Consider the following 54,913-nt stretch of genomic DNA (forward strand, 5'->3'; position numbering starts at 1 on the left):
CGCAGGTGCCCTGCGTCGACGAGAAGGGCGCGCTGCTCGCCGACTGCGCCGCCGACAACGGCGGCTACCGCGTGCAGTACGTCGTGGAGCGGCGCTGCTCCGCCAACCCGGACTTCGCCGACATCGGCGACCTGCGCGCGCGCTGCGAATACGAGCCGAGCGCGAGCGCCATGTCGGCATCGACGATCGCGTTGCGCTACCGCGTGCTGATCCGCGTGCGCGGGCCGCGCGGCACCGAATCCTGGTTCGAGGCCATGGTGAGCGGCCCGGCATCGACCTAGTTCCAGGGGAGACAGGCATGAACCACCACCCCGGCAAGCTGCGGTCCGCGCTCCTGGCCCTGGCGCTCGCGGCCGCCGCGACGGCCCAGGCCCAGAAGATCGACGACGTGCCGCCGGCCGTGCAGAACAACGTCGCCCCGAACTTCATGTTCATGATCGACAACTCGGGGTCGATGAGCAACATCGTGCCGGCCGCGCCGTACGCGGCGGGCGCCAGCTACTTCGGCAACTGCAGCTCGCGCTCGCTGGTGCCGGCCGGCACCTCGGTGGACCTGCGGGTGGTGAACGGCGCGCCGCGCTTCTTCTACAACGGCACGACCTACCGGCACACCACGCTGTCGGGATCCGAGCCGGCCCGCTGCTTCGACAACGGCGCCACCTACAGCGCGCGGCTGCTCGCGGACACGCGGCTGTCCGGCAGCACGCGCTACCCGGGCAGCGGCTACCTCGACGCCGAATACAGCGGGCACTTCCTGAACTGGTACTTCGGCAACTATGGCGGGCCCGCCACCGGCTGGTTCGACCGCAAGGAAGTGTCGAGCGGGGCGGTGGAGACGCGCATCGAGGTCGCGCGCGCCGCGGCGAAGAGCACGATCGACGCCTTGCCCCTGGGCACCGGCGGGCGGCCCGAGGTGCGCGTGGGCCTGAGCACCTACCGCAGCGCCGGCGGCGCGCTGCGCATCCCCATGGGCGATTTCACCGCGACCCAGCGCACGAACCTCAAGGCGAGCATCGATGCGCTCGACCCCAGCGGCTCGACCCCGCTGGCGACGACCCTGGCGGACATCGGCCGCTACATGGCCACCGGCTACAACGGCAACGTGGCCACGGCCACCGAGGGCAGCGTCAACATCGACCAGCTGTTCGCGATCCGCGGGGCCGACAACGCCTCGCGCAACGCCTGCCTGTCCAACACGCCGGTGGCCTGCAACAGCAACGGCGCCAGCGCCGCGCAGAAGCCGATCCAGTACTGGTGCCAGCGCTCCACCATCTTCGCGATGACGGACGGCCGGCCGCAGAACGACCGGGGCTTCGACTTCAACGGGCACGTGTCCGACTACGACGGCGACTGCAGCGGCGCCAACCGCGCGAACTGCACTTCGGGCGGCTCGCTGCTGCCCTACGACCGCAAGAAGAACCGCAGCTACGAAAGCGCCGGCTCCGACTACATGGACGACGTCGCCAAGCTGCTGTTCGACGTGGACCTGCGGCCCGACCTCGCCAAGCCGGCGCCGGTGCCGCCCGCCACCGCGCGCGCGAAGAACAACGTCAGCACCTACATGATCGGCTTCGCCGACCCGGCGGTGCAGAACGACCCGCTGCTGATCAACACGGCGCGCCAGGGCGGCGGCAAGTTCATCGCCGCCACCGACGGCCCCACGCTGGTCGACGCCTTCCGCGCGGTGATCACCGAGGCGCTGGCGCTGGACGCGGCCGCCGCGGCCGTGGCCGTCACCAACGCGCAGATCACCTCGGGCAGCGTCGGCTACGCCTCCAGCTACAACTCGGGCAGCTGGTACGGCGACCTGGAAGCCTATTCGCTGGACCTCACGACCGGGCTGCAGAACGGGCCGGTGCAATGGTCGGCGCGCGACCGGCTCAACGCGCAGGGCAGCCGCAGGATCGTGTCGTACGACGGGAGCGGCGGCGTGCCCTTCACGACGGCGCAGGGCAGCACCTTCCGGTCGGCCGCGCCCAGCCTGAGCGACGCGGTGATCAACTACACGCGGGGCAGCCGCGCGGGCGAGGGCAGCACCTTCCGCGCGCGCACCCACCTGCTGGGCGACATCATCAACGCCGAGCCGGTGGTCGTGAACTACCCGGGCGGGCCCGTCGTGTTCCAGGCCGCCAACGACGGCATGCTGCACGCCATCGACGGGCGCGTCGAGGCGAGCGCCGCGAGCCGCGGCCAGGAGCTGTGGGCCTACGTGCCCCGCCTGGTGCACGACAAGCTGGCGGCGCGCGCCGAGCCCTTCTTCCAGCACGAGTACATCGTCGACGGCACGCCCGCCACGGCGGAGATCACCGGCGCCGGCAGCATCGCGCGCATCCTGGTCGGCGGCCTCGCCAAGGGCGGCGCCGGCTACTACGCGCTGAACGTCACGAGCGGCACCGCGGCCAACGAGACGGCGGCCGCCGCCAAGGTGCTGTGGGAATTCAAGCCTGCCAACATGGGCTATTCCTTCGGCACGCCGCTCATCGTGAAGACGGCGGCCGGCTGGCGCGTCGTCGTCGCGTCCGGCCTGCGCAACGACACGGCCAGCGGCGGCCTGGGCGGCGACGGCCGCGGCCACGTGTGGGTGCTGGACCCGGCCAGCGGCAACGTGCTGAAGGAATTCGTGACGCCCGCCGGCTTCGGCAGCGCCGGCGCGAGCCTCGGGCTCGCGCACCTGGCGCGCCCGGCCAACGCGAGCGCGACGGCCACCGTGCGCTACGTGCACGGCGGCGACCTGCAGGGCAACGTCTGGCGCTTCGACCTCGACGCGGCCGACGGCACGGCCCCCGCCCGGATCGCGGCGCTGGCCGATGCGTCGGGCCGCGCGCAGCCGGTGACGGCGCCGCCGGTGGTGTCGCCGGTCGCGGGCAGCGCGACGAAGTTCTTCGTCTACGTGGGCACCGGCCAGTACTACTCGCTCGACGACGTGCCCGGCACCGCGACCCCGAACGCCTTCGCGAACCAGGTGCAGTCCATCTACGGCATCGTCGACGACACCTCCGTGGCCTCGCCCTCTCTGCCCGACATCCGGGGCAGCGGCGGCAGCCACTGCCCGGCCAATGGCGGCAACGGCGACTTCGCCTGCCAATCGGCCACGCAGGGCGGCGACGGCGCGTATACCGTCAGCCACAACGCGGTGGACCTCTCGGTGCGGCGCGGCTTCTATCTCGACATCCCGATCGCCGGCGGCCGCGTGAACACCCAGCCCGCGCTCACCGTCGGCGGCACGCTGGTCGTGGTGGTGAACCAGCCCTCCAACGTGGTGTGCAACCCGGGCGGCTCCAGCTACCTGTTCCAGCTGTCGGCGGCCACGGGCGGCGCGGTGCTCAAGGCCTGGGGCGGATCCGACTACTACCCGGCGGTCTTCACGATCGCGAACGCGCTGTCCAGCCGGCCGGTGATCGTGATCACGAGCAGCGGCCCCCGCGGCATCCTGCGCCTCTCGGACAAGACCACGCAGAGCCGCGAGATCAACGAGACGGCGGGCAGTTCCCCCGCGTTCCGCAGGATCTACGTGCGGCCGCTGAACTGAGTCCGGCGCGCCGCGTTAAGCTCGGGCGATGCATTCCGAATCCCTGCTGCCGGCGGACTGCCTGGCGGCCACGTCCCTGGTGGACAGCGACCACGCCGCCGTCCGCGAATTCGCCCAGGCCCATGCACGCGGCGCCACCCCGCGCGAGCAGGCCGTGGCCCTGTACTACGCCGTGCGCGACGGCTTCCGCTACGACCCCTACCGCCTGGACCTGAGCCCCGAGGGCATGCGCGCCAGCACCGTGCTGGCGCAGGGCTACGGCTGGTGCGTGACGAAGGCGGCCCTGCTGGCCGCGGCCTGCCGCGCGAGCGGCATCCCGGCGCGCCTGGGCTTCGCCGACGTGCGCAACCACCTGTCCACGCAGCGCATGCGCGACACGATGACCACCGACGTGTTCATCTGGCACGGCTACACCGAGGTCTGGCTGGACGGCCGGTGGCGCAAGGCCACGCCGGCCTTCAACGTGGAACTGTGCGACCGCTTCGGCCTGCTGCCGCTGGAGTTCGACGGCGTGGAGGACTCGATCTACCACCCCTTCGACAAGAGCGGGCAGCGTCACATGGAGTACCTGGCCGAGCGCGGCAGCTTCGCCGACGTGCCGCTGGACCGCATGCTGGCCGACTTCCGCGCGGTCTACCCGCGCTGGCTGCACGGGGCCGATGCGCGCAGCGAGCTGCACGGCAGCGACTTCCTGGGCGACGTCGCGCGGGAGCCCGGGGCTGGCTGAGCGCTTGCGGGCGGGACGGCGCAGGCCGACCGGGGCCGTCGCCGCACGACTACACGGCGGCGTGCGCCGCAGCGCTACGGTAAGGCATTGCCCCGATGGAGCCATGCCATGCCCCAGCATTTCCCCGTCCTGCGCGCGCTCGCCCTGGTGCTGCCCCTGAGCTTCGTGGCGGCGCCGCCGGCGTCGTTCGCGAAGGAAGCGCAGCACGCGAGCAGCGCGAAGAAGAAGTCCTCCGCCATCGTCGCCACGCCCTTCCCGGCCGACGCGACGCAGCACGCGCAGCAGCTCAATGCGGACACGGCGACGCCCGAACTGTCGAAGGGCGACAAGGGCGCCGCCGTCGTGCGCGCCCAGGTCATGCTCGATCGCGACTGGTTCTCGGTCGGCGAGATCGACGGCAGCTTCGGCCACAACATGGAGCGCGCCGTCGCCGCGTTCCAGAACGCGCGCGGACTGCCCGTGACCGGCAAGGTGGACGCCGCCACGTGGAGCGCGCTGGAGCAGGGGCAGGCGCCCGCGTTCGCCACCTACGTGCTGACCGACAAGGACGTGAACGCCGGCTACGCGAAGCTGCCCGACGATCCGGTGGCGCTCTCGCAGGTGCCGTCGCTCGCGTACGAGAGCCTCGGCGAGGCGCTGGGCGAGCGCTTCCACATGAGCCCCAAGCTGCTGCACGCGCTGAACGAAGGGCGTGACCTGCGGGCGGGCCAGGCCATCGTCGTCACCGACGTGGGCCGCGCGGCCGCGCTGCCGGCGCAGGCGAGCGCCGTGCGCATCGACAAGTCGGCCGAGATGCTCTTCATCCTCGGTCCCGCCGGCGAGGTGCTGGGCGCCTTCCCCGTGAGCATCGGCAGCTCGCAGGACCCGCTGCCGATCGGCATGCTGAAGATCACGAGCGAGGTGAAGAACCCCGACTACAGCTACGACCCCTCGCTGCTGCGCAACCCGAAGGCCAGCGAGAAGCTGCGGCTGCCGCCGGGGCCCAACAGCCCGGTGGGCGTCGTGTGGATGGGACTGACCAAGGAGCACTGGGGCATCCACGGCACTTCGGAGCCTTCGCAGATGTCGCGCGTGGAGACCAACGGCTGCGTGCGGCTGACCAACTGGGACGCGGTGCGGCTGTCCACCGTCGTCGGCATCGGAACCCCCGTGGAGGTCCAGGCATGAAACGCATCACCACGCTCACCCTGGTGGCCGCGCTCGCGGCGATCGGACTGGCCGGCTGCGAACGCGAGCCGCCGCGGACCACCGTGACGCCGCCGACGCAGGCGCAGCCGCAGGAGGCGGCTCCCGCGCCGGCCGCTCCGCCCACCGAACCCGCGGCCGGGTCCATGTCGTCCGCCGAGCCCTTGCCCGAACCGGCGCAGCCCGGCACGTCTGCCATGGGCGCGCAGCCCGCCGAACCGGCGGCGAGCGCCGCGCCGGCGCCGCAGGCCGGCGCCGCGCCCACGCCGCAGGACGACGCGGCCTCCACGCCGCCCGGCAGCGCCGCGCCCACCGAGATGTCGCGCTTCCACGGCGTGGCGCTGCGCCCGGGCGGCGACGTCGAAGGGCAGCGGCTGCTCCTGCAGCACGCCCTGCTGGTGCCGGTGGCGGGCGTCGCGCCGGACGCGCTGTCCGACAACTACCGGCAAAGCCGCGGCAGCCGCACGCACGAGGCCATCGACATCCTGGCGCCGGCCGGCACGCCCGTGCTGGCCACCGACGACGGCCGCATCGCCAAGCTGTTCCACAGCAAGCCCGGCGGGCTGACGATCTACCAGTTCGATCCGGCGGAGCGGCTCGCCTTCTACTACGCGCACCTGCAGCGCTATGCGCAGGGCGTGCAGGAAGGCATGGACGTGAAGCGCGGCGACGTGATCGGCTACGTCGGCAGCAGCGGCAACGCGGACCCCGGCACGCCGCACCTGCACTTCGCGGTGTTCAGGCTGGGCGATCCGCCGAAGTGGTGGCAGGGCGAGGCGGTGAATCCGTACCCGGCGCTCGCGCGCGCGCGGTTCGCGTCACGTTGAGCCCGGCCAGGCGCGCGCGAGCCACAGGTACAGCGCCGCGCCGAGCGCCAGCAGCCCGCTCGCGATCCACAGCGAGAGCGAGAAGCCCTGCGCCGCCGAGGCGCTGCGCGCCACCAGCCCCGCGGCCAGCGGCGGGCCGGCGATCTGGCCCAGTCCGTACATCGCGGTCAGCAGGCCCATGAAGCTGGTGGGCTGCAGCGGCCGCAGGCGGCGCGCCTCCTGCATGGCGAAGAAGGTGATGGCGGTGAAGGGCAGGCCCAGCAGCAGGCTGCCGATCGCGAAGCCCGCGAGGCTGGGGCTCAGCAGGCTCGCGACGATGCCCACCGCCTGCACGGCGTAGCAGGCGGCGAGCCGCAGGCGCAGGTCGCCGGCGGAGCGCAGGCGCGAGGCGAGGACCGCGCCCAGCATGACGCCCGCGCCGAACAGCGGCCAGAACAGGTCCAGCCAGGCGGAGCCGGGCAACGCCTGCCGCGCGATGACCGGCAGGAAGGTGGCCGTGATGATGTAGCCGATGCCCGCGATCCCATAGGCGACGCTGAGCACGCCCATTTCCAGCGGGCCCGCCCGCGGCGCCGACGCGGCCGCGCCGAGCTGCGCCGTCGCACCGGCGCCGCGCGCTACGGCGGGCGACGCGGCCGCGCCGAGCTGCGCCGTCGCACCGGCGCCGCGCGCTACGGCGGGCGCCGGCACGCCCAGGCGGGCGTCGAACACGCGCCACACCCAGGCCGTGAGCAGCACGGCCAGCACGCCGAAGGAGAACCAGCCGGCGGCGGCGCTCGTTCCCAGCGCGACCAGCGCGCTGGCGACGAGCCCGCTCGCCACGATGCCGGCGCCGGGGCCGACGTAGATCAGCGCGCCCATCGCGGGCTCGTCCCGTCGCGCCAGCTGCTCCAGGCACCAGCCGGAGGTGTAGAGGAACACGACGGCGCTCGCCACGCCGGCCGCGAAGCGCAGCAGCGTCCACGCCCCCGGCACGTGCAGCGCCATGGCCAGCGTGAGGAGCACCGTCGCGACGAGGCCCCAGCGCACCAGGCGCGGCCCGTTCACGGCGGGCGCCCGGCCCAGGCGGCGCCACAGCCAGGGCTGGAAGGTGAGGGCGAGCGCGCCCAGCAGGTAGCCGAGGTAGTTCGCGCTGGCCAGCAGGCTCGCGCCGGCGAGGTCCACGGACTTCTCGGCCAGCATCATGGGCAGCAGGGGGGTGAAGGCGAAGCGGCCGATGCCCATGGCGACGGCCAGCGCCACGGAGCCGGCGAGCGCGATCGCGAGGGGACGAAGCGATGGGCGGTCGGGCACGGCGCGCAGTTTCGCACGGGCGGCCCGGCCCTCCGCGCGGGGAGGCTACCATCTGACCCATGAAAATAATGATCGCGCTGCGTCCCTGCAGCCCGGGCCTGGCGCGCCGCCTGGGCGCCGACGAGGCCCTTGCCAAGGCGCTCGGCGCCAAGCCCAATCCCGCCGTCGGCTTCCTGTTCCCCCGCTTCTTCGACTCCGCCGGGCCGGTGCTGCCACGCCTGCTGGCCCTGGCCGAGGGCGAGCCGGTGAGCTTCGTGCGCGACGTGCACTGCACCGCCGCCGAACTCGAGGGCTGCAGCCATTTCGAGGCCGTGTGCCGCTCTACCATCGGCCAGACCCGCGCGGACTCCAAGGCGACCATGGCCGCCTACCACCAGGACACGCTGCATCCCACGGCGAGCCGCTGGGCCGTGCGCCTGCCCCAGCGCATCTTCCTGAGCAAGCCGGTCGCCGACGGCGCCATCAGCCACGTGGACGAATGGACCGGCGAATACGTGCTGGGCCCGCAGGTGGCGCAGGCGCTGCGCGAAAGCGGCCTGACCGGCTTCGAGCTGCGGCCCGTGCTGCACCACAAGACGGGCGAGGCGCACGAGGTCGGCCACCACCTGGTCGCCCGCACGCTGCTGCCGGCGGCGCTGGAGGACGCGACCACGTTCGAGACCTTCGACGACGGCCCGCGCCAGCCCTCGACGCCGCGCCGCTACGGCCTGCTCACCTACGCCGAAGGGGCACTGGAAGACAGCCCCGACCTGGCCCGCACGGCCGAGCCCTGGGGCCACTGGCGCACGCCGGTGTGGATCGTGCGCCAGCGCGCGCGCGCCTGGTTCGAGCAGCAGCAGGTGCGCGGCTGGAAGTTCCAGCCGGTCCTGGCCGCCGGCAGCCGCCTGCACGCGGAGCACACGCAGCGCTGGAGCGACCTGCTCGGCACGCTCAAGGCGGCGGGCGCTTCGGTGCTGGCGTGAGCCGCTAGCGCGCCACCAGCACAGGGATCGTCGACTCGGCGACGACCTTCGCGGCGACGCTGCCCAGCACGAGCCGCTGGACGCCCGTGCGGCCGTGGGAGCCGACCACGATCAGGTCGGAGCCCAGCTCGCGCGCCGAGTCCACAATGCCCACGGCGGCCGTGGCGTCCTCCACCAGGCGCGGCTGGCAGGTGACGCCGGCCTGCGCGCACAGGTCCATGACCTTCTGGTGCGCCCGCGCCGCGTGCTGCTGCGCGGCCGACATGTAGGCCTGGAAGCCGAGCGGATTGGCTTCGCCGACGCCCAGGTACGGATAGGGGTCCACGACGTACAGCGCCGTCAGCTTGGCGCCGTGCGCGCGCGCCAGCTCCACGGCCAGCGAGGCCGCCTTCTCGGAGGCGGCGGAACCGTCGGTGGCAAAGAGGATGCGCTGGAACATGCGGGTTCTCCTTTCTTGCGGGCTGCGGCGATGGCGCTAGCATAGTGCGCGCCGCAGGGTGCGGCACGGAGGGGTGCCCAATGCCGCAGTTGATCGCCACGGTGCAAGGCGTCGAGGTCAAGCACGTGTACCTGCACAAGGACCGCACGACGCTCGGCCGCAAGACCGACAACGACATCGTCCTGGACACCATGGTGGTCAGCGGCCGCCACTGCGCGTTCGACCTCGTCGGCGTGGCCGACGTCTTCATCGTCGACCTGGGCAGCACCAACGGCACCTACGTCAACGACCGCATGATCAAGGACCGCACGCACCTGTCGGACGGCGACGTGATCGCGATCGGCCCCTACCGGATCCGCTACCTGCAGGCGAGCGAGGAGCCCAGCACCTTCAGCGGCACGCAGACCTTCATGCAGGATTCCATCCCGCTGCAGGCCGTCTTCACCGTCGAGACCGGCTCCTCGGCCGGGCTCGAGGTGCCGGTCGTGAAGGCCGTCACGACCTTCGGCAAGCCGGGCATCTCCGTGGTGTCGGTGGCACAGCGGCGCGGCGGCTACTTCGTCTCGCCCTTGACGGGCAACACCGCGCCGCTGCTCAATGGCCGGCCCATGGGCGCCGACCCGGTGCTGTTGTCGGATCAGGACGTGCTGGAGCTCGCCGGCACGCGGATGCGGTTCCAGCTGAGGGAATGAGGGCACAATGGCCGCATGGGGCTGATCGATCGCATCTTCGGCAACGGCAGGGAACGCGAACCCTCCGGGACCACCCAGTTCCATGAAAGCGAACCGGAGTCCGACGACCAGGAGGGCTCGCGCAACGCGCCGCGCCGGGAGCTCGTGCAGGTGGTGCTGCGCGACACGATGCGCCGGCACGGGGTGCCGTCCGACTGGATCGAGTGCCGCATCCTCTCCACCGTCCATCGCACCGGGCGGCACGGCCTGCACGTCAACTTCGTCGTCAAGAAGGCCCACGACCAGCTGCTGGTCTACGTCTTCGCCTTCCAGGACAGCTTCGAGAGGGAGCTCGCCCGCTTCGACCCCCGCGCGCGCGACTGGCTCCTGAGCCTGGGCTGGGAATTCCAGGGCTTCGACGCCGCGGACATGCCCGATCCGAACACCTGGGTGCAGAGCGGGCCGGCGCCGCTGCATCCGCCGCTGGTGCAGCGGGACTGGCGCGCGCCGGAAAGCGGCTTCGGCAACTCGCAGCGCGGCGAGGAAGAGGCGCCGCGCTCGGACGACGAAGTGCAGCGCGACCTGCAGGCGCTGTTCGCGATCCGCGACGCCGCGCTGGCGCAGACGCGGCCCGATCCGGAAGACGACGCGCCCAACGACTTCCAGCCCACGCAGCCCTTCGACGACGCGGGGAACGTGAAAAAGTAGCGACCCTCCGTTACGCCCCGAAACCCCCTTCCGCGCCCGGAACAGCGAGGATCGCTGGCTTGTTCAACCGGAAGGACTGCTATGAAGAAGAAACTGGGTGGGAGCCCGGCCGCGTGGATGGCCGGGGCGGCGAGCACGCTGGCGGCGATCGCGCTGGCCGCGTGTGGCGGCGGCGGCGGCGATGCCGCGGGCGTGGGGACCGTGCAGGTCTCGATGACCGACGCGCCGGCCTGCTACAAGCAGGTGGTGGTCACGGTCGAGAAGGTGCGGGTGCAGTCCAGCAGCGACGCCGGTGAATCCGAGAACGCCTGGAAGGACATCGAGCTGGCGAGCGGGCCGGTGCAGGTGGACCTGCTGACGCTCACCAACGGCGATCTGCAGGAGCTGGGGCAGACCACGGTGGAAGCCGGGCGCTACACGCAGCTGCGGCTGGTGCTGGCCGACAATCCGGCCAGCGGCGACCCCGCGAACTACGTCGTGACGAACGACGGCGAGACCAAGCCGCTGAAGACGCCGAGCGGCCAGCAGAGCGGCCTGAAGATCAAGGGCGACTTCCGGGTCGACGCGGACGAGACCACGCCGGTGCTGCTGGACTTCGACGCCTGCAAGTCGGTCGTCGTGGCGGGCAACTCCGGCCAGTACATCCTGAAGCCGGTGGTGCGCCTGAGCGAGCGGGCGAGCGCCTCGATCCAGGGCTACGTGACCACGACCATGAGCCTGTCCGGCACCACGGTCTCGGCGCAGCAGGGCGGGCAGATCATCCGTTCGACCACCCCCGACGACAAGGGCAAGTTCACCCTGGCCTACCTCCCCTCGGGAACGTACAACGTGGTGATCACTTCCGAGAACCGCGCCACCGGCCTGATCTCCAGCGTGCCCGTCGGCACGACCAGCGTGGTCCTGAACGGCACGTCCACGGCCGTGGTGCTGCCCACGTCCAGGATGGGCACCGTGACGGGCACGGTCACCGCCGACGGCGACCCCGTGACCGATGCGGTCGTCACCGCGCAACAGACCGTGGACTCGAAGGTGCTGGAAATCGCCAGCACCAACGTCGACGCCACGAGCGCCGCGTACACGCTGGTGCTGCCCGCGGCGGCCCCGGTGCGCTACAACTGGACCTTCGGCAGCGGCCTGTCCGCCCCGGCCACCTTCGCCGACGCGGCCGGCGAATACACGCTGCGCGCCGACTCGCCGACCCAGGGCACCCACGAGCGCTCGCTCACCGTGACCGGCGACGCCACCACGACCGCGGACATCGCGTACTGAGCGTCAACCGAAGGACGCGAGCGTGTGGTAGCCGCGTCCCCCCGGCAGCGTGCGCACCAGCGCATGGCTGCCGGCGGCGCGCCAGCGCACCGGCGTGAACGCCGCCGGCGGCCGCGCGCCGAAGGCCTTGCGCGCCAGCGTCACGTGCGGCCGCCAGGGACGCGCCTCCAGCGCGATGTCCAGCGCGGCGAGGCGCGCCGCCAGTTCCGCGTGCAGCGCCGCGAGCTCCGGCGGCACCGTGCTCGCCTCCAGCACCGCGATGCCACCCGGCCACACCCGCGCCTCGTCGAACACGAGTTCGGCGCCCGGCCAGGGGACGGCCAGGGTCGTGCGCAGCGCCGGCAGGCGCGCATCCGCCACGGAACCGAGGAAATGCAGCGTGACGTGCAGCCGCTCGGGCCGCGTGGCGCGCGCCTGCGCCGGCCAGGACCAGGCGGCCGCATGCGCCTGCAGCGCCTCCAGCACGCCGGCGGGCGGCCACAGAGCCAGGAACAGGCGCAGCGTGTCGGGCGGCGCGGCTTGCATGTGGTCATTGTCGGCGGCCCATTTGTAGTCCATGGTCATTAATCGGGCGCCCGCGCGTGTCGGATGGTGCCGAATCTTTGGCTGTCGAGCAGCAAGATGGCTCATGAGCCGTTACAGTGACGGCCGATGACGACGCCCGAGCTGCCGGCAGACGTACGCCGGTTCCTCCTCACCAGCGTTCCCTCGGTCCCCTACCTGGAAGCGCTGCTGCTGCTGCGATCCAACCCGGACCAGGCCTGGGATGCCGCCCAGCTGGCCCGCCGCCTCTACGTCCCCGAACGCACGGGGGCGGAACTCGTCGCGCTGCTGCGCGACAGCACGATCGCCCAGCCGGTGGAAGACACCGGCGCGGTGCGCTACGCGCCGGCGGCCGAGCTGGCCGAACTGCTCGACCGCGTCGCCCATTCCTACGCCACGGACCTGGTCACGGTCTCGGGGCTCATCCATTCACGCATCGACCGGCGGGCCCAGCAGTTCGCCGACGCTTTCCGATTCCGCAAGGAGTAACAAAAGGCGAAGCCATGGCCTCGGTGATCTATACCCTTTGCGCGCTGACCTCGATCACGTGCTTCGTGCTGCTGTGGCGCAGCTGGAGCGCGAGCGGCGCGCGGCTGTTGTTCTGGAGCGCGCTCTGCTTCGCCTGCCTGAGCGTCAACAACGTGCTGCTGGTGCTGGACCGCGTGGTGACCGTGGTGCAGACGGACTTCAGCCTGTGGCGCCTGGTCTGGGCCGCGGGAGCCGTGCTGCTGCTGCTGTTCGGACTGATCTGGGAGGAGGACTGAATGCCGCAGATGATGATGGGGGCCATCGCCGCCGGCTGGCTGATCGCCGGGTTGTTCTTCTTCCGCTTCTGGCGCCACACGCACGACCGCTTCTTCCTCTGGTTCGCGCTGTCGTTCTGGCTGGAGGCGGGCAACCGCGTGGCGCTGGGCCTGGTGGCCGGCGCGGGCGAGGACACCCCGGCGTTCTACGGCGTGCGCGTGATCGCCTACGGCCTCATCCTGCTGGCCATCTGGCAGAAGAACCGCCCCCGTCGCAAGGACTAGAGCAACTCAGAAAAATCCGCTGCGCGGATTTTTCCGAGTTGTTTGATCAGTGCGGCCAGGACCGGCAAAGCCGGATCCTGTCCGCAAGGGAGACTGCGCTGCATGTTATTCCGCGCAGTCTTCGAGGCGGGCAGCTCAAAGCTGCCCGCCGGGCGAGAACCGCGCGGAATAACATGCAGCGCGGTTCCCCCTGTGAGAAGGATCCGGCTTCGCCGGTCCTTCTCACACATGCTGAACCACTGCAAAAAGTCGCTTGCGACTTTTTGCAGTGAATCTCTAGAGCTTCGGGATCCGCAGCGTCTTGCTGATCATCAGGCTGCCGGAGAGCACGAACAGCAGCGACAGCGGGTGCAGGTCCCAGGGACCGAGCTGCAGCACGCCGCCCCAGGCGCGGTCGCCCAGGCGGTCCTGCCAGGCGGCCCAGGCGAGCAGGCCCGTCAGCACCACGCTGGTCGGGATGGGCGTTCCCTCGAAGTACTTCACCTTGCCGGACGCGTCGCCGGCGAGTTCCTCCGCCGTCACGTTGTAGCGGGCCAGCCGGCTCACGCCGCAGCAGACGAAGTAGATCAGCGCCACGGCGTCCCAGCCGCCCTGCAGGCCGGCGGCGAAGGCCAGGGCCGCGGGGGCGACGCCGAAGGAGATCACGTCCGAGAGCGAATCGAGCTCGCGCCCGAGCGGCGAGTGCTGGTGGCGCGCCCGGGCGATGCGGCCATCGAGCACGTCGAAGGCGAAGGCCGCGGGCGCCAGCGCCGCCGCCACGAAGAAGTAGGTGCGGTCGCCCTCGGCCAGGTACAGCATCGCCAGCAGCACGGCGCCCACCCCGCAGGCGGCATTGCCCAGGGTGAAGAAGTCGGCCAGGTGGAATTCCCGGACCAGGGAGAAGTGGCGTGGCGCGCTGCGTTGCATGGCTCTCGTTCCCGGTGCTGGCCGCCACCATAAGCTCCAGCTTGGGTTCGCCCCGTCGGCCCGCGGCCGGCGGCGCTGTAGGATCGGCGCCATGCAGCCCACGCCGCGCGAAGCCATCGAATCCCCGTACGCCTGGACCCGCCTGGCGATGTCGCTGCTGCTGATGACGATCGGCGGCTCCGGCATGTACTCGATCACCGTGGTGCTGCCGCGCATGCAGCAGGACTTCGGCATCACGCGCGGCGACGCCTCGCTGGCCTACACGCTGACGATGATCGGCTTCGGCGTCGGCGGCATCGCGATGGGCAAGCTGGCCGACCGCATCGGCATCATGCTCGTGCTGATGCTGGGCGCCGTGGGGCTGGGCGTGGGCTACATCGCGGCCGGGCTGGCGCCCGGGCTGGCGCTGTTCTCGCTGGCCCAGGGCGTGCTGATCGGGCTGGTGGGCACCTCGGTCACCTTCGCGCCGCTGGTGGCGGACACCTCGCGCTGGTTCGACCGCCGCCGCGGCATCGCGCTGGCGATCTGCATGAGCGGCAACTACACGGCCGGCGCCTTCTGGCCGCCGGTCATGCAGCACTTCATCGATGCCGTGGGCTGGCGCCAGACCTACATCGGCATGGGGGTCTTCTGCATCGTGAGCATGGTGCCCCTGGCGCTGCTGCTGCGCCGGCCGCCGCCGCCCCAGGCGCCGGCCATGCCTGCCGCTGCGAACGCCGGCGCGCAGGCCGGGACGGCCGCACGCCGTCCGCTCGGACTGTCGCCCAACGTGCTGATCGGGCTGCTGTCGCTGGCCGGCGTCGCCTGCTGCGTGGCGATGTCGATGCCGCAGGTGCACATCGTCGCCTACTGCACCGACCTCAACTTCGGCGCGGCGCGCGGCGCGGAGATGCTGTCGCTGATGCTGGGCATGGGCGTCGTGAGCCGGCTGGTGTCCGGCTGGATCTCCGACCGCATCGGCGGGCTGCGGACGCTGCTGCTCGGCTCGCTGCTGCAGGGCGCGGCGCTGATGATGTTCCTGCCTTCGGACGGGCTGGTGTCGCTCTACGTCGTGTCGGGCCTGTTCGGGCTGTTCCAGGGCGGCATCGTGCCGGCCTACGCGCTGATCGTGCGCGAGTACTTCCCGGCGGAAGAGGCGGGCGGCCGGGTCGGCACGGTGCTGATGGCCACGCTGCTGGGCATGGCGCTGGGCGGCTGGATGTCGGGCGCGGTGTTCGACCTCACGGGTTCGTACCACGCGGCCTTCCTGAACGGGATCGCGTGGAACCTGCTCAACCTGTCGATCGTGGGCTTCCTGCTGTGGCGCGCGACGTCCCTGGGCCTGATCCGCGGCTGGCCGGCGGGGGCAGGGCGCGCGGCCGCCTGAGGGCGGAACTTGTCATCCCGGGCTCGACCCGGGATCCATGGGATGCGTGGCACCACGCCACCAGTGGATTGCGGCTCAAGGCCGCAATGACATGTCTCTCACCACTTCCAGCAGCCGGTCCAGCCCGCCCTCGTTGATCTGCACCATCGCCTGTTCGCGCACCTTCGGCTTGGCGTGATACGCGACCGACAGCCCGGCCTCGCCCAGCATCGGCAGGTCGTTCGCGCCGTCGCCGATCGCGATCGCCTGCTTCGGCGAGATGCCCAGCTGCGCGCAGGTCTCCAGCAGCATCTTGCGCTTCTCCGCGCCGTCGCAGATGTCGCCCCAGGGCTGGTCCACCATGCGGCCGGTCAGTTCGCCGCAGTTGGGGCCCGAGCGGACCTCCAGCACGTTGGAGCGCACGTAGTCGATGCCCAGCTTGTCGCGGATGCGGTCGGTGAAGAAGGTGAAGCCGCCGGAGACCAGCAGCGTCTTCAGGCCCGCGGCCTTGCAGGCCTGCACCAGCTTCTCCGCGCCGGGATTGAGCTGCAGCCGCTGCGTGTAGACCATCTCCAGGTCCGCCATGGTCACTCCGCGCAGCAGCGCGACGCGGCGGCGCAGGCTTTCCTTGTAGTCCGCGATCTCGCCGCGCATGGCGGCCTCGGTGATGGCCGCGACTTCGTCCTTGTACCCGGCCATGTCGGCGATCTCGTCCACGCATTCGATGTTGATCAGCGTGGAGTCCATGTCGAAGGCGACGAGGCGGTAGTCCTTCAGGGCGAGCGGGGGCGTGAAGCCCTGGACCGCGAGGCCCGGGGCGAATTCTTGGGCAGGCATGGCCGGATTGTCCCGCAGATCGCCGGCCACGCCGGCCGCCGGGGCATCACGCGTCGGGGGTGAACCGCCGCAGCAGCGGCCCGAGGATGTCCACCGGCAGCGGGAACACGATGGTCGAGTTCTTGTCCGCGGCGATCACGGTCAGCGTTTCCAGGTAGCGCAGCTGCAGGGCCTGCGGCTGGCGACCCAGCACCTCGGCGGCCTCCGCCAGCTTGTGCGACGCCTGCAGCTCGCCCTCCGCGTGGATCACCTTCGCGCGGCGCTCCCGCTCCGCCTCCGCCTGGCGGGCGATGGCGCGGATCATGGTCTCGTCGATGTCGACATGCTTGATCTCCACGTTGGTGACCTTGATGCCCCAGGCGTCCGTCTGCGCATCCAGGATCTTCTGCACGTCGAGGTTGATCCGCTCGCGGTCCGACAGGATGCCGTCGAGCTCGTGCTTGCCGACCACCGCGCGCAGCGTGGTCTGCGCCAGCTGGCTGGTCGCCTCCAGGTAGCGCTCCACCTGGATGATGGCGCGCGCGGCGTCGACCACCTGGAAGTACAGGACCGCGTTCACCTTGACCGACACGTTGTCGCGCGTGATGACATCCTGGCTCGGGATGTCCATCACGAGCACGCGCAGGTCCACGCGCACCATCTGCTGGATGCCGGGGATCAGGATCACGAGGCCCGGCCCCTTCACCTTCCAGAAGCGCCCGAGCTGGAACACGACGCCGCGTTCGTACTCGCGCAGGATGCGCAGCGCCGAGGCGAGGAACACCACCACCAGGAACACCACCGCGCCGAATCCGAGGCCGCCAGCCAGCATGTCGTTCTCCTTGTTCGTCCCGCCTTCAGGCGGAGTCCACGTCCAGCACGCCGTCGCCCAGGCCGGTCACCCGCACCCGGTCGCCGGCGCGCAGCTGCGCCGGGCCGCGCACCTTCCAGTGCACGCCCTGCAGCAGGGCCCAACCCTCGCCGCCGGCGAATTCCACGAGTTCGCCGCTCGCGCCCAGCATCGTCTGCTTCCCGGTGACCACGGGGCGCTGCCGCGACTTCGCGGCCATGCCGGCAACCAGCACGATGAAGGCCGCCGAGACCGCCGCCAGGCCGCCGGCCAGCGGCAGCGGGATGCCCCAGCCCGGCGACTCGCTGTCGATCAGCATCACGGCGCCGAAGCCCAGGGCCACGGCGCCGCCCAGCCCCAGCGCGCCGAAGCTGGGTAGGAAGGCCTCGGCCACGAGGAAGGCGATGCCCAGGACGATCAGCGCCAGTCCCGCGTAGTTGAGCGGCAGCATCTGCAGCGCGAACAGCGCGAGCAGCAGGCAGATCGCGCCGACCACGCCCGGCGCCACCATGCCGGGGCTGCTGAACTCGAAGATGAGGCCGTACACGCCGACCATCATCAGGAGCAGGGCGAGGCTGGGATTGGTGATGACCGAGAGCAGGCGGCTGCGCCAGTCCTCCTCGAAGGCGATCACGGGCGCATCGCGCGTCTGCAGCTTCCGCACGCCGGCTGCCGTGCGGACCTCGCGGCCATCGAGCTGGCGCAGCAGCGCGGGCACGTCGTCCGCGACGGCGTCGACCACGTGCAGCTGCAGCGCCTCGCCCGCCGGCAGGCTCACCGCCTCGCGCACCGCGCGCTCGGCCCAGTCGGCATTGCGCCCGCGCAGCTGCGCGAGGCTGCGGATGTAGGCCGCCGCGTCCGCCACGCGCTTGGCCGCCATGGCGTCGCCGCCCTCGGCCGCGGCCGGCGCGCTCGCGCCGGAGGCGGGCCGCGCGGCAGGCAGCGGATTGGACGGCTGGCTGCCCGGCAGGCCGATGGCGACCGGCGTCGCGGCGCCGAGGTTGCTCGCCGGCGTCATGGCCGCGACGTGGCTGGCGTAGAGCAGGTAGGTGCCGGCGCTGGCCGCCCGCGCGCCGCCGGGCGCGACGAAGGTCGCCACCGGCACGGGCGAGGACAGGATGTCCTTGATCATGCTGCGCATCGCGGCGTCGAGCCCGCCGGGCGTGTCGACCTGCAGCACCAGCAACTGCGCCTCGTGGCGGCGCGCCTGCGCGAGACCGCGCCGCAGGTAGTCCGCCGTGGCCGGGCCGATCGCGCCGTCCACCTGCAGCACCAGCACCGGCCGGGCAACACCCTGCGCGAGGGCCCAGGGCATGGCGAGCAGCAGGGCCAGCAGGCAGAGCAGGCGGCGCACGGTCGGGCGCATGGTCCGAGTCTAGGCCGTGGGGCCGCGCAGTCAACCGTCGGGCCGTCGCGGCGCTGCGCGGCCTGCAGGACGAGGCCCAAGGACCTAAGATGGACGCGGGAGGGCTGCATGCACTCCGTCCTCATCATCGACGATCACGACGTCGTCCGCCTGGGACTGGAGGCCCTGCTGTCGCGCTGCCCGCAGGTGCGCGTGGTGGGGTCCGCCGACAGCCTCAAGAGCGGCATCGCGCTGGTCGAGCGCCTGCATCCCGCCCTGGTGATCTGCGACATGGGCCTGGGCGACTCCAGCGGCATCGCCACCGTGCGGGCGCTCGCCCCGATCGCGCGGCGGCTGCTGGTCGTGACCATGCAGGACGAGATGTTCTACGCGGAGCAGGCCCTCGCGGCCGGCGCGGCCGGCTACCTGATGAAGGACCGCGTGCAGGCCAACCTGCTGCAGGCCGTGCTGGCGATCCTGCATGGCGGGACCTGGACCAGCCCGCAGCTGAATGCGCGCATCGTCAACCGCTACCTGCGCCGCAACGCCGCCGTCCGGCAGGCCTCCGTGGAAGGCCTCGCGGCGCTGAGCCCGCGCGAACTGCAGGTGCTGGACCTGCTGCGCGCGGGCAAGACGACCAAGGAGATCGCGGTGCTGCTGCACCTGAGCGCCCGCACCGTGGACATCCACCGCGCCAACATGAAGAAGAAGCTGCGCCTGCGCAGCGGCGCGGAGCTGATCGCCTTCGCGTCGCGCCGGCCCTGAGTGCAGGCAATCACCGAGGGCCGCTAGGTACAAGTACATAGCGCCGGCGCCGCGGCGATCCTCATGATGCGTACTTTCGGGTGAGGGCCTCGCCGCAGCGGCGGGGCGCAGGAGAGGGAATCGGATGGATTGCACTGCCGCTGGAGACCTGGCCTGCATGCCGGGCGAGGACACACGGGACACGTTCGGCAGCTCCGCGCGGCCGGACCGCCCCGCCGACGCGAGCCTGTGCCTCGCCTGCCCGGTGCGCACGGCCTGCATCGGCAGCCTGGCCGCCGCGGCCGGCACGCGCCAGCTGCTGACGGTGCTGGGCGGATGGCGGCGGCTGCGCGCCGGCGAACTCGCCTTCCGCGCATCCGAAGCGGACTCCACGCTCTATGCCGTGCGCAGCGGCTCGCTCAAGTCGGTCGTGCCGGGCGCCGCCGGCCTGGCCGTGCGGGGCTTCCACTTCCCCGGCGAAATCATCGGCGCCGCCGGCCTCTGCAGCGGCCGCCCGGGCACGCTCGTCGTCGCACTGGAGCCGACGGAACTCTGCGCGCTGCGCTGGGGCCCGCCTTCGGCATGCACCGGCCGCGTCTGGGACATGGCCAGCCGCGAGCTGCTGCGCGAGCGCGTGCAGTCATCGTGGCTCGCCGGCCTCCCGCCCGCCCAGCGCGTCACCGCGTTCCGCTCCCACCTCGCGCCGCGCCTGCGCGCCGGCGGCCCGCGCAAGGCGGGCCCCCCCGCCGCCGACGTGGCGAGCTACCTGGAGGTCCCGGAACACCTCGTCGAAGCCGCATCGACTCCGTAGGGTGGCGCGGCGCAAGCCGCGGAAGGTGAGCCGAAGGCGACCCCCACCGCTCGCCCGCGCTCAGGCCGGTTCGGCAATCTTGGGTTGACCGAGCGACCGCAGCACATCCCGCACCATCTGCGCCCTGTCCTTCACGTCCACCAGCGACTTCTCCACCCGCAGCTTGTCGTTTCCCGCCAGCTTGATGTGCCGGTTCTTCTGCACCAGCTGGATGATCGCCAGCGGCTCCACCGGCGGGTTCGCCTTGAACGTGATGTTGATCATCGTCGGCGCCGCATCGACCTTCACCACGCCGTAGGGCCGCGCCAGCACGCGCAGGCGGTGCACGTCGATCAGCGTCTGCGCCTGCGGCGGCAGCTTGCCGAAGCGGTCGACGATCTCCTCCAGCAGGCGGTCGATCTGGTCCACGTTCTTCGCGGTCGCCAGCTTCTTGTAGAAGGACAGGCGCAGGTGCACGTCGCCGCAGTAGTCGTCGGGCAGCAGCGCCGGCGCATGCAGGTTGATCTCGGTCGTCACGGACAGCGGCGCCAGCAGGTCCGGCTCCTTGCCGGCCTTGAGCGACTTCACGGCTTCCGACAGCATCTCGTTGTATAGCTGGAAGCCGACCTCCAGCATGTTGCCGCTCTGGTTCTCGCCCAGCACCTCGCCGGCGCCGCGGATCTCCAGGTCGTGCATCGCGAGGTAGAAGCCCGAGCCGAGCTCCTCCATCTGCTGGATCGCGTCCAGGCGCTGCGCCGCCTGCTTGGTCAGGCCCTGCACGTCCGGCACCATCAGGTAGGCGTAGGCCTGGTGGTGGCTGCGGCCGACGCGGCCGCGCAGCTGGTGCAGCTGCGCCAGGCCGAACTTGTCGGCGCGCGCGATCACGATGGTGTTGGCGGTCGGCACGTCGATGCCGGTCTCGATGATGGTGGAGCACAGCAGCACGTTGAAGCGCTGCTGCACGAAGTCGCGCATCACCCGCTCCAGCTCGCGCTCCGGCATCTGGCCGTGGGCGACGGCGATGCGCGCCTCCGGCAGCAGCCGCTCCAGGGCTTCCCGCCGGTTCTGGATGGTCTCCACCTCGTTGTGCAGGAAGTAGACCTGGCCGCCGCGCTTCAGCTCGCGCAGCACCGCTTCGCGGATCACGCCGCTGCCCTCGTTGCGAACGAAGGTCTTGATCGCCAGCCGCCGCTGCGGCGCCGTGGCGATCACCGACAGGTCGCGCAGGCCCTCCAGCGCCATGCCGAGCGTGCGCGGGATCGGGGTGGCGGTGAGCGTCAGCACGTCCACCTCGGCGCGCATCGCCTTGATCGCCTCCTTGTGGCGCACGCCGAAGCGGTGCTCCTCGTCGATGATCAGCAGGCCCAGGTTCTTGAACTGGATGGACGAGGACAGCAGCTTGTGCGTGCCGACCACGATGTCGATGCTGCCGTCGGCGAGGCCCTTGGCCGCGGCGGTGATCTCCTTGCCGGAGCGGAAGCGGCTCATCTCCGCCACCTTCACGGGCCACTTGCCGAAGCGGTCCACCAGCGTGCGGTAGTGCTGCTCCGCCAGCAGCGTGGTCGGCGCGAGGAAGGCCACCTGCTTGCCGCCCGTGACGGCGACGAAGGCGGCGCGCAGCGCCACCTCGGTCTTGCCGAAGCCCACGTCGCCGCACACCAGGCGGTCCATGGGGTGGGGCGAGACCATGTCCTGGATCACGGCGTGGATCGCGGCGTTCTGGTCCGCCGTCTCCTCGAAGCCGAAGTCGTTGGCGAAGGTTTCGTAGTCCTGCGCCGAGAAGCGGAAGGAATGCCCCTGCCGCGCGGCGCGCCGCGCGTAGAGGTTCAGCAGTTCGGCCGCCGTGTCGCGCACCTGCTCCGCCGCCCGGCGCTTGGCCTTCTCCCACTGGCCGGAGCCGAGCTTGTGCAGCGGCGCCTCCTCGGCGCCGACGCCGGTGTAGCGGCTGATCAGGTGCAGCTGGCTCACCGGCACGTAGAGCGTCGCCTTGTCCGCGTATTCGAGGTGCAGGAACTCGGTGTTGCCCTGGCCGAGGTCGAGGTTGACCAGGCCCTTGTAGCGGCCGATGCCGTGCTGCGCGTGCACCACCGGGTCGCCGACCTTGAGCTCCGACAGGTCCTTGATCAGCGCCTCGACGTCGCTGACCTGTTCCTGCTTCTTGCGCCGCCGCGACGTGGGCGCGCTGGCGAAGAGCTCGGTCTCGGTGACGAACTCCAGGCCTTCCTCCATCCAGGCGAAGCCGCCGGCGAGGGCGGCCGTGGCGATGCCCAGCTTCTCGTCGCTCGCCTGGAACTCCGCCAGCGCATCGAAGGCGGGGAGGGTGAGGTGGCTCGCGCGGAGGAAGTCCAGCAGGCTCTCGCGCCGGCCGGCGCTCTCGGCCAGCACCAGCACGCGGTGGTCCGTCGCCTTCAGGTGCTGCTTGAAGCGCGCCAGCGGATCCTCGGCGCCGCGCACGACGGCGATGTCGGGCAGGCGCCGGAATTCGGCATAGCCTTCCTCCTGCGGCACCTGCCTGATCGCGAGCTGCGCATGCGCGTTCGCCCGCACGAAGAACTGCTCGGACGACAGGAAGAGGGCGTCAGGCGGCAGCACGGGCCGGTCGGGGTCCCCCTGGACCAGCCGGTAGCGGTCGCGCGTGTCCTGCCAGAAGCGCAGGAAGGCCGGTTCGAGGTCACCGTGCAGAACGACGACCGAGCGCTCGCCGAAGTAGTCGAAGACGGTCGCCGTCTCCTCGAAGAACAGCGGCAGGTAGTACTCGATGCCGGCGGTGGCGACGCCGTTGCCCATGTCCTTGTAGATGCGGCTGCGCGTGGGGTCGCCTTCCAGCAGTTCGCGCCAGCGGTGGCGGAAGCGCGCCCGGGCATCGTCGTCCATCGGGAACTCGCGGCCCGGCAGCAGCCGCACCTCCGGCACGGGGTAGAGGCTGCGCTGCGTGTCGGGGTCGAAGGTGCGGATGGAGTCGACCTCGTCGTCGAACAGGTCCACCCGGTAGGGCACCGACGAGCCCATGGGGAACAGGTCGATCAGGCCGCCGCGCACGGCGTATTCGCCGGGGCTCACCACCTGGGTCACGTGGTTGTAGCCGGCCAGGGTGAGCTGCGCCTTGAGCTTCGCCTCGTCCAGCTTCTGCTGCACGCGGAAGTGGAAGGTGTAGCCGGCCAGGAAGGCGGGCGGCGCCACGCGGTACAGGGCCGTGCTCGCCGGCACCAGCACGACGTCGGCTTCGCGCTGCAGGATGCGCCACAGCGTCGCGAGGCGCTCGCTGATCAGGTCCTGGTGCGGCGAGAAGCTGTCGTAGGGCAGCGTCTCCCAGTCGGGAAAGAGGGCGCAGCGCAGCTGCGGCGCGAAGAAGGCGATCTCGTCGAGCAGGCGCCGCGCATCGTTGGCGTCGGCCGTGACGATGGCGGTGAGCTTGCCCTCCTGCAGTTCGCGCGTGGCCAGTTGCGCCAGCAGCAGCGCATCGGCCGAGCCGGCCGGGCGCGGCAGCGTCATGCGCCGGCCGGGGGAAAGCTTGGGTAAGTCCATCGTTTTCGGAGCGGAAATGCAAAACACCCCGCTGCTCGAGAGGGCGGGGTGTGCAAGGATTCTACGAGGAATAGAATGAAAGCGACGGACATGAACGCGAGCGCACCTCCTCCCCGGTATTTCGCACTCATCCCCTGCGCCGGACACGGCAGCCGCGCCGGCACGACGGGGCCCAAGCAGTACGAACGCGTCGCAGGCCAGCCCATGGTCTGGCACACGCTGTCGGCCTTCGCCGGCGTGAAGCGCATCGCGCGCACGCTGGTGGTGGTCGCCCCCGGCGACGGCTTCTTCGAACGCAATCCCACCACCTCGGCGCTGGTCGTCGCCTGCGGCGGGCCCACGCGCGCGGCGAGCGTGGCCAACGGCCTGCGCGAACTGCGCCGCGCCGGCGCGGTCGACCACGACTGGGTGCTGGTGCACGATGCCGCCCGCTGCCTGATCACGCCGGAGCTGATCGACCGGCTGATCGACTCCTGCTGCGACGACGAGGTCGGCGGCCTGCTGGCGCATCCCCTGGCCGACACGCTCAAGATCGGCGAGAACGGGCGGGTGGCCGGCACCATCAACCGCGGCGACAAGTGGCAGGCGCAGACGCCGCAGATGTTCCGCCTGGGCACGCTGCGGCACGCGCTGGAGGCGGCGGGCGACAAGCTCACCGACGAATCCGGCGCCATCGAGGCCATGGGCCTGAAGCCCCTGCTGGTGGAAGCCGGCGGCCAGAACTTCAAGGTCACCTACCCCGAGGACTTCGCGATGGCCGAAGCCGTGCTGCGGGCGCGGCACTGATGCAGGTCCGCGTCGGCGAGGGCTGGGACACGCACGCCCTGGTGCCCGGGCGCGCCCTGGTGCTGGGCGGGGTGCGGATCCCGTTCGAACGCGGGCTGCTGGGGCACTCCGACGCCGATGCGCTGCTGCATGCGATCACGGATGCCGTGCTTGGCGCCGCGGGGCTGGGCGACATCGGCCGGCATTTCCCCGACACGGACGAACGCTTCCGTGGCGCGGATTCGGTGGCGCTGCTGCGGGAAGCGGTGGCGCGCGCGCGGGCCGCGGGCTGGGAGGTCGGCAACGTGGACAGCACCGTCGTGGCCCAGGCACCGAAGCTCGCCCCGCACATCGCCGCCATGCGCGAGCGGATCGCGCAGGCGCTGGGCGTGGCGCCGGATCAGGTCAACGTGAAGGCGAAGACGGCCGAGAGGCTGGGGCCGGTGGGCATGGGGCAGAGCATCGAGGCCCGTGCAGTGGTGCTGCTGACCCGCTAAGCCGCCACCGGCCTCTTGTCCGCCTCCGCCCCGCCCGGCACCGGCGGCATCTGGCGCGGCCGCTGCAGCTTGATGTGCGCGGCCAGCCCGCCCGAGGTGGTGTTCGACAGCGCGAAGATCCCGCCCATGCGCTGCACCGTCTTGTCGACGATCGCCAGCCCCAGGCCGGCGCCCGTGGCCGCCGTGCGGGCCGCGTCGCCGCGGAAGAAGGGCTTGATCAGGTTGGGCAGCGCCTCGGGCGACACGCCCATGCCGTGGTCGCGCACCTTCAGCAGCACCCAGTCGTTGCGCGCGCGCGCGGCGATGTCCACCACGGCGATGCCGGTCTCGGGCGTCTTGCCGTAGCGGCGGGCGTTTTCCAGCAGGTTGGCGACCACGCGGGCGAGTTCCACCTCGTCGGCCAGCACCTGCATGTTCTTGGGCATGTCCAGGTTGACGCGGATGTCGCCATGGTCCGCGATCGCGTACATGCAGGCCTCGATCACGTCGTTCAGCACCACGGGCTTGAGCTCCGCATGGTCCGGCCGCGCGTAGTCGAGGAACTTGTCGATGATCGCGTCGAGCTGGTCGATGTCGGCCGCCATGTGCTCGCGCGCGTCGGCGTCCACCACGCTCATCTCCGTTTCCAGCCGCAGGCGGGCCAGCGGCGTGCGCAGGTCGTGCGAGATGCCGGCCAGCATGACGGCGCGGTCCTGCTCGATCTTGGCCAGCTGCTGGGCCATGCGGTTGAAGCCGATGTTGACCTCGCGGATCTCGCTGGTCACCGCCTTCTCGTCGAGGCGGCTGGCGTCGAAGTCGCCGTCACGCACGCGGCTGGCGGCGAAGGACAGCTGCTTCAGGGGCCGGTTGATCAGGCGCGCGATCACCGCGGCGCCCGCGAGCGACAGCGCCGCCGCCGTGATCAGCCAGACGAGCCAGGTGCGGCCGCCGACCTGCGAGAAGCGGGTGCGGTCCAGCAGCATCCAGTAGTCGTCCTTGTCGATCTTGAAGCCGATCCACAGGCCTTCCTCGTGGTTGACGCTGCTGGCCATGACGGTGCCATGGCCCAGGCGCGTGACCAGCTCGTCCACGATGCGCCGGTCCATCGCGCTGCCCGCGAGCGGCGAGAACTTGTCCGTGGGTTCGCGCGGCAGGATGCGCACGCCTTCCTGGTCGGCCAGGGTCTTGATCAGCGAGACCCGGGCGATCGGGTCGGCATGGACCAGCGCGGCGCGGCTGAGGTTCACCAGCGAGGCGATCTGCTGCGCCGTCTGCACGGCGCGGGGCTCGAACTCCAGGGCGCTGAAGGTCTGCAGCCAGGCGACGATGGAGCCGATCAGCAGCAGCGACAGCAGGAAGAAGGTCCGCCAGAACAGCGACAGCCCCAGGCGGGGCCGCATCTCCAGCGGCGCCGGGGCGGTCTCCAGCGGGGCCGGGCTGGTGGGTTCGGGGTTGGACATGACGGCCCGGATCATGGAGTCATTCTGTCACCCGCGCACCCCGCTGCTCATCAGCCGGCGCCGTCCGGGACGAAAACGTAGCCGACGCCCCACACGGTCTGGATGTAGCGCGGCGACGCGGGATCCGCCTCGATGAGCTTGCGCAGGCGCGAGACCTGCACGTCGAGGCTGCGGTCGAAGGGCTCGAACTCGCGGCCGCGGGCCAGCTGGGCCAGCTTCTCGCGCGACAGCGGCTGGCGGGGGTGGCGCACCAGGGCCTTGAGCATCGCGAACTCGCCGGTCGTCAGCGGCAGTTCCTCGCCGTTCTTGCGCAGGGTGCGGGCGCCCAGGTCGAAGGCGAAGGGGCCGAAGGACACGACCTCGTTGTCGGAAGAGGGCGCGCCCGGCGCTTCCTGGGCCGGCCGGCGGCGCAGCACCGCGTGCACGCGGGCCAGCAGCTCGCGCGGGTTGAAGGGCTTGCCCAGGTAGTCGTCGGCGCCGACTTCCAGCCCGACGATGCGGTCGACGTCCTCGCCCTTGGCGGTGAGCATGATGATGGGCGTGCGGTCGTTGGCGGCCCGCAGGCGGCGGCAGATCGACAGGCCGTCCTCGCCGGGCATCATCAGGTCGAGCACGATCAGGTCGGCCGTTTCGCGCAGCATCAGGCGGTTCAGGGCCTTGCCGTCCTCGGCGAGGATCACCTCGAAGCCTTCCTGCGTCAGGTAGCGGCGCAACAGGTCGCGGATGCGCGCGTCGTCGTCCACCACGAGGATCTTGTCGGTCCGTGCTGCAGCTTGGGTCATGGGTCTCCAGAAGCCAATTTGTAACAGCGCCGATTCTGACGGCGGGTTTCGCCGATTTCGGGTTTTCCCCGGTGGTTTTTCACCGGGTTACAAATGTTGCCCCAGCGGTCGCGCGTTGACAAGGGCGCAGTGAACCCCGGGGCCGCCCGGCCGTTCTACAGGGCATGAAGTCCCTCGCCGCCGTGCTTGCGTTCTCCTGCCTGGGGGCCTGGGCCGCGTCGGACCCGCCGCCGCGCGCGCCCGTGCCGGACCTGCGGCAGGTCGTGGAGCAATACGATGCGGGCAGCGGCGCGGCGCCGCGGCGCCTCACGGCCGCCGAGCGTGCCGAGTTGCGGCGCCAGCTCTCCGAGCAGGCGCGCCCCGCGCGGACGGCTCGGCCGGCTCGCCCGGCCCGCCCGCTCAAGCAAAGAAAGGAACCATGAGAACGAGAACGATGCTGGCCGGCTGCGCGCTGGCCGCGGCCACCGCTGCCGCTTCCGCCCAGGTCATGCCCCCGCCGCAGAACGTCCTGCAACTGCAGGCCAGCGGCACCGTGGAGGTGCAGCAGGACCTGCTGCAGATGAACCTGACCACCGCGCGCGAAGGCAGCGATCCCGCCGTCGTGCAGTCGCAGCTGAAGACCGCGCTCGACGCCGCGCTGAACGAGGCCAGGAAAAGCGCGCAGCCCGGGCAACTGGATGTGCGTACCGGCAACTTTGCGCTCTATCCGCGTCACAACCGCGACGGCCGCATCACCGGCTGGACGGGGACGGCCGAACTCGTGCTGGAAGGCCGCGACTTCGCGCGGATCACGCAGACCGCCGGTCGCATCCAGACCATGACCCTGGGCGGCGTCAGCTTCGGGCTCAGCCGCGAGCAGCGCGCGCGCGTCGAAACCGAGGCGCAGTCGCTCGCCATCGAACGCTTCAAGGACAAGGCGAGCGAGCTCGCGCGCGGCTTCGGGTTCACCGGCTACACGCTGCGGGAAGTGGCGGTGAACACCAACGAGCCGGGCTTCATGCCGCGCATGCGCATGATGGCGCAGGCGGCCCCCGAGGCCGCCAAGGACGCCGCCGTGCCGGTGGAGCCGGGCAAGAGCAGCGTGGTGGTGACGGTCTCCGGGTCCGTCCAGTTGCGCTAGGAGCCTGGGCGGCAGAGAAACGGGCCTGCGTTGGGCCGAGAAGGGGGCGCAGGCTAGGCGCGGGCGCGGGTCAAGCCTGGACGGCTTGACCCGTGGCCGTAACGACGCATGCGCCCCCTTATCGGCCCAACCCTTCGGGCCGGGGTCTGGAGCCGTGCCAGGCGTCGTTACAGGCTCCTTGTGTAGATCGACTACACGGCGTCGCCTGCGCCTAGCCTGGCACGGCTCCAGACCCCGGCGCAGGCCCGTTTCTCTGCCGCCCAGGCTCCTAGCCGCGCGCGCAGCCGTCCGACAAGGAGTGCGCGGTCGCGCAGCTAAGCTGCGTGGCATGTCTGCCGTCCTGTCCGACCCCGGCGAGGCCGCGGCCCGGCCCGCGCGCGGCGCCGAGTGGTTCATCGTGCGCAACCAGGCGTCCGGCTCGTCGGCGGAAGGCGAGGCGCGCGCGGCCATCGCGCGCGAGCTCGACGCCGCCGGGCAGCCCCACCGCTTCGTCGAGGTGCCCCGTGGCGGGATCGTGCAGGCCTGCCAGCAGGCCGCCCGCGAGGTGGCCGGCCAGGGTGGCGTGCTGGTGGCGGTGGGCGGCGACGGCACGATCAACTGCGCCGCGCAGGCGGCGCTCACGCACGGCTGCGTGCTGGGCGTCATCGCGCAGGGCACCTTCAACCTGTTCGCGCGCGACCTCGGGCTGCCGCTGGACGCAGCAGAGGCGACGCGTGCGCTGCTGCGCGCGCGGCCCGAGCCGGTGCAGGTGGGATTGGTGAACGAACGCGTGTTCCTGGTCAACGCGTCGGTGGGCCTCTATCCCAAGCTGCTGGCCGACCGGGAGGAGGTCAAGCGGAAGCTGGGGCGGAGGCGCTGGGTGGCGATGCTGGCGGCGCTGAAGACGCTGTTCGAATGGCGGCTGCGCCTGCGGCTGGACGTGGACATGGACGGCGACGTGCGCCCGCTGCGCACGGCCAGCGTCTTCCTCAGCAACAACCGGGTGCAGCTCGAACGCGTGGGCCTGCCGGAGGACGTCGTGGCGCAGGTCGGCAGCGGCCGGCTCGCCTGCGTGCTGGTGCGGCCGCTGGATGCCTGGGCCAAGCTGCGCATGCTGGCCGCGGCGGCCTTCGGCACGCTGGGCGGGGAGCGCGAGATCCAGACCCTGGCGCTGCGCTCGCTGACGGCGGCCACGCGCAGCGCGCGCCGCCTCAAGGTGGCCACCGACGGCGAGGTGCAGTGGATGGAACTGCCGCTGCGCTTCACCGTCTCGCCGCGGCCGCTGCGCGTGCTGCTGCCGCCCGAGGAAGAGAGGCTGCCGCGCAAATGACGGTGCTGCTGCACATCTCCGACACGCACTTCGGGACCGAGGAAGCGCCGGTCGTCGCGGCCCTGCAGGCCTTGGCGCGCGAGCAGCGGCCGGACGCGGTGGTCCTCAGCGGCGACGTCACGCAGCGCGCGCGGCGCGCGCAGTTCGCCGCGGCGCGGCGCTTCTGCGATTCGCTGGGCGTCGAGCGCCTGCTCGCGCTGCCGGGCAACCACGACATCCCGCTCTACAACGTGGCGGCGCGCCTCTTCTCGCCCTATGCCGGCTACCAGGCCGCCTTCGGCGACGACCTGGAGCCGGAGCTCGCCTTCGCGGACGTGCTGGTGATCGGCGTGAACACCACGCGGGCGCACCGGCACAAGGACGGCGAGGTCTCCCCCCGGCAGATCGAGCGCGTCGTGCAGCGGTTGCGCGGCGCGCCGGCGAGCCAGCTGCGCGTCGTCGTCACGCACCAGCCGGCCTGCGTGATGCGCCCGGAAGACGAGGAGAACCGCCTGCACGGAGGGGAAGAGGCGGTGCAGGCGTGGGCCCGCGCGGGCGCCGACCTCGTGCTGGGCGGCCACATCCACCTGCCTTACGTCAGCGACCTGTGCGCCCGCGCGGAGGCCGCCACGCAGCGGCCGCTGTACTGCATCCAGGCGGGCACGGCGCTGTCGCGCCGCGTGCGGCACGGCACGCCCAACTCGGTCAACCTGGTGCGCTGGAAGCCACCCGCGAACGGCGCCGCCCGCGTGTGCCACGTGGAGCGCTGGGACTACGACCTGGCCGACGACCGCTTCGAGCTCACGCACCCGTACGAGCTGAAGCTGGGGGATTGAGGCTTACTGCGCCGCCCAGCCGCCGTCCATGTTCCACGCCGCGCCACGCACGTTCTTCGCGGCGTCGGAGCAGAAGAACACGGCGAGTTCGCCCAGTTCCTCGGGCGTGGTGAACTGCAGCGAGGGCTCCTTCTCGGCCAGCAGCTGCTTCTTCGCTTCCTCGTTGGACAGCTTGTGTTCGGCGGCGCGCGCGTCCACCTGCTTCTGCACCAGCGGCGTCAGCACCCAGCCGGGGCAGATCGCGTTGCAGGTGATGCCGGTGGTGGCCGTTTCCAGCGCCGTCACCTTGGTGAGGCCCACGATGCCGTGCTTGGCGGCGACGTAGGCGGCCTTCTGCGCCGAGGCGACCAGGCCGTGCACGGAAGCGACGTTGATGATGCGGCCCCAGTTCGCCTTGCGCATGGCGGGCAACGCCAGGCGCGTGGTGTGGAAGGCGCTCGACAGGTTGATCGCGAGGATCGCGTCCCAGCGCTCGGGCGGGAAGTCCTCGATGGCGGCGACGTGCTGGATGCCGGCGTTGTTGACGAGCACGTCCACGCGCCCGAACGCTTCGGCGGCGTACTTCATCATCGCCTCGATCTCGGCCGGCTTGCTCATGTCGGCGGCGTGGTAGCCCACCTTCACGCCCAGCGCCGCGATCTCGCGCTTCGGGCCCTCGGCGTCGCCGAAGCCATTCAGCACGATGTCGGCGCCCTGGCGGGCGAGCGCCCGGGCGATGCCCAGGCCGATGCCGCTGGTGGAGCCGGTGACGAGGGCGGTCTTGCCTTTGAGCATGGTTTTTCTCTCTCCGGGATGATTTAGGATGACGTGGGCAGAGCGTATCCCTTTCCACGCCGCGCGCGCATCCATGACCGTCCCTACGCTGAACTACGTATCGTGCCCCGAGCCGGCCGGCAGCCATCGCATGGCGTACTGGCTGTGGGGCGCGGCCGACGCGCCGCACGTGGTCGTGTGCGCGCACGGGCTGTCGCGCCAGGGCCGCGACTTCGACGTGCTGGCGCGCGCGCTGGTGGAACGCAGCCCGCGGCCGCTGCGCGTGGCGTGCCCCGACGTCGTGGGCCGCGGCCGCAGCGACTGGCTGGCCGATCCCATGGGCTACGTCGTGCCGACCTACGTGGCCGACATGCTGCAGATGCTCGCGCAGCTGCATGCGCAGGCGCCGATCGCGGCGCTCGACTGGGTGGGCACGAGCATGGGCGGGCTGATCGGCATGGGCCTGGCCGGCACGCCGGGCCTGCCGCTGCCTGCGCCGGTGCGCCGCCTGGTGCTCAACGACGTCGGCCCCGTGATCCAGTGGAGCGCGCTGCAGCGCATCGGCACGTACCTGGGCCACACGGGCCGGTTCGAATCGGTGCAGCAGGCGGCCGACGCCATGTGGCAGGTCTCGCAGGGCTTCGGTCCGCACACGCCGCAACAGTGGCTGGCGCTCTCGCAGGCGATGGTCAAGCCGCTGCCGCAGGGCGGCTTCACGCTGCACTACGACCCGGCGATCGCCGTGCCCTTCCGCACGCTGGACGAGGCGGCGGCGCAGGCCGGCCAGGCGGCGCTCTGGCAGCTGTACGACAACATCCGCGCGCGCACGCTGCTGCTGCGCGGCGCGCAATCCGACCTGCTGTCCGCCGCGACGGCGCAGGAAATGCAGCGGCGCGGGCCGAAGCCGCGCCTCGTCGAATTCGAGGGCGTCGGGCACGCGCCGACGCTCGTCGCACCCGGGCAGGTCGAGGCGGTCGCCGCCTTCCTGCTGGCCAAGGAATCCCCCGCCGATGAAAAGCCAGGCCGCGGAACAGGGTGACGCCGCGCTCGCCGTCCCCGACCTCGTGGCGGCCGCCGAGCAGGCGCTGCCGCAGCAGGCGCACGCGCTGTCGCGCGCCCGTGCCTTCGCCGAACCGCTGATCGCCGGCGAGACGCTGGACACCGGCGAGAACACGCTCGCGCACGCCGACGCGGTGGCCGGCATCCTGAAGTCCATGGGCGGCTCCGAGGCCATGCAGGCCGCGAGCTACCTGGTCTACGCCTGCGCCCACCTGAACAAGCCGCAGGAGGTGATCGCCAAGGCCTTCGGCGAAAGCTACGCGGCGCTGGCCATCGAGACCAACAAGCTGGTGCGCGTGCAGATCCAGGCGCGCGGCGCCGACGGCGCCTCGCGCCTGCTCGACGACCCCGCCGTGCAGACCGAGATGGTCCGCAAGATGCTGCTGGCCTTCTCGCGCGACCTGCGGGTCGTGCTGCTTCGGCTGGCCTCGCGCCTGCAGACGCTGCGGTGGTTCGCGGCGACCAAGCAGGTGCTGCATCCCAGCGTGGCGCGCGAGGCGCTGCAGGTGTTCGCGCCGCTGGCCAACCGCCTGGGCATCTGGCAGGTGAAGTGGGAGATGGAGGACCTGGCCTTCCGCTTCCTGGAGCCCGACACCTACCGGCGCGTCGCCGGCTGGCTGGACGAGAAGCGGGTCGAGCGCGAGCAGTACGTCGAGCAGCTGCGCAGCCGGCTGGAGGCCGACCTGCGGGCGCAGGGCCTCTTCGCCCAGGTGCACGGCCGGCCCAAGCACATCTACAGCATCGTCAAGAAGATGCGCGGCAAGTCGCTGGAATTCAGCCAGGTGCTGGACGTGCGGGCGCTGCGCGTGATCGTGCCCGACGTGAAGGACTGCTACGCGGCGCTGGACTGGGTGCACTCGCATTTCACGCCGGTGCTGGAGGAGTTCGACGACTACATCGCCAAGCCCAAGCCCAACGGCTACCAGTCGCTGCACACGGTGGTGCGCGACGCGGCGGGGCGGCCGATCGAGATCCAGATCCGCACGCAGGCGATGCACGAGCACGCGGAGCACGGCGTCGCCGCGCACTGGGCGTACAAGGAGGCGGGGCAGAAGGGCTACGCCGGCATCAGCGCCTCGACCGAGTACGACACCAAGATCGCCGTTCTGCGCCAGCTGCTCGCCTGGGAGCGCGACCTCGCCGGCTCGGTGCAGGGCCTGTTCGAGGACCGGATCTACGTGCTGACGCCGCAGGCCTCGGTGGTGGAGCTGCCGCAAGGGGCAACGCCGGTGGACTTCGCCTACAGCGTGCACACCGACCTGGGCCATCGCTGCCGCGGCGCCCGCGTGGACGGCGCGATGGTGCCGCTGAACACGCCGCTGAAGAACGGGCAGACGGTGGAGATCGTCGCCGCGAAGGAGGGTGGTCCTTCGCGCGACTGGCTGAACCCCGACCTCGGCTTCCTCGCGAGCCACCGCGCGCGCGCGAAGGCGCGCGCCTGGTTCAACGAGCAGGTGCGGCACGAGACGGTCGCGCGCGGCCGCGAACTGGTGGAGCGGCTGCTGCAGCGCGAGGGCCGCACGGCGCTGAAGCTGGAGGACCTGGCCTCGCGCCTGGGCTTCCGCTCGGCCGACGACCTGTTCGCCGTCGTCGGCAAGGACGAATTCTCGCTGCGCAACATCGAGGTGCTGCTGCACCCGCCGCCGGAGGCGCCGAGCGAGGACGAGGTCCTGCTGGCGAAGAAGTCGAAGCCGGTGGAGGCCAAGGCGCCCAAGGGCGGCGTGCTGGTGGTGGGCGTCGATTCGCTCATGACGCAGCTGGCCAAGTGCTGCAAGCCGGCGCCGCCGGACGCCATCAGCGGCTTCGTCACGCGCGGCAAGGGCGTGAGCGTGCACCGCCGCGACTGCTCCAACTTCCGCGAGATCGCCGGGCGCAGCCCCGAGCGGGTGATCGAGGTGGAGTGGGGCCTGCCCAAGGGCGGCGAGGCGGCCGTGTACCCGGTGGACGTGGCCATCGAGGCGGCGGACCGGCAGGGGCTGCTGCGCGACATCTCCGAGGTGTTCGCCAAGGAGAAGATGAACGTGGTCGGCGTGCAGACCCAGTCGGTCCGCGGGATCGCCTGGATGACGTTCACGGTGGAGATCGCGGACTCGCAGCGGCTGGCGAAGGTGCTGGTCTCGGTGATGGACGTGCCGGGCGTGCGGGCGGCGCGGCGGCGCTAGGGTCCCTCACCCCGGCCCTCTCCCGCAAGCGGGAGAGGGCGCAAGTCCGAGCCGTGCTAGAATCTCGGGCTCAACGACAGGCGCGTAGCTCAGCTGGTTAGAGCACCACCTTGACATGGTGGGGGTCGTTGGTTCGAGTCCAATCGCGCCTACCAATCCAGGAAACAGGCCCCCGTACGGGGGCCTGTTTTTTCTTGGGCGGCCGGTTCGTCCCATGCATCGAACGAGCCAAAACGCGCATTGGCCCGGCGCGCGGCCAGCGGCGATGATCGGGGCTTCCCAACGCTCCACCCCCGAACGCCGCCATGAAGATCGTCGAGATCCGCGAGAAGACCGTCCCGATCAGCTCCTCCATCCGCAACGCCTACATCGATTTCAGCAAGATGACGCTGAGCCTCGTGGCCGTGGTCACCGACGTCGTCCGCGACGGCAAGCCGGTGGTCGGCTACGGGTTCAACTCCAACGGGCGCTACGGGCAGGGCAGCATGATGCGCGAGCGCTTCATCCCGCGCATCATGGAAGCCGATCCGGCCTCGCTGGTGGACGACAGCGGCGACAACCTGGATCCGCACAGGATCTGGGCCGCGATGTTCCGGAACGAGAAGCCGGGCGGCCACGGCGAGCGCTCGGTCGCGATCGGCACGATCGACATGGCGGTCTGGGACGCCGTCGCCAAGATCGCGGGCAAGCCGCTCTTCCAGCTGCTGGCCGACCGCTACGGCGACGGCAAGCCGAACCGCAAGGTGTTCGTCTATGCCGCCGGCGGCTACTACTACCCCGGGCAGGACCTGCGCAAGCTGCAGGACGAGATGCGCAGCTACCTCGACCGCGGCTACACGGTCGTCAAGAAGAAGATCGGCGGCGGCACGCTGGAGGAAGACCTGCGCCGCATCGACGCGATCATGGAGGTGCTGCAGGACGGCCAGCGCCTGTGCGTGGACGCCAACGGGCGCTTCGACCTGGAGACGGCCATCGCCTACGCCAAGGCGCTGGAACCCTACGACCTGTTCTGGTACGAGGAGGCCGGCGACCCGCTGGACTTCGAGCTGCAGGCCACGCTGCGCGGTTTCTACAAGAACCCGATGGCCACCGGTGAGAACCTGTTCTCGATGCAGGACGCCCGCAACCTGATCCGCTACGGCGGCATGCGCCCCGACCGCGACTGGCTGCAGTTCGACTGCGCCCTGAGCTACGGGCTGGTGGAGTACCTGCGCACGCTGGACATGCTGAAGGAGCACGGCTGGTCGCCCAGCCACTGCGTGCCGCACGGCGGCCACCAGATGTCGCTGAACATCGCGGCCGGCCTGGGGCTGGGCGGCAACGAGTCCTATCCGGACCTGTTCCAGCCCTACGGCGGCTTCCCGGATGGGGTGAAGGTGGTGGACAGCCACGTCACGCTGCCGGAGCTGCCGGGGATCGGGTTCGAGGGGAAGTCGGACCTCTATCGGGAGATGAAGGCGCTGGCGGGCTGAGGCCCGCTGCCCTCACCCCGGCCCTCTCCCGCGAGCGGGAGAGGGAGAAAAGCCTCGGGTGGCGGCGCGCCAGAAGGCTTCGGCGGCGCGGCCCACGCTTTCGCGCTGGCGGTACAGGCGGACCTCGAGGTCCACGTTCCAGCGCGGCTGCGCAGCCGCGACGAGGCGGCCGTGCGCCAGGTCCTCCTCCACCAGCGAGCGCGGGACCCACGCGATGCCGCGGCCGTCCAGCGCCATCGAGCGCAGCACCGACGCGAGATGCGCGGTGAAGACGACCTGGTGCGGGATCTCTTCCAGCGGGCGGCCCACGACGCTGCGGACGATCCGTCCCGTGCCCGACTGCTCGCTGTAGGCGAGCAGGGGCACGCACTCCGCGCCGTCCAGGCTGTGCACGGGCCGTCCTTCCGCGTCGGCCCGCGCGACCGGCACCAGCTGGTCGCTGCCGATGACCGCGGAGAGGTAGCGGTCCGAGTCGAGCGATCCCTGCAGGCGCGGATGCGCGTGGGCCAGCACGAAGTGGACCTTGCCTTCCTGCATCTGCGCCTCGCAGCGCGCGAGCACGTCCGAGGTCAGTTCCACCGGGCCCAGCGTGAGCAGCGATTCCAGGCTGCGCAGCCAGCGCGGCAGGAAGGTGAAGGACAGCGCGTGCGTGCTGGCGATGCGCAGCGTCACCGAGCTCGCCTCGGCGACTTGCCGCGCCTCGCCGGGCAGGCGCGCCGTCCGCGCGACCAGGTCCTCGGCGACACCCTGGAACCAGGTGCCGACTTCCGTCAGCCGCGCCGGCTGGCTGCTGCGGTCCACCAGCGGGGCGCCCAGCCATTCCTCCAGCGCCCGGATGCGGCGGCTGAAGGCCGGCTGGGAACTGTGCCTGTCCTCCGCCGCGCGCGAGAAATTGCCGGTGGCCGCGAGCGACAGGAAGTCCTCGAGCCAGGTGAAGTGGAAGTTCACGGCGCCGTCGCTTCGGCGGCGGCGGGCGCGCCGGCGGCCGCCGGCGGCACGGGCGTGACCAGCACCTGGTCGATGCGGTAGTGGTCGACGTCCATCACCTCGAAGCGGAAGCCGTTCCAGTTCACGCGGTCCGTGCGGCGCGGCATGCGCCGCAGCATCACCATCAGGAAGCCGGAGAGCGTGCCGTACTGGCCGCGCAGCGGCAGGTCCTCGGGGTCGGCATCGATGGCGCGCAGCACCTCCAGGATGGGCGTGAGACCGTCCATGAGCCAGGAGCCGTCCTCCCGCCGCACGATCTGCCCCTCGTCGTCCGGCCCCACCAGGCTGCCCATGACGGTGCTCATCACGTCGTTCAGCGTGATGACGCCGACCACCAGGCTGTACTCGTTGACGATGATGGCGAAGTCCTCGTGCGCCTGCCGGAACTGCGTCAGCACTTCCGACAGCGTCAGGCGGTCGGGCACCAGCAGCGGCTTCTGCACCAGCGCCTTGGCCGGCTCGCCCTGCAGCGTGATCGGCTCGTCCTTCAGCATCAGGGCGAACAGGTCGGCCGCGTCCACGTAGCCGACCACGCCGTCGATGCTGCCGTCGCACACGAGGTAGGTGGAGTGCGGCTCGGCGGCGATGCGGGTGCGGATCGCCTCCTCGTCGTCGTCCAGCAGGAAGTGCACGACCCGCTCGCGCGGGGTCATCGCGCTCTGGACCGTCCGCGTGTCGAGCTCGAACAGGTTCTCGATCACCTGCTGCTCCTGCGCGTGCAGCACGCCCGATTCGGCGCCCGCGGCCGCCAGCGCCAGGATGTCGGCCGAGGTGATGCGCTCGTCGCGCTGCGCCGGCAGCCCGAAGAGCTTGAACAGCAGCCCGGCCACGCCGTTGAACAGCCACACGGCCGGGCGCAGGATGCGGATCCACCAGAGCATGGGCGTCACCACCCGGATCGCCAGCCGCTCCGGCTCAGCCAGCCCCAGGCGCTTGGGGAACAGGTCCGAGAAGAGGGTGAACAGGGAGGTGATGACCAGGAAGGAGACGATGAAGGCGATGGACTGCGCGGCCTGGGCCTCCACGAAGCCCAGCAGCGGCAGCACGTAGGGCGTGAGGGCGCCTTCGCCGACGATGCCGCCGAGGATCGCGACCATGTTCTGGCCCAGCTGCACCACGGTCACGTAGTCGCCGGGCTGGCGCTGGATCTCCAGCACGCGCTCGGCCCGCGGCTCGCCCTCGTCGGCGAGCTGGCGCAGCCGCAGGCGGCGCGCCGCCGCCAGCGAGATTTCGGCCAGCGAGAAGAAGGCGCTGAGGAGGATCAGCACCGCGATGGCCAGGAAGCTGCCCATGGGTCCCATGCCTCGGCAGTGTAGTCTTCGGTAAGGGTTGACCCCGGCATCCCGGCCGGGTGGGCTCCCTAGAATCTGCTGCAACGCAACAGTGCGGGCTGCAGCCCGCCCCGAGGAGTCCCGTTCGTGACCAGCAAGAAAGCCAGCGGCGCCGCGCGGCCCGCGCAGCGCGTGATCAAGAAGTATCCCAACCGCCGGCTCTACGACACCGAGACCTCCACCTACATCACCCTGGCCGAAGTCAAGCAGCTGGTGATGGACAACCAGCCCTTCGTGGTGCGCGACGCCAAGACCAACGAGGACCTCACGCGCAGCATCCTGCTGCAGATCATCCTGGAGGAGGAGGCCGGCGGCGCGCCCATGTTCACGGAGGCCGCGCTGGCCAACATCATCCGGTTCTACGGCCACGCGATGCAGGGCTTCATGGGCAGCTACCTGGAGAAGAACGTGCAGGCCTTCACCGACCTGCAGAGCCAGATGGCGGAACAGTCCAAGAACTTCACCCCGGAGATGTGGGCGCAGTTCATGAACATGCCCATGCCCGCCATGGCGGGCACCTACGCCGAACAGTCCAAGGCCATGCTGGACCAGATGCAGAAGAACACCGAGCAGATGCTCGCGGCATTCGGCATCAAGAAATAGGACTTTCCAATACAGGGACAATACGGGGATGAGCGAGACCGCCATCCCCGACACCGCCACGAGCACGCCCAGGGTGGGCTTCGTGAGCCTCGGCTGCCCCAAGGCGCTGACCGATTCCGAACTGATCCTGACCCAGCTGAGCGCCGAGGGCTACGCCACGTCCAAGACCTTCGAGGGCGCCGACCTGGTGATCGTCAACACCTGCGGCTTCATCGACGACGCCGTCAAGGAGAGCCTGGACACCATCGGCGAGGCGCTCGCCAGCAACGGCAAGGTCATCGTCACCGGCTGCCTGGGCGCGCGCAGCGACGCGGCCGGCGGCAACATGGTGCACAACGTCCATCCCTCGGTGCTGGCCGTCACCGGCCCGCACGCCACGCAGGAGGTGATGGACGCGGTGCACGCGCACCTGCCCAAGCCGCACGATCCCTTCGTGGACCTGGTGCCGGCAGCTGGCATCAAGCTGACGCCCAAGCACTACGCGTACCTCAAGATCAGCGAGGGGTGCAACCACCGCTGCACCTTCTGCATCATCCCTTCGATGCGGGGCGACCTGGTCTCGCGGCCGGTCGGCGACGTGCTGAAGGAGGCGCGGGCGCTGTTCGAGTCGGGCGTGAAGGAACTGCTGGTGGTGAGCCAGGACACGTCGGCCTACGGCGTGGACACGAAGTACCGCACCGGCTTCTTCGACGGCCGTCCGGTCAAGACGCGCATGCTGGACCTCGTGGCGGCGCTCGGCGAACTCGCGGCGCCGCACGGCGCCTGGGTGCGGCTGCACTACGTGTATCCGTACCCGCATGTCGACGAGATCGTCCCGCTGATGGCGCAGGGCCTCGTGCTGCCCTACCTGGACGTCCCGTTCCAGCACAGCCACCCGGACGTGCTGCGGCGGATGAAGCGCCCGGCCAGCGGCGAGAAGAACCTCGAGCGCATCGCCCGTTGGCGCGAGCTGTGCCCCGAGATCGTGGTGCGCAGCACCTTCATCGCCGGCTTCCCCGGCGAGACGGAGGAGGAGTTCGAACACCTGCTGGACTTCGTGCGCGAGGCGCAGATCGACCGCGCCGGCTGTTTCGCCTACAGCCCGGTGGAGGGCGCCGCGGCCAACGAACTGCCCGGCATGCTGCCGCAGGAAGTCCGCGAGGAGCGGCGCGCCCGCTTCATGGCGGTGGCCGAGGAAGTGTCGGCGCAGCGGCTGCAGCGGCGCGTCGGCGCGACCATGCAGGTGCTGGTGGACGCGGCGCCGGCGCTGGGCCGCAACGGCGGCGTCGGCCGCAGCTACGCGGACGCGCCGGAGATCGACGGCACCGTGCGCCTGCTGCCGCCGCAAAAGCTGAGCAAGCGCCTCGCCGTCGGCGAGTTCACCCGGGCCCGCATCGTGGCCACCGATGGCCACGATCTCGTGGCCGAGCCCGTCTGACGGGCGCACAAACAACAAGGCCGGCGGGTGCCGGCCTTATGATGCCCCTCGTGTCGAGAATTGGGGCCCAAACAAAAAGCCGGCATCGGCCGGCTTCTCGTCTTGTCTGGTGCCCAGGAGAGGACTCGAACCTCCACGATGTTACTCGCTAGTACCTGAAACTAGTGCGTCTACCAATTCCGCCACCTGGGCATTTCAGGAAAAACAAGATTGTATATCAAAAACATCGAACGAAACAATGGCGCCGGACTCCTCGATGAGATCGAGGGCGTGATCCAGGGGCATCGCGACGGCCACGGCTACGTGGTGCGCGACGACGGCGAAGCCGACATCTACCTGCCCCCCAACGAGATGCGCGCGGTGCTGCACCGCGACCGCGTGCGGGCGCGCATCGTGCGGCACGACCGCAAGGGCCGGCCCGAGGGCCGCGTCGTCGAGATCGTCGAGCGGCCGCCGCATCCCATCATCGGCCGGCTGCTGCACGAAAGCGGCGTGTGGCTGGTGGCGCCGGAAGACAAGCGCTACGGCCAGGACGTGCTGATCCCCAAGGGCGCCACCGGCCTCGCGAAGGCGGGCCAGGTGGTGGTGGTCGAACTGACCGAGCCGCCGAGCCTCTATGGCCAGCCCGTGGGCCGCGTGAAGGAAGTGCTGGGCGAGATCGACGATCCCGGCATGGAGATCGAGATCGCGGTGCGCAAGTACGGCGTGCCGCACGAGTTCTCGGAAGCCTGCATCGCGCAGGCGCGCAGCCTGCCCGACAAGGTGCGGCCGGCCGACCGCAAGAAGCGCGTGGACCTGACCGACGTGCCGCTGGTGACCATCGACGGCGAGGACGCCCGCGACTTCGACGACGCCGTCTACTGCGAGCCGGCGAAGGTCGGCCGCGGCAAGGGCTGGCGCCTGCTGGTCGCCATCGCCGACGTCAGCCACTACGTGACCACCGGCAGCGCGATCGACGTCGACGCGTACGACCGCGCCACGAGCGTCTACTTCCCGCGCCGCGTGATCCCGATGCTGCCGGAGAAGCTGTCCAACGGCCTGTGCTCGCTCAATCCCGAGGTCGAGCGCCTGTGCATGGTCTGCGACATGCTGGTCACGGCGACGGGCGACATCCACGCCTACCAGTTCTATCCGGCGGTGATGTGGAGCCACGCGCGCATGACCTATACCGAGGTCGCCGCGATCCTGGCGAACACGCGCGGGCCGGAAGCGACCCGGCGCAAGGAACTGGTGCCGCACTTCCTGAACCTGCACGACGTCTACCGGGCGCTGCTGATGGCGCGCGAGGCCCGCGGCGCCGTGGACTTCGACACCGTGGAGACGCAGATCATCTGCGACGAGAACGGCCGCATCGAGCAGATCGTGCCGCGCGTGCGCAACGACGCGCACAAGCTGATCGAGGAGGCGATGCTCGCCGCGAACGTCTGCGCCGCCGACTTCATCCAGCAGGCCGGCCACCCGGGCCTGTACCGCGTGCACGAAGGGCCGACGCCGGAGAAGAAGGAGATCCTGCGCACCTACCTCAAGGCGCTCGCCGTGGGCATGACGATCTCCGAGGACCCGGCCCCGATGGAGTTCCAGAAGATCGCGCTCGCCACGAAGGAGCGGCCTGACGCGCAGCAGATCCAGACCATGCTGCTGCGCTCCATGCAGCAGGCGATCTACACGCCGATCAACAGCGGCCACTTCGGCCTGGCCTACGAGGCCTACACGCACTTCACCAGCCCGATCCGGCGCTATCCCGACCTGCTGGTGCACCGCGTGATCAAGGCGATCCTGGAGGACGAGCGCTACCAGTTGCCGGCGCTGCCCACGCCGGGCGAGGCGCACGAGAAACTGGCGCGGCGCCTCGCCGCGCGGGTGTCGCCGCCGAAGCTGAAGCCGCGGGCGAAGATCGCCGCCTCGCCGCGCGAGCTGCAGGCCTGGGAGGCTGCGGGCTTCCATTGCAGCGCCAACGAGCGGCGCGCCGACGAGGCCAGCCGCGACGTCGAGGCCTGGCTCAAGTGCAAGTACATGCGCGACCACCTGGGCGAGGAGTATTCCGGCGTGGTCACGGCCGTCACCAGCTTCGGCATCTTCGTCACGCTGGACGCGATGTACGTCGAGGGCCTGGTGCACATCACCGAGCTGGGCGGCGAGTACTTCAAGTTCGACGAGGCCCGGCAGGAACTGCGCGGCGAGCGCACCGGCATCCGCTACGCCATCGGCACGCGGCTGCGCGTGCAGGTGAGCCGCGTCGACCTGGACGGCCGCAAGATCGACTTCCGGCTGGTGCGCGAGGGCGAGGACCTCATGGCCCGCGCGTTGAAGGACAAGGGCGTCGCGCCCGCGCGCGAAGGCGTGCCGGCCAAGAGCTCGACCAAGCGCGCCGCCAAGAAGGCGGCGGCGGGCAAGAAGGCCAGGTCGCCGGTGGACGCCGCGAAGACGGCGGCCAAGAAGGCGGCGGCCAAGACCCGCGTGGCGCGCAAGACGCGGCGCTGAACCCGAACACAGGAGGAGAACCCATGGCAGAGAAATCCGCCGCGGCCGGGCAGGTCGCGATCGTCACCGGAGGCGGCACCGGCGTCGGCCGCGCGGCCGCGCAGGCCCTGCTGGGCGCCGGCTGGCGCGTGGCCGTGGCCGGCCGCCGCGCCGAACTGCTGCAGGAAGTGGTGAAGCAGGCGCCGGAGCGCGCGCTCGCGGTGCCGACCGACATCACCGATCCCGCTTCGGTGCGGGCGCTGTTCGACGCGACGGTGCAGGCCTTCGGCCGCGTCGACCTGCTGTTCAACAACGCGGGCACCGGCCTGCCGGCGGCCCCGCTGGAGGACATGGACCCGGCCGACTGGCGGCGCGTGGTCGACACCAACCTGAGCGGGGTGTTCTACGGCATCCAGAACGCCTTCCGCGTGATGAAGTCGCAGCAGCCCATGGGCGGGCGCATCATCAACAACGGCTCGATCTCGGCGCACGCGCCGCGGCCGCACTCGATCGCCTACACGGCGACCAAGCACGCGGTGACGGGCCTGACCAAGACGGCGTCCCTGGACGGCCGCCGCTACAACATCGCGGTGGGCCAGATCGACATCGGCAACGCCCACACCGACATGGCCGCGCGCATGGCCAAGGGCGTGCCGCAGGCCAACGGGGAGATCGCGGTGGAACCGCTGATGGACGTCGCCATCGTCGGCCAGTCCATCCTGTACATGGCCAGCCTGCCGCTGGAGGCCAACGTGCTGTTCCACACGGTGATGGCGACGAAGATGCCGTTCGTGGGGCGGGGGTAGAAGGATGTCATCCCGGGCTCGACCCGGGATCCACGGTGGCGCCGTGCCACTCCCCGATGGATTGCGGCTCGAGGCCGCAATGACAAGTCCGCTCACGCGGAGCGTGAGGCGAGCGCCAATGCCGTGAGGGGCTGGCCGTCCGGCCACCGATCTGCCGCCAGTCCGTGGAGGTACACGGCGCCCGCCGCCGCCTCCGTCGCGCCCTCCCCATTCGCCAGCCGCGCCGCGATCATTCCCGCCAGCACGTCGCCCGTGCCCGCGATCGCCAGCCTGGCATTCCCGGTCGGGTTGATCCGCACCGACCCGTCCGGCGCCGCGACCACCGTCCCGGACCCTTTCAGCACGACGACGCTCCCGAAACGCCGCGCCAATTCGCGCGCCGAACCAAGCCTGTCCTTCTGCACCCCACCCGTGTCGCTCCCCAGCAGCCGCGCCGCCTCCAGCGGATGCGGCGTCAGCACCGTCGGCGATCCGCGCCGGCCACGCGCCTGCAGCAGCGCCTGCAACTGCGCATCCGCCGCGATCGCATTCAACCCATCCGCATCCAGCACCAGCGCCCCGGCCCTCAGCGCCGCCGGCAACGCCCGCCTCACCGCATCCCCACCGCCGCAGCCGCAGGCGACGGTCATGCGCGCAAGATCCAGGCTGTCCCAGGCCCGCAGCATCAGGTCCGGCTGCGCCGGATCCAGCCCCGGTGCCGCCGGATCGAGCAGCCCGACGAACACCCGGCCCGCGCCATGGTGCAGGGCGGCGCGGCCGGCCAGCAGCGCGGCGCCGGCCATGCCGGGCGCGCCGCCGATCACGGCGACGTCGCCGTAGCTGCCCTTGTGGCTGGCGTGCGGGCGCGCGGCTGGACCGGGTGGGCCGCAGAGCAGGGCGGCCGGCGCTTCCACAAGGTCCACTTGCAGGCCGTCGAACCAGACAGCGCCCGCCGCATCGCGCCCCTGCGCCGTGAACAGCCCCGGCTTGAGCGCGAGCAGCGAGAGCGTGTGCGTCGCGCGCACGGCGACGCCGGCCGCGCCGGTGTCCGCGTCCAGTCCCGAAGGCAGGTCCACCGCAAGCACCGGCGCCTTGCCGGCGTTCATCCGTTCGATGTGCGCGCGCAGGTCGCCCTCGGGTGCCCGCCGTGCGCCGATGCCCAGGAGCGCGTCCATCGCCAGGTCCCACGTGGCCGGCGGCTCCGGCGCGAACACCACACCGGCCGCGCGCGCGCGCGCCAGCGAGGCCCGGGCGTCCTCCGGCGCGCGCGCTTCCTCGCCCAGCCAGGTGACGACAGGGTCCTTTCCCCAGGACTTCAGGTGCAGCGCCGCCTCGAAGCCGTCGCCGCCGTTGTTGCCCGGCCCGCAGGCGACCCAGACCGTGCGCGCGTGCGGCGCCACCGCGAGCGCCAGCCGCGCCACCGCGAGGCCGGCGCGCTGCATCAGTGCGTGCGGGGGCAGCGCGGCGGCCGCCCGCTGCTCGATGCGCCGGATCGCCGCGACGTCGTGCAGGGGCCAGGGGCGGTCGGGGGTGACGCGCTGCATGCGCACATTGTGCGTGCTTCCCGTCATCCCCGCGGAGGCGGGGGGTGACGATCAGGAAAGGCGTTCGACGCCCAGGCCTTCCAGGTCCACCGCCGGCTCCTGGCCGGCGATCAAGTCCGCCACGGCCCGCGCGCTGCCGCAAGACAGCGCCCAGCCGCTGGAGCCGTGCCCGATGTTGACCCACACGCCGGGCGCGTGCGTGGCGCCCAGTACCGGCGGGCCGTCCGGCAGCATGGGGCGGGCGCCCTTCCATTCCTGCACGGCCGCGCCCGTGTTGGCGAGCTGCGCCGCGCCGGGGAACCAGTCGTGCAGCACCTTGTACAAGGTGTCGATGGACGCGCGGCGCTTGTCGTTCGGCTCGCCGCCGATCTCGGCGCTGCCGGCCACGCGCACGCGGTTGCCCAGGCGCGAGATCGCGACCTTGTAGCGGTCGTCCATCACGCCGCTGCGCGGCGCGTTCAGCGGCTCGCGGATCGGTGCGCTGACCGAATACCCATGCACGGCCGCCAGCGGCACGCGCAGGCCCACGGGCCGCAGCAGCGCCGCCGAGGCGAGCCCGCTGCACACCACGACGGCGTCGAAGCGCGCCTCCGCCGGCACCGCGTCGTTGCCGCGCGTGACGCGCAGCAGCGTCGGATCGGCCGGATCCAGCGGCGCGACGGCGCTGTTGAATTCGAAGCGCGCGCCGAGCGCCTGCGCCTGGTTCTTCAGCAGCAGGGCGAACTGGCGGCAGTTGCCCACCTCGTCGTCGGGCAGGTAGACGGCCCCCAGGAAGTCGGTGTCGGGGTTGAGCGCCGGCTCGATGGTGCGCGCCTGCGCCGCGTCGATCTCCTGGAAGCGCACGCCGGCGTCGCGCAGCACCTGCAGGCCCGGCTGCACGATCCTGCGGTCCTTCTCCGACCGCAGCAGCACCATGTAGCCGGTGCTGCGGTCGTATTCCAGCTGCAGGTCCTCGGTGAGCTGGTGCAGGCGGTGGCGGCTGTAGAAGGCCAGGCGCTGCAGCCGCGCGCGGTTGGCGAGGTAGGTCTGCAGGTCGCAGGCGCGGCGCCAGCGCAGCATCCAGCGCAGCTCGTGCGCCGCCAGCGGCCAGCACACGCGCACCGGCGCATGGCGGGAGAACAGGTAGCGGGCCACCTTGGCCGTCATGCCGGGCGCGGCCCAGGGGGTGACGTAGCCCGGGGCGACGACCCCGGCATTGGCGAAGCTGGTTTCCAGGGCGGCGGCGCCGTGCCGCTCGAGCACGGTCACCTCGTGGCCGTCGGCGGCCAGCTCGTACGCAGTGGTCACGCCGATGATGCCGGCGCCCACGATCGCGATCTTCATCAGTTCAGGAGGAGGCGGGGGAGAGCAGTTGCTCGATCTGCAGCGACAGGTTGAGGATGGCGTCGTCGTGCATCGCGCCGTGCCACGCCATCAGGCCGACCGGCAGTTCGTCCGGGGCCTGGCAGGGCAGGGAGATCGCGCAGCCATCGAGCATGTTGACCACGCTGGTGTTGCGCAGCAGCAGCGCGTTGGCGCGGAAGAAGGCATCGTCGCTCTCGGCACCGGGCGCGATGTCCGCGATGGGCGGGGCGACCATGGGCACGGTGGGCGACAGCACGGCGTCGTAGCCGGCCAGGGCCTGCTCCACGTCGCGGATCCAGGCCGCGCGGGCGCGGTGCAGGTCGATGTATTCCCAGGCTTTCATGTTCGCGCCACGCTCGATGCGGTGGCGCACGCGGGGGTCGTAGCGCTCGCCCTCGTTGGCCAGCATCTGCCGGTGCCAGGCATAGCTCTCGGCCGCGGAGAAGCCGCCGCTGGGCTGGATGCTGCCCAGGTCCTGGATCTGCGCCAGCGGGATCTCCTCGATGCGGGCGCCGGCGTCGCGCAGCGCGCGCAGCGTGCGCTCGAAGGCGCGCGCCACGGTGGCGTCCAGGCCGTCCTGCATCTGCGCCCTGGCGATCGCGAGCCGGTAGGCCGACAGCGGCTTGTCGCTGCGCGCCACCTTGCGGTCCGCCAGGATCTCGTGCGCCAGGATGGTGTCGCGCACGCTGAGCGTCATCGCGCACACCGTGTCGAGCGTCGTGGACAGCGGGTAGGCGCCCTCGGTGGTGGTCAGGCGCGCCGTGTTCTTGAAGCCGACGATGCCGCACAGCGCCGCCGGGATGCGGATCGAGCCGCCGGTGTCGGACCCGAGGCCGATGAAGGACGTCCCGGTGGCCACGGAGACCGCCGCGCCGGAGGAGGACCCGCCCGGAACGCGCGGCGTCGTCGGATCGCACGGGTTGGGCGGCGTGCCGTAGTGCGGGTTGATGCCCACGCCCGAGAACGCGAACTCGCTCATGTTGGTGCGGCCCACCACCACGCCGCCGGCGGCGCGCAGCCGTGCCACCGAAGGCGCGTCCACCGTCGCCGGCGCGGCGTCGGCCAGCACCACCGAACCGGCGGCCGTGACCTCGCCGGCGCAGTCGAACAAGTCCTTGATCGAGACGGGCAGGCCCGCCAGCGGCGTGTCCGCCGGCGTGCGCTTCGCCTCCGCCAGCGCGGCGTCGAAGCGGGTCTTCAGGAACACGTGGGCGCTGGCCGGCGACTGCGCGGCGGCCTGGGCGCGGCCCAGTTCCCCGGCGGCGGTGCTCAGGCCCTGGCGCAGGCGCTCGCGGGTGCTGTGGAGGTCGGGACGGGGCATGGCTGAGGCTGCGTGTGAGAGGAGGGGCGTGCTAGAATCCTGCGGTTTTGCCGGGCGGCACGCGCGAGGTGCATGAGCCGTCGTCAGCGAAGCAAATCGCGGATCCCGCCCCTCGAGGTGTCGCAGCCAGCCAACCGCTGCGATTGCTGGGCGGGATTCTAGACCCAACCTTCGGAGCTCCCAATGACCGTATCCATGCGTGAAATGCTGGAAGCCGGTGTCCATTTCGGACACCAGACGCGCTTCTGGAACCCCAAGATGGCCCCGTTCATCTTCGGCCATCGCAACAAGATCCACATCATCAACCTCGAAAAGACGCTGCCCATGTTCGAGGAGGCGATGAAGTTCGCCCGGCAGCTGGCCGCCAACCGCGGCACGATCCTGATGGTGGGCACCAAGCGCCAGGCGCGCGAGCTGGTCGCCGCCGAGGCCCAGCGTTGCGGCATGCCCTACGTCGACCAGCGCTGGCTGGGCGGCATGCTGACCAACTTCAAGACCGTCAAGACCTCGCTGAAGCGCCTGAAGGACATGAAGGCCCAGCAGGAAGCCGGCCTGGAGTCCATGTCCAAGAAGGAACAGCTGATGTTCCAGCGCGAGCTGGACAAGCTCGAGAAGGACATCGGCGGCATCCAGGACATGAACACCCTGCCGGACGCCCTGTTCGTGGTGGACGTGGGCTTCCACAAGATCGCCGTCGCGGAGGCGCAGAAGCTGGGCATCCCGATCATCGGCGTGGTGGACTCCAACCACTCCCCCGAGGGCATCGACTACGTGATCCCCGGCAACGACGACTCCGCCAAGGCCGTCACGCTGTACGTGCGCGGCATGGCCGACGCCATCCTGGAAGGCCGCAACAACGCCGTCTCCGACGTGCAGCGCGCCGTCGCCGAAGGCGGCGACGAGTTCGTGGAAGTCAAGGAAGGCGCCTCGGCGTAACCGACGGGCCGGACCCGCGACGCAGGGGGGCTTTCGGGCCCCCTTTGCACACCCGGATTCAACTGAACAGAGACACAAGAGGTATTCAAATGGCTGCAATCACCGCAAGCATGGTCGCCGAACTGCGCGCCAAGACCGACGCCCCCATGATGGAATGCAAGAAGGCCCTGACCGAGGCCGAAGGCAACATGGAGAAGGCCGAGGAGCTGCTGCGCGTCAAGCTGGGCAACAAGGCCGGCAAGGCCGCTTCCCGCGTCACCGCCGAAGGCGTGGTCGCCGCGTCCATCGAGGGCACCACCGGCGCGCTGCTGGAGGTGAACTGCGAGACCGACTTCGTCACCAAGAACGACAGCTTCCTGGCGATGGCCCGCGCCGCCGCCGAACTGGTGGCGAAGAACGACCCGGCCGATGTCGCCGCCCTGGGCGCGCTGCCGTACAGCCAGGACGGCTTCGGCCCCACCCTGGAGGACGTGCGCAAGGGCCTGATCGGCAAGATCGGCGAGAACATGAGCTTCCGCCGCTTCAAGCGCTTCTCCGGCCCGAACAAGCTGGTGAGCTACGTCCACGGCACCCGCATCGGGGTGGTCGTGGAGTACACGGGTGACGACGTCGCCGCCAAGGACGTCGCCATGCACGTGGCCGCCATGAAGCCCGTGGCGCTGTCGTCCGCCGACGTGCCGGCCGAGCTGATCGAGAAGGAGCGCAACGTCGCCACCGCCAAGGCCGCCGAGTCCGGCAAGCCGGCCGACATCGCCGCCAAGATGATCGAGGGCTCCGTCCAGAAGTACCTGAAGGAAGTCTCGCTCCTGAACCAGCCGTTCGTGAAGAACGACAAGCAGACCGTGGAGCAGATGCTCAAGGCCGCCAACACGCAGGTCAAGGGCTTCACCCTCTACGTGGTCGGCGAGGGCATCGAGAAGAAGGCCGACGACTTCGCCGCCGAAGTCGCCGCCCAGGTCGCCGCCGCCAAGCAGGCCGCCTGACCCGCTTGACCGCTAAACTCGACCCATCAACGACCAGAGGACCGTCCCCCATGCCCGCCCAGCCAGCCCACAAGCGCATCCTGCTCAAGCTGTCGGGCGAGGCCCTGATGGGGGATGACGCCTTCGGCATCAACCGCGCGACGATCGTGCGGATGGTGGAGGAGGTGGCCGAGGTCGTGCACATGGGGGTGCAGGTCGCCGTCGTGATCGGCGGCGGCAACATCTTCCGCGGCGTGGCCGGCGGCTCGGTCGGCATGGACCGCGCCACCGCCGACTACATGGGCATGCTGGCGACGGTGATGAACTCGCTGGCCCTGTCGGACGCGATGCAGAAGCAGGGCCTGGTGCCGCGCGTCATGTCGGCGATCGCCATCGAGCAGGTGGTCGAGCCCTACGTGCGGCCCAAGGCGCTGCAGTACCTGGAGGAGGGCAAGGTCGTGATCTTCGCGGCCGGCACCGGCAATCCCTTCTTCACCACCGACACCGCGGCGGCCCTGCGCGGCGCCGAGATCGGCGCCGAGATGGTGCTCAAGGCGACCAAGGTCGACGGCGTGTACTCCGCCGACCCGCAGAAGGACCCCTCGGCCGAGCGCTATTCCCGCATCAGCTTCGACGAGGCCATGGCGAAGAACCTGGGCATCATGGACGCCACGGCCTTCGCGCTGTGCCGCGACCAGAAGCTGCCGATCAAGGTGTTCTCGATCTTCAAGCACGGGGCGCTCAGGCGCGTGGTGCTCGGCGAGGACGAGGGCACCCTGGTGTACGCCTGAAGAAGAGGAGCAGAACATGGCCACGATCGCCGAAATCAAGCAGACGACGCAGGGCAAGATGGACCAGACCATCGCCGCGTTCAAGAACACCCTGACCAAGATCCGCACCGGGCGTGCCAACCCGGCCATCCTCGACACCGTGCAGGTCGAGTACTACGGCAGCATGATGCCGATCAGCCAGGTGGCCAGCGTCAACCTGCTCGACGCCCGCACGATCAGCGTGCAGCCGTTCGAGAAGGGCATGGGCGCGAAGATCGAGAAGGCCATCCGCGAGAGCGACCTCGGCCTGAACCCCGCTTCCATGGGCGACCTGCTGCGCGTGCCGATGCCCCCCATGAGCGAGGAGCGCCGCAAGGAGATGACCAAGCTGGTGCGCCACGAGGGCGAGAACGCGAAGATCGCCATCCGCAACCTGCGCCGCGACGCCAACGAGCACGTGAAGAAGCTGGTGAAGGACAAGACCGCCACCGAGGACGACCTGAAGCGCGCCGAAGCCGACGTGCAGAAGGTCACGGACAAGCACATCGCGGAGATCGACCAGCTGGTGGCCGGCAAGGAAAAGGAGATCATGGAGGTCTGACCGCCTCCATGGATCCATGAGCAAGCCGCCCCGCGCCGTCCCCCACCACATCGCCATCGTCATGGATGGCAACGGCCGCTGGGCGACCCAGCGCTTCCTGCCGCGGGTGGCCGGGCACAAGAAGGGCGTCGACGCCCTGCGCGCCTGCGTGCACCACTGCGGCGACATCGGGGTGAAGGTCCTCACCGTCTTCGCGTTCTCCTCGGAGAACTGGAACCGGCCCCCCGACGAAGTGCGCGGCCTCATGGAGCTGCTGGCCGCCGCGCTCGCGCGCGAGGTGCCGCAGCTGCAGGCCGAGGGCGTGCGCATCCACTTCGTGGGCGACCGCTCCATGCTCTCCGAGAAGGTGCGCCACGGCCTCGCGCAGGCCGAGTCCGTGACGGCCGCCAACACGCGCCTGGTGCTGAACATCTGCTTCAACTACGGCGGCCGCTGGGACATCGTCCAGGCGGCCGCGAAGCTGGCCGAGCGCGGCGAGCCCATCACCGAGGCGGCGCTGGGCCGCGCCATGGCGCTGGCCCACGTGCCGGACCCCGACCTGGTCATCCGCACCGGCGGCGAGCAGCGCATCAGCAACTTCCTGCTCTGGCAGGCCGCGTACAGCGAGCTGTACTTCAGCCCGAAGCTGTGGCCCGAGTTCGACGCCGCCGCCATCGACGCGGCGATCGCCGACTACGCCAGGCGCGAGCGCCGCTTCGGCCGCACCTCCGCGCAGGTGGCCACGCCGGCGCGGGCGAGCCGCAAGGCCGCCTGAGGGGCCGCGCGATGCTGAAGCAGCGCGTCATCACCGCCCTCGTCCTGCTGGCCATCCTGCTGCCGGCGCTGTTCTGGCGCACGCCCGAACCCTTCCTCGCGATCACGCTGCTGCTGCTGGCCGCCGGCGGCTGGGAGTGGGGCCGCCTGAACGGCCTGCCGCAGGGCGCGAACATCGTGCTGGGCCTGCTCACGCTGGCCCTGTGCGCGGGCACCTGGGCGCTCGGCTGGCCGCACCGGCCGCTGCCGCTGGTGTGGACGGCCGTCGGCGCGCTGTGGGTGCTCGCCGGCGCGGCCCTGGTGCGCGCCGGCGTCGACGGCTGGCCGCGCGTGCCGCGCGGGCTGCGCGTGCCGGGCGGCATCCTGGCGCTGGTGCTGGCCTGGCTCGCGATGGCGCAGGCCCGCGTCATCGGCGTGAACTTCCTGCTGTCCATCCTCGTGCTGGTGTGGGTCGCCGACATCGCCGCCTATTTCGCCGGCCGCGCCTTCGGCGGCCGCTTCACGCAGCGCAAGCTGGCGCCCGTGATCAGCCCCAAGAAGAGCTGGGAAGGCGTGTGGGGCGGCATGGCGGGCGTCGTCGTGCTGGCCGTGGCCTGGACCTTCGCGGACCATGCGGCGCAGGCGCAGGTGCCCAGCCTCTATTCGCGCCTCGCCGGCCTCGGCTGGCCGATGCTGGTGCTGGCCGCGCTGTTCCTCGCCGCCATGAGCGTGGTCGGCGACCTGGCCGAATCGCTCGTGAAGCGCAGCGCCGGCATCAAGGATTCCAGCCAGCTGCTGCCGGGCCACGGCGGCGTGCTGGACCGCGTCGATGCCTTGCTGCCGACGCTGCCGCTCGCGATGATGCTGGCATCGTTCGCCCCGCGATGAAACAACGCATTGCCGTCCTCGGCTCCACCGGATCGATCGGGGCCAACACGCTGGACGTGATCGCCCGGCATCCGGAGCGCTTCGAGGTGTTCGCGCTCAGCGCGGCTTCGCAGGTCGACCTCATGCTGCAGCAGTGCCTGCAGTTCCGCCCCGCCTTCGCCGTCATGGCGCGCGAGGACGCCGGCCGCGCGCTCGCGGCCCGGATCGAATCCAGCGGCCTGGCCACGCGCGTGCTGTGGGGCGCCGCCGCCATCGACACGATCGCCGCCCACGAGCAGGTGGACGCCGTGATGGCCGCCATCGTCGGCGCGGCCGGCTTGTCGTCCTGCATCGCCGCGGCCCGCGCCGGCAAGAAGCTGCTGCTGGCCAACAAGGAGGCGCTGGTGGTCGGCGGCGAGCTGTTCCTGGCCGCCGTGAAGCAGGGTGGCGCGACGCTGCTGCCGATCGACAGCGAGCACTCGGCGATCTTCCAGTCGCTGCCGGAAGACCCGGCCACCTGGGACGCGCGGGTGGAGAAGATCATCCTCACCGCGTCCGGCGGGCCCTTCCGCACGCGCGAGCCGGGCAGCCTGCGCGGCGTGACGCCCGAGGAAGCCTGCGCCCATCCCAACTGGGTGATGGGCCGCAAGATCTCGGTGGACTCCGCGACCATGATGAACAAGGCGCTGGAGGTGATCGAGGCGCGCTACCTGTTCGGGCTGGCGCCGGCGCGCCTGCAGGTGGTGATCCATCCGCAGAGCGTGATCCACTCCATGGTGCAGTACCGCGACACCTCGGTGGTGGCGCAGCTCGGCACGCCCGACATGCGCGTGCCGATCGCCTACGGCCTGGCCTGGCCGGAGCGCGTCGCCTCCGGGGCGCAGGCGCTGGACTTCGGCGCGCTCGCCGACATGAGCTTCGAGTCCCTGGACAGCCGCGGCCACCGCGAGCGCTTCCCGGGCCTGCAGCTGGCCTGGGACGCGCTGGCCGCCGCGCCGGGCACGACGGCGGTGCTGAACGCCGCCAACGAGGTCGCGGTCGCCGCGTTCCTGGAACGCCGCATCCGCTTCGACCAGATCCACGCGGTCAACCTTGCAACTTTGGCCGCGCTCGCGCCCTCCAAGCCGGACAACCTGCAGGACCTGCTGGCGCTGGACGCCGACGCCCGCCGCGCGGCGGAAGCGGCGGCCGGCCGCCTCGCCGCCTGACGGAGCACCGCCATGCTGACCCTCGTCGCCTTCCTCGTCGCCCTCGGGCTGCTGATCGCCGTCCACGAATACGGCCACTACCGGGTGGCCGTCGCCTGCCGGGTCAAGGTGCTGCGCTTCTCCATCGGCTTCGGCAAGGCGCTGGTGCGCTGGAAGCCGCGCAAGCAGCGCCCCGGGCAGGACACCGAGTTCGTGATCGGCGCCTTCCCGCTGGGCGGCTACGTGAAGATGCTGGACGAGCGCGAGGGCGAGGTCGACCCGGCCGAGCGCCACCGCGCCTTCAACACCCAGCCGCTGGCCAGGCGCGCCGCGATCGTCGCGGCCGGTCCGGCCGCGAACCTGCTGCTGGCCATCCTGCTGTACGCGGTCCTGAACTGGTCGGGCGTGCAGGAGCCGCAGCCCATCCTGGGCCGGCCGGCCGCCGGTTCCATCGCCGAGGCGGCGGGGCTCAAGGGCGGCGAGCGCGTGCAAAGCGCGGGTTTCAGCGGCGAGGAATTGCAGCCGGTGCGGTCCTTCGAAGGCCTGCGCTGGATGCTCACCCAGGGCGCCCTGGACGGGCGCGACCTGCGCCTGGAAGTCGCCGGCGAGCGCGGCGGCGTGCGCGAGGTCCTGCTGCCGCTGGCCGAGCTGGACGCGAGCGAGGCCGACGCGCAGCTGCTGCAGAAGGTCGGCATCCTGCGGCCCTGGAGCGCGCCGCGCATCGGCGAGGTCAAGCCGGGCGGGGCCGCCGCGCGCGCCGGCCTGCGCAAGGGCGACCTGGTGCTGCGCATCGGCGAGCGCCCCATCGTCGACGCGCAGCAGCTGTTCGACGCGATCCGCCACCAGGTGAACGGCAGCCAGCCGCTCACGCAGGCCTGGGAGATCGAGCGGGCGGGCCGCCTGCTGACGGTGCAGGTCACGCCGGCGGCCGTGCGCGAGGGGGAGGCGACCGTCGGCCGCATCGAGGCCTACGTCGGAGTGCCGCCGGCGATGACGACCGTCCGCTACGGGCCGGTGGAGGGCCTCTGGCGCGGGGTCACCCGCACCTGGGACGTGTCGGCGCTCACGCTGCGCATGATGGGCCGCATGGTGATCGGCCAGGCCTCGATCAAGAACCTGAGCGGGCCCCTCACGATCGCCGACTACGCCGGCAAGTCCGCGAGCCTCGGGCTCACGCAATACCTGCTGTTCCTGGCCCTCATCAGCGTGAGCCTCGGGGTGCTGAACCTGCTGCCGCTCCCGGTCTTGGATGGGGGGCACCTGATGTATTATCTTTGGGAGGCCGTCACGGGCAGGAGCATCTCCGAGCTCTGGATGGAGCGCCTGCAGCGCGGTGGCGTGGCGGTGCTGCTGGTGATGATGTCGATTGCGCTGTTCAACGACGTCGCCCG

General features: G+C 71.1%; 52 protein-coding genes and 2 tRNA genes (2 of these 54 running past the window's edge). 37 read left to right on the forward strand and 17 right to left on the reverse strand.

What is annotated here, in order from left to right:
- The 5 genes from ACY0MJ_RS15405 to ACY0MJ_RS15425 all read left to right on the forward strand — a co-directional run.
- Window positions 1-281 carry the 3' end of a hypothetical protein gene (locus tag ACY0MJ_RS15405; protein WP_462639373.1) on the forward strand. Its footprint begins 292 nt before the window's first position, so 281 of the gene's 573 nt are visible here — the last part of the coding sequence; the start codon falls outside the window, past its left edge; its stop codon occupies window positions 279-281.
- A gap of 17 nt (window positions 282-298) precedes the next feature.
- The gene (locus tag ACY0MJ_RS15410) at window positions 299-3,529 is read left to right on the forward strand and encodes a pilus assembly protein (RefSeq protein WP_462639374.1); all 3,231 of its coding nucleotides are present in this window, start codon (window positions 299-301) and stop codon (window positions 3,527-3,529) included.
- Window positions 3,530-3,557: 28 nt separating this feature from the next.
- Window positions 3,558-4,256, forward strand: coding sequence for a transglutaminase-like domain-containing protein (locus ACY0MJ_RS15415; RefSeq protein ID WP_462639375.1), 699 nt, complete (start codon window positions 3,558-3,560; stop codon window positions 4,254-4,256).
- 108 nt (window positions 4,257-4,364) lie between these two features.
- Complete coding sequence (locus tag ACY0MJ_RS15420; RefSeq protein ID WP_462639376.1) at window positions 4,365-5,423, forward strand: L,D-transpeptidase family protein; 1,059 nt, start codon at window positions 4,365-4,367, stop codon at window positions 5,421-5,423.
- Window positions 5,420-6,268 carry a M23 family metallopeptidase gene (locus ACY0MJ_RS15425; RefSeq protein ID WP_462639377.1) on the forward strand — a complete coding sequence of 283 codons (849 nt, stop codon included), beginning with the start codon at window positions 5,420-5,422 and terminating at the stop codon, window positions 6,266-6,268. The genes ACY0MJ_RS15420 and ACY0MJ_RS15425 overlap by 4 nt, the downstream gene beginning before the upstream one ends.
- On the opposite strand, the gene ACY0MJ_RS15430 is transcribed toward ACY0MJ_RS15425, so the two are convergent.
- Window positions 6,260-7,561, reverse strand: coding sequence for a YbfB/YjiJ family MFS transporter (locus ACY0MJ_RS15430; RefSeq protein ID WP_462639378.1), 1,302 nt, complete (start codon window positions 7,559-7,561; stop codon window positions 6,260-6,262). The two genes, ACY0MJ_RS15425 and ACY0MJ_RS15430, sit on opposite strands and share 9 nt — an antisense overlap.
- 59 nt (window positions 7,562-7,620) lie before the next feature.
- On the opposite strand from ACY0MJ_RS15430, the gene ACY0MJ_RS15435 reads away from it, so the two are divergent.
- Window positions 7,621-8,523 carry a hypothetical protein gene (locus ACY0MJ_RS15435; protein ID WP_462639379.1) on the forward strand — a complete coding sequence of 301 codons (903 nt, stop codon included), beginning with the start codon at window positions 7,621-7,623 and terminating at the stop codon, window positions 8,521-8,523.
- Between the two features lie 4 nt (window positions 8,524-8,527).
- On the opposite strand, the gene ACY0MJ_RS15440 is transcribed toward ACY0MJ_RS15435, so the two are convergent.
- The gene (locus ACY0MJ_RS15440; protein WP_462639380.1) at window positions 8,528-8,962 is read right to left on the reverse strand and encodes a universal stress protein; all 435 of its coding nucleotides are present in this window, start codon (window positions 8,960-8,962) and stop codon (window positions 8,528-8,530) included.
- A gap of 80 nt (window positions 8,963-9,042) precedes the next feature.
- On the opposite strand from ACY0MJ_RS15440, the gene ACY0MJ_RS15445 reads away from it, so the two are divergent.
- The 3 genes from ACY0MJ_RS15445 to ACY0MJ_RS15455 all read left to right on the forward strand — a co-directional run bounded on the left by ACY0MJ_RS15445 (window position 9,043) and on the right by ACY0MJ_RS15455 (window position 11,610).
- The gene (locus tag ACY0MJ_RS15445) at window positions 9,043-9,654 is read left to right on the forward strand and encodes an FHA domain-containing protein (protein ID WP_462639381.1); all 612 of its coding nucleotides are present in this window, start codon (window positions 9,043-9,045) and stop codon (window positions 9,652-9,654) included.
- Window positions 9,655-9,669: 15 nt separating this feature from the next.
- Window positions 9,670-10,341, forward strand: coding sequence for a hypothetical protein (locus tag ACY0MJ_RS15450; RefSeq protein ID WP_462639382.1), 672 nt, complete (start codon window positions 9,670-9,672; stop codon window positions 10,339-10,341).
- Window positions 10,342-10,422: 81 nt separating this feature from the next.
- On the forward strand, window positions 10,423-11,610 hold the full coding sequence (locus ACY0MJ_RS15455; RefSeq protein ID WP_462639383.1) for a DUF4382 domain-containing protein: 1,188 nt from the start codon (window positions 10,423-10,425) through the stop codon (window positions 11,608-11,610).
- Between the two features lie 3 nt (window positions 11,611-11,613).
- On the opposite strand, the gene thpR is transcribed toward ACY0MJ_RS15455, so the two are convergent.
- Window positions 11,614-12,135 (reverse strand): RNA 2',3'-cyclic phosphodiesterase, encoded by a 522-nt coding sequence (thpR, locus tag ACY0MJ_RS15460; RefSeq protein ID WP_462639384.1) that lies wholly within the window; start codon window positions 12,133-12,135, stop codon window positions 11,614-11,616.
- Window positions 12,136-12,261: 126 nt separating this feature from the next.
- Between thpR and ACY0MJ_RS15465 the strand changes: the two genes are divergently transcribed.
- Genes ACY0MJ_RS15465 through ACY0MJ_RS15475 form a run of 3 tightly spaced genes read left to right on the forward strand, consistent with a single transcriptional unit; the run spans window position 12,262 to window position 13,181 of the window.
- Window positions 12,262-12,642: a hypothetical protein gene (locus tag ACY0MJ_RS15465; protein ID WP_462639385.1), complete on the forward strand. Its 381-nt coding sequence runs from the start codon at window positions 12,262-12,264 to the stop codon at window positions 12,640-12,642.
- Between the two features lie 14 nt (window positions 12,643-12,656).
- Window positions 12,657-12,917, forward strand: coding sequence for a DUF5985 family protein (locus tag ACY0MJ_RS15470; protein WP_462639386.1), 261 nt, complete (start codon window positions 12,657-12,659; stop codon window positions 12,915-12,917).
- A complete protein-coding gene (locus ACY0MJ_RS15475; RefSeq protein ID WP_462639387.1) occupies window positions 12,918-13,181 on the forward strand; it encodes a DUF5985 family protein in 264 nt (87 codons plus the stop codon).
- Window positions 13,182-13,457: 276 nt separating this feature from the next.
- Here the strand turns inward: ACY0MJ_RS15475 and ACY0MJ_RS15480 are convergent, their stop codons facing one another.
- Window positions 13,458-14,087, reverse strand: a complete 630-nt coding sequence (locus ACY0MJ_RS15480; RefSeq protein ID WP_462639388.1) for a CDP-alcohol phosphatidyltransferase family protein — start codon at window positions 14,085-14,087, stop codon at window positions 13,458-13,460.
- Between the two features lie 91 nt (window positions 14,088-14,178).
- Between ACY0MJ_RS15480 and ACY0MJ_RS15485 the strand changes: the two genes are divergently transcribed.
- Window positions 14,179-15,453: an MFS transporter gene (locus ACY0MJ_RS15485; protein ID WP_462639389.1), complete on the forward strand. Its 1,275-nt coding sequence runs from the start codon at window positions 14,179-14,181 to the stop codon at window positions 15,451-15,453.
- A 75-nt stretch (window positions 15,454-15,528) separates the two neighbouring features.
- Here the strand turns inward: ACY0MJ_RS15485 and serB are convergent, their stop codons facing one another.
- Genes serB through ACY0MJ_RS15500 form a run of 3 tightly spaced genes read right to left on the reverse strand, consistent with a single transcriptional unit; the run spans window position 15,529 to window position 18,464 of the window.
- Entirely contained in the window at window positions 15,529-16,269 is a 741-nt protein-coding gene (gene serB / locus ACY0MJ_RS15490) for a phosphoserine phosphatase SerB (RefSeq protein ID WP_462639390.1), read from the reverse strand.
- A 46-nt stretch (window positions 16,270-16,315) separates the two neighbouring features.
- Entirely contained in the window at window positions 16,316-17,080 is a 765-nt protein-coding gene (locus ACY0MJ_RS15495) for a slipin family protein (RefSeq protein ID WP_462639391.1), read from the reverse strand.
- Between the two features lie 25 nt (window positions 17,081-17,105).
- Window positions 17,106-18,464, reverse strand: coding sequence for an NfeD family protein (locus ACY0MJ_RS15500; RefSeq protein ID WP_462639392.1), 1,359 nt, complete (start codon window positions 18,462-18,464; stop codon window positions 17,106-17,108).
- A 108-nt stretch (window positions 18,465-18,572) separates the two neighbouring features.
- Between ACY0MJ_RS15500 and ACY0MJ_RS15505 the strand changes: the two genes are divergently transcribed.
- Together ACY0MJ_RS15505 and ACY0MJ_RS15510 are read left to right on the forward strand one after the other, a co-directional pair.
- On the forward strand, window positions 18,573-19,208 hold the full coding sequence (locus ACY0MJ_RS15505) for a response regulator (RefSeq protein ID WP_462639393.1): 636 nt from the start codon (window positions 18,573-18,575) through the stop codon (window positions 19,206-19,208).
- Window positions 19,209-19,332: 124 nt separating this feature from the next.
- Window positions 19,333-19,998, forward strand: coding sequence for a Crp/Fnr family transcriptional regulator (locus tag ACY0MJ_RS15510; protein ID WP_462639395.1), 666 nt, complete (start codon window positions 19,333-19,335; stop codon window positions 19,996-19,998).
- 60 nt (window positions 19,999-20,058) lie between these two features.
- Here the strand turns inward: ACY0MJ_RS15510 and mfd are convergent, their stop codons facing one another.
- Window positions 20,059-23,502: a transcription-repair coupling factor gene (gene mfd, locus ACY0MJ_RS15515; RefSeq protein WP_462639396.1), complete on the reverse strand. Its 3,444-nt coding sequence runs from the start codon at window positions 23,500-23,502 to the stop codon at window positions 20,059-20,061.
- A 75-nt stretch (window positions 23,503-23,577) separates the two neighbouring features.
- Here mfd and ispD point away from each other — a divergent pair, with 75 nt between their 5' ends.
- Window positions 23,578-24,288, forward strand: a complete 711-nt coding sequence (gene ispD / locus ACY0MJ_RS15520; protein ID WP_462639397.1) for a 2-C-methyl-D-erythritol 4-phosphate cytidylyltransferase — start codon at window positions 23,578-23,580, stop codon at window positions 24,286-24,288.
- Entirely contained in the window at window positions 24,288-24,764 is a 477-nt protein-coding gene (gene ispF / locus ACY0MJ_RS15525; RefSeq protein WP_462639398.1) for a 2-C-methyl-D-erythritol 2,4-cyclodiphosphate synthase, read from the forward strand. The genes ispD and ispF overlap by 1 nt, the downstream gene beginning before the upstream one ends.
- Here the strand turns inward: ispF and ACY0MJ_RS15530 are convergent.
- Together ACY0MJ_RS15530 and ompR are read right to left on the reverse strand one after the other, a co-directional pair.
- Complete coding sequence (locus ACY0MJ_RS15530) at window positions 24,761-26,218, reverse strand: sensor histidine kinase (protein WP_462639399.1); 1,458 nt, start codon at window positions 26,216-26,218, stop codon at window positions 24,761-24,763. The genes ispF and ACY0MJ_RS15530 overlap by 4 nt on opposite strands.
- 35 nt (window positions 26,219-26,253) lie before the next feature.
- Complete coding sequence (gene ompR, locus ACY0MJ_RS15535) at window positions 26,254-26,985, reverse strand: osmolarity response regulator transcription factor OmpR (protein ID WP_169419489.1); 732 nt, start codon at window positions 26,983-26,985, stop codon at window positions 26,254-26,256.
- Window positions 26,986-27,149: 164 nt separating this feature from the next.
- Between ompR and ACY0MJ_RS15540 the strand changes: the two genes are divergently transcribed.
- The 4 genes from ACY0MJ_RS15540 to ACY0MJ_RS15555 all read left to right on the forward strand — a co-directional run bounded on the left by ACY0MJ_RS15540 (window position 27,150) and on the right by ACY0MJ_RS15555 (window position 30,229).
- Window positions 27,150-27,407 (forward strand): hypothetical protein, encoded by a 258-nt coding sequence (locus tag ACY0MJ_RS15540; protein ID WP_462639401.1) that lies wholly within the window; start codon window positions 27,150-27,152, stop codon window positions 27,405-27,407.
- Window positions 27,404-28,105: an SIMPL domain-containing protein gene (locus ACY0MJ_RS15545; protein ID WP_462639402.1), complete on the forward strand. Its 702-nt coding sequence runs from the start codon at window positions 27,404-27,406 to the stop codon at window positions 28,103-28,105. The genes ACY0MJ_RS15540 and ACY0MJ_RS15545 overlap by 4 nt, the downstream gene beginning before the upstream one ends.
- Window positions 28,106-28,433: 328 nt before the next feature.
- A complete protein-coding gene (locus ACY0MJ_RS15550; protein ID WP_462639403.1) occupies window positions 28,434-29,414 on the forward strand; it encodes a diacylglycerol/lipid kinase family protein in 981 nt (326 codons plus the stop codon).
- Complete coding sequence (locus ACY0MJ_RS15555; RefSeq protein WP_462639404.1) at window positions 29,411-30,229, forward strand: metallophosphoesterase family protein; 819 nt, start codon at window positions 29,411-29,413, stop codon at window positions 30,227-30,229. The genes ACY0MJ_RS15550 and ACY0MJ_RS15555 overlap by 4 nt, the downstream gene beginning before the upstream one ends.
- Before the next feature lie 3 nt (window positions 30,230-30,232).
- Here the strand turns inward: ACY0MJ_RS15555 and ACY0MJ_RS15560 are convergent, their stop codons facing one another.
- Window positions 30,233-31,003 carry a 3-hydroxybutyrate dehydrogenase gene (locus ACY0MJ_RS15560; protein WP_462639405.1) on the reverse strand — a complete coding sequence of 257 codons (771 nt, stop codon included), beginning with the start codon at window positions 31,001-31,003 and terminating at the stop codon, window positions 30,233-30,235.
- Window positions 31,004-31,076: 73 nt separating this feature from the next.
- On the opposite strand from ACY0MJ_RS15560, the gene ACY0MJ_RS15565 reads away from it, so the two are divergent.
- From ACY0MJ_RS15565 to ACY0MJ_RS15580, 4 genes are all read left to right on the forward strand, one after another.
- Window positions 31,077-32,021, forward strand: a complete 945-nt coding sequence (locus ACY0MJ_RS15565) for an alpha/beta fold hydrolase (protein WP_462639406.1) — start codon at window positions 31,077-31,079, stop codon at window positions 32,019-32,021.
- Entirely contained in the window at window positions 31,993-34,203 is a 2,211-nt protein-coding gene (locus ACY0MJ_RS15570; protein ID WP_462639407.1) for a RelA/SpoT family protein, read from the forward strand. The genes ACY0MJ_RS15565 and ACY0MJ_RS15570 overlap by 29 nt, the downstream gene beginning before the upstream one ends.
- A gap of 78 nt (window positions 34,204-34,281) precedes the next feature.
- A tRNA-Val gene (locus ACY0MJ_RS15575) sits at window positions 34,282-34,358 on the forward strand.
- A gap of 150 nt (window positions 34,359-34,508) precedes the next feature.
- Window positions 34,509-35,675 carry a mandelate racemase/muconate lactonizing enzyme family protein gene (locus tag ACY0MJ_RS15580; protein WP_462639409.1) on the forward strand — a complete coding sequence of 389 codons (1,167 nt, stop codon included), beginning with the start codon at window positions 34,509-34,511 and terminating at the stop codon, window positions 35,673-35,675.
- A 12-nt stretch (window positions 35,676-35,687) separates the two neighbouring features.
- Here ACY0MJ_RS15580 and ACY0MJ_RS15585 read toward each other — a convergent pair whose 3' ends face one another.
- Complete coding sequence (locus ACY0MJ_RS15585) at window positions 35,688-36,623, reverse strand: LysR substrate-binding domain-containing protein (protein ID WP_462639410.1); 936 nt, start codon at window positions 36,621-36,623, stop codon at window positions 35,688-35,690.
- Window positions 36,620-37,963 carry a polyamine export protein PaeA gene (gene paeA, locus ACY0MJ_RS15590; RefSeq protein ID WP_462639412.1) on the reverse strand — a complete coding sequence of 448 codons (1,344 nt, stop codon included), beginning with the start codon at window positions 37,961-37,963 and terminating at the stop codon, window positions 36,620-36,622. Before paeA ends, ACY0MJ_RS15585 begins: the two co-directional genes overlap by 4 nt.
- A 117-nt stretch (window positions 37,964-38,080) precedes the next feature.
- On the opposite strand from paeA, the gene phaR reads away from it, so the two are divergent.
- Both phaR and rimO read left to right on the forward strand, forming a co-directional pair.
- Window positions 38,081-38,596 (forward strand): polyhydroxyalkanoate synthesis repressor PhaR, encoded by a 516-nt coding sequence (gene phaR, locus ACY0MJ_RS15595; protein WP_462639413.1) that lies wholly within the window; start codon window positions 38,081-38,083, stop codon window positions 38,594-38,596.
- 28 nt (window positions 38,597-38,624) lie between these two features.
- Window positions 38,625-40,013: a 30S ribosomal protein S12 methylthiotransferase RimO gene (rimO, locus tag ACY0MJ_RS15600; RefSeq protein ID WP_462639414.1), complete on the forward strand. Its 1,389-nt coding sequence runs from the start codon at window positions 38,625-38,627 to the stop codon at window positions 40,011-40,013.
- 107 nt (window positions 40,014-40,120) lie between these two features.
- On the opposite strand, the gene ACY0MJ_RS15605 is transcribed toward rimO, so the two are convergent.
- A tRNA-Leu gene (locus tag ACY0MJ_RS15605) sits at window positions 40,121-40,205 on the reverse strand.
- Between the two features lie 18 nt (window positions 40,206-40,223).
- On the opposite strand from ACY0MJ_RS15605, the gene rnr reads away from it, so the two are divergent.
- Window positions 40,224-42,494, forward strand: coding sequence for a ribonuclease R (gene rnr / locus ACY0MJ_RS15610; protein ID WP_462639415.1), 2,271 nt, complete (start codon window positions 40,224-40,226; stop codon window positions 42,492-42,494).
- Between the two features lie 23 nt (window positions 42,495-42,517).
- The gene (locus tag ACY0MJ_RS15615) at window positions 42,518-43,279 is read left to right on the forward strand and encodes an SDR family oxidoreductase (RefSeq protein ID WP_462639416.1); all 762 of its coding nucleotides are present in this window, start codon (window positions 42,518-42,520) and stop codon (window positions 43,277-43,279) included.
- Window positions 43,280-43,371: 92 nt separating this feature from the next.
- On the opposite strand, the gene ACY0MJ_RS15620 is transcribed toward ACY0MJ_RS15615, so the two are convergent.
- Genes ACY0MJ_RS15620 through ACY0MJ_RS15630 form a run of 3 tightly spaced genes read right to left on the reverse strand, consistent with a single transcriptional unit; the run spans window position 43,372 to window position 47,467 of the window.
- Window positions 43,372-44,802: an NAD(P)H-hydrate dehydratase gene (locus tag ACY0MJ_RS15620; RefSeq protein WP_462639417.1), complete on the reverse strand. Its 1,431-nt coding sequence runs from the start codon at window positions 44,800-44,802 to the stop codon at window positions 43,372-43,374.
- Window positions 44,803-44,853: 51 nt separating this feature from the next.
- Window positions 44,854-46,125: a D-amino acid dehydrogenase gene (locus ACY0MJ_RS15625; protein ID WP_462639419.1), complete on the reverse strand. Its 1,272-nt coding sequence runs from the start codon at window positions 46,123-46,125 to the stop codon at window positions 44,854-44,856.
- Between the two features lie 4 nt (window positions 46,126-46,129).
- On the reverse strand, window positions 46,130-47,467 hold the full coding sequence (locus tag ACY0MJ_RS15630) for an amidase (RefSeq protein WP_462639420.1): 1,338 nt from the start codon (window positions 47,465-47,467) through the stop codon (window positions 46,130-46,132).
- Window positions 47,468-47,650: 183 nt separating this feature from the next.
- Between ACY0MJ_RS15630 and rpsB the strand changes: the two genes are divergently transcribed.
- From rpsB to rseP, 8 genes are all read left to right on the forward strand, one after another.
- The gene (rpsB, locus tag ACY0MJ_RS15635; RefSeq protein ID WP_462639421.1) at window positions 47,651-48,403 is read left to right on the forward strand and encodes a 30S ribosomal protein S2; all 753 of its coding nucleotides are present in this window, start codon (window positions 47,651-47,653) and stop codon (window positions 48,401-48,403) included.
- 89 nt (window positions 48,404-48,492) lie between these two features.
- Window positions 48,493-49,386 (forward strand): translation elongation factor Ts, encoded by an 894-nt coding sequence (gene tsf / locus ACY0MJ_RS15640; protein ID WP_462639422.1) that lies wholly within the window; start codon window positions 48,493-48,495, stop codon window positions 49,384-49,386.
- A 50-nt stretch (window positions 49,387-49,436) separates the two neighbouring features.
- Window positions 49,437-50,156: a UMP kinase gene (gene pyrH / locus ACY0MJ_RS15645; protein WP_462639423.1), complete on the forward strand. Its 720-nt coding sequence runs from the start codon at window positions 49,437-49,439 to the stop codon at window positions 50,154-50,156.
- Between the two features lie 16 nt (window positions 50,157-50,172).
- Entirely contained in the window at window positions 50,173-50,736 is a 564-nt protein-coding gene (frr, locus tag ACY0MJ_RS15650) for a ribosome recycling factor (protein ID WP_462639425.1), read from the forward strand.
- A gap of 16 nt (window positions 50,737-50,752) precedes the next feature.
- Window positions 50,753-51,490 (forward strand): polyprenyl diphosphate synthase, encoded by a 738-nt coding sequence (gene uppS / locus ACY0MJ_RS15655; RefSeq protein ID WP_462639426.1) that lies wholly within the window; start codon window positions 50,753-50,755, stop codon window positions 51,488-51,490.
- 11 nt (window positions 51,491-51,501) lie between these two features.
- Window positions 51,502-52,356: a phosphatidate cytidylyltransferase gene (locus tag ACY0MJ_RS15660; RefSeq protein ID WP_462639427.1), complete on the forward strand. Its 855-nt coding sequence runs from the start codon at window positions 51,502-51,504 to the stop codon at window positions 52,354-52,356.
- Window positions 52,353-53,543 carry a 1-deoxy-D-xylulose-5-phosphate reductoisomerase gene (gene ispC, locus ACY0MJ_RS15665; protein WP_462639428.1) on the forward strand — a complete coding sequence of 397 codons (1,191 nt, stop codon included), beginning with the start codon at window positions 52,353-52,355 and terminating at the stop codon, window positions 53,541-53,543. Before ACY0MJ_RS15660 ends, ispC begins: the two co-directional genes overlap by 4 nt.
- A 12-nt stretch (window positions 53,544-53,555) precedes the next feature.
- Window positions 53,556-54,913, forward strand: the 5' portion of a protein-coding gene (gene rseP / locus ACY0MJ_RS15670) for an RIP metalloprotease RseP (RefSeq protein WP_462639429.1). 13 nt of this gene lie beyond the right edge of the window; the window shows 1,358 of its 1,371 coding nt (coding positions 1-1,358); it begins with the start codon at window positions 53,556-53,558; its stop codon lies beyond the right edge, outside the window.

The organism is Ramlibacter sp. bp-362, from assembly GCF_054956735.1.

Bases quoted from the DNA above. Each gene is read 5' to 3' on its own strand.
- ACY0MJ_RS15410 (WP_462639374.1), top strand. From the start codon at position 299: ATGAACCACCACCCCGGCAAGCTGCGGTCCGCGCTCCTGGCCCTGGCG.
- ACY0MJ_RS15415 (WP_462639375.1), top strand. From the start codon at position 3,558: ATGCATTCCGAATCCCTGCTGCCGGCGGACTGCCTGGCGGCCACGTCC.
- ACY0MJ_RS15420 (WP_462639376.1), top strand. From the start codon at position 4,365: ATGCCCCAGCATTTCCCCGTCCTGCGCGCGCTCGCCCTGGTGCTGCCC.
- ACY0MJ_RS15425 (WP_462639377.1), top strand. From the start codon at position 5,420: ATGAAACGCATCACCACGCTCACCCTGGTGGCCGCGCTCGCGGCGATC.
- ACY0MJ_RS15435 (WP_462639379.1), top strand. From the start codon at position 7,621: ATGAAAATAATGATCGCGCTGCGTCCCTGCAGCCCGGGCCTGGCGCGC.
- ACY0MJ_RS15440 (WP_462639380.1), bottom strand. From the start codon at position 8,962: ATGTTCCAGCGCATCCTCTTTGCCACCGACGGTTCCGCCGCCTCCGAG.
- ACY0MJ_RS15445 (WP_462639381.1), top strand. From the start codon at position 9,043: ATGCCGCAGTTGATCGCCACGGTGCAAGGCGTCGAGGTCAAGCACGTG.
- ACY0MJ_RS15450 (WP_462639382.1), top strand. From the start codon at position 9,670: ATGGGGCTGATCGATCGCATCTTCGGCAACGGCAGGGAACGCGAACCC.
- ACY0MJ_RS15455 (WP_462639383.1), top strand. From the start codon at position 10,423: ATGAAGAAGAAACTGGGTGGGAGCCCGGCCGCGTGGATGGCCGGGGCG.
- thpR (WP_462639384.1), bottom strand. From the start codon at position 12,135: ATGCAAGCCGCGCCGCCCGACACGCTGCGCCTGTTCCTGGCTCTGTGG.
- ACY0MJ_RS15465 (WP_462639385.1), top strand. From the start codon at position 12,262: ATGACGACGCCCGAGCTGCCGGCAGACGTACGCCGGTTCCTCCTCACC.
- ACY0MJ_RS15470 (WP_462639386.1), top strand. From the start codon at position 12,657: ATGGCCTCGGTGATCTATACCCTTTGCGCGCTGACCTCGATCACGTGC.
- ACY0MJ_RS15475 (WP_462639387.1), top strand. From the start codon at position 12,918: ATGCCGCAGATGATGATGGGGGCCATCGCCGCCGGCTGGCTGATCGCC.
- ACY0MJ_RS15480 (WP_462639388.1), bottom strand. From the start codon at position 14,087: ATGCAACGCAGCGCGCCACGCCACTTCTCCCTGGTCCGGGAATTCCAC.
- ACY0MJ_RS15485 (WP_462639389.1), top strand. From the start codon at position 14,179: ATGCAGCCCACGCCGCGCGAAGCCATCGAATCCCCGTACGCCTGGACC.
- serB (WP_462639390.1), bottom strand. From the start codon at position 16,269: ATGCCTGCCCAAGAATTCGCCCCGGGCCTCGCGGTCCAGGGCTTCACG.
- ACY0MJ_RS15495 (WP_462639391.1), bottom strand. From the start codon at position 17,080: ATGCTGGCTGGCGGCCTCGGATTCGGCGCGGTGGTGTTCCTGGTGGTG.
- ACY0MJ_RS15500 (WP_462639392.1), bottom strand. From the start codon at position 18,464: ATGCGCCCGACCGTGCGCCGCCTGCTCTGCCTGCTGGCCCTGCTGCTC.
- ACY0MJ_RS15505 (WP_462639393.1), top strand. From the start codon at position 18,573: ATGCACTCCGTCCTCATCATCGACGATCACGACGTCGTCCGCCTGGGA.
- ACY0MJ_RS15510 (WP_462639395.1), top strand. From the start codon at position 19,333: ATGGATTGCACTGCCGCTGGAGACCTGGCCTGCATGCCGGGCGAGGAC.
- mfd (WP_462639396.1), bottom strand. From the start codon at position 23,502: ATGGACTTACCCAAGCTTTCCCCCGGCCGGCGCATGACGCTGCCGCGC.
- ispD (WP_462639397.1), top strand. From the start codon at position 23,578: ATGAAAGCGACGGACATGAACGCGAGCGCACCTCCTCCCCGGTATTTC.
- ispF (WP_462639398.1), top strand. From the start codon at position 24,288: ATGCAGGTCCGCGTCGGCGAGGGCTGGGACACGCACGCCCTGGTGCCC.
- ACY0MJ_RS15530 (WP_462639399.1), bottom strand. From the start codon at position 26,218: ATGATCCGGGCCGTCATGTCCAACCCCGAACCCACCAGCCCGGCCCCG.
- ompR (WP_169419489.1), bottom strand. From the start codon at position 26,985: ATGACCCAAGCTGCAGCACGGACCGACAAGATCCTCGTGGTGGACGAC.
- ACY0MJ_RS15540 (WP_462639401.1), top strand. From the start codon at position 27,150: ATGAAGTCCCTCGCCGCCGTGCTTGCGTTCTCCTGCCTGGGGGCCTGG.
- ACY0MJ_RS15545 (WP_462639402.1), top strand. From the start codon at position 27,404: ATGAGAACGAGAACGATGCTGGCCGGCTGCGCGCTGGCCGCGGCCACC.
- ACY0MJ_RS15550 (WP_462639403.1), top strand. From the start codon at position 28,434: ATGTCTGCCGTCCTGTCCGACCCCGGCGAGGCCGCGGCCCGGCCCGCG.
- ACY0MJ_RS15555 (WP_462639404.1), top strand. From the start codon at position 29,411: ATGACGGTGCTGCTGCACATCTCCGACACGCACTTCGGGACCGAGGAA.
- ACY0MJ_RS15560 (WP_462639405.1), bottom strand. From the start codon at position 31,003: ATGCTCAAAGGCAAGACCGCCCTCGTCACCGGCTCCACCAGCGGCATC.
- ACY0MJ_RS15565 (WP_462639406.1), top strand. From the start codon at position 31,077: ATGACCGTCCCTACGCTGAACTACGTATCGTGCCCCGAGCCGGCCGGC.
- ACY0MJ_RS15570 (WP_462639407.1), top strand. From the start codon at position 31,993: ATGAAAAGCCAGGCCGCGGAACAGGGTGACGCCGCGCTCGCCGTCCCC.
- ACY0MJ_RS15580 (WP_462639409.1), top strand. From the start codon at position 34,509: ATGAAGATCGTCGAGATCCGCGAGAAGACCGTCCCGATCAGCTCCTCC.
- paeA (WP_462639412.1), bottom strand. From the start codon at position 37,963: ATGGGACCCATGGGCAGCTTCCTGGCCATCGCGGTGCTGATCCTCCTC.
- rimO (WP_462639414.1), top strand. From the start codon at position 38,625: ATGAGCGAGACCGCCATCCCCGACACCGCCACGAGCACGCCCAGGGTG.
- ACY0MJ_RS15615 (WP_462639416.1), top strand. From the start codon at position 42,518: ATGGCAGAGAAATCCGCCGCGGCCGGGCAGGTCGCGATCGTCACCGGA.
- ACY0MJ_RS15620 (WP_462639417.1), bottom strand. From the start codon at position 44,802: ATGCAGCGCGTCACCCCCGACCGCCCCTGGCCCCTGCACGACGTCGCG.
- ACY0MJ_RS15625 (WP_462639419.1), bottom strand. From the start codon at position 46,125: ATGAAGATCGCGATCGTGGGCGCCGGCATCATCGGCGTGACCACTGCG.
- ACY0MJ_RS15630 (WP_462639420.1), bottom strand. From the start codon at position 47,467: ATGCCCCGTCCCGACCTCCACAGCACCCGCGAGCGCCTGCGCCAGGGC.
- rpsB (WP_462639421.1), top strand. From the start codon at position 47,651: ATGACCGTATCCATGCGTGAAATGCTGGAAGCCGGTGTCCATTTCGGA.
- tsf (WP_462639422.1), top strand. From the start codon at position 48,493: ATGGCTGCAATCACCGCAAGCATGGTCGCCGAACTGCGCGCCAAGACC.
- pyrH (WP_462639423.1), top strand. From the start codon at position 49,437: ATGCCCGCCCAGCCAGCCCACAAGCGCATCCTGCTCAAGCTGTCGGGC.
- frr (WP_462639425.1), top strand. From the start codon at position 50,173: ATGGCCACGATCGCCGAAATCAAGCAGACGACGCAGGGCAAGATGGAC.
- uppS (WP_462639426.1), top strand. From the start codon at position 50,753: ATGAGCAAGCCGCCCCGCGCCGTCCCCCACCACATCGCCATCGTCATG.
- ACY0MJ_RS15660 (WP_462639427.1), top strand. From the start codon at position 51,502: ATGCTGAAGCAGCGCGTCATCACCGCCCTCGTCCTGCTGGCCATCCTG.
- ispC (WP_462639428.1), top strand. From the start codon at position 52,353: ATGAAACAACGCATTGCCGTCCTCGGCTCCACCGGATCGATCGGGGCC.